General features: G+C 67.5%; 43 protein-coding genes and 1 other RNA gene. 8 read left to right on the top strand and 36 right to left on the bottom strand.

Going from position 1 to position 43,378, the window contains the following annotated elements; translation table 11 throughout:
• Positions 1-10 precede the first annotated feature (10 nt).
• From BUE42_RS21835 to BUE42_RS21875, 9 genes are read right to left on the bottom strand one after another with little or no spacing between them, the layout of a single operon-like run.
• A complete protein-coding gene (locus BUE42_RS21835) occupies positions 11-739 on the bottom strand; it encodes a cysteine hydrolase family protein (protein ID WP_073467404.1) in 729 nt (242 codons plus the stop codon).
• Positions 739-2,316 (bottom strand): ABC transporter ATP-binding protein, encoded by a 1,578-nt coding sequence (locus BUE42_RS21840; RefSeq protein WP_073467405.1) that lies wholly within the window; start codon positions 2,314-2,316, stop codon positions 739-741. The genes BUE42_RS21835 and BUE42_RS21840 overlap by 1 nt, the downstream gene beginning before the upstream one ends.
• Positions 2,313-3,086, bottom strand: a complete 774-nt coding sequence (locus tag BUE42_RS21845; protein WP_073467406.1) for an ABC transporter ATP-binding protein — start codon at positions 3,084-3,086, stop codon at positions 2,313-2,315. The genes BUE42_RS21840 and BUE42_RS21845 overlap by 4 nt, the downstream gene beginning before the upstream one ends.
• The gene (locus BUE42_RS21850) at positions 3,083-3,853 is read right to left on the bottom strand and encodes an ABC transporter permease (RefSeq protein WP_073467407.1); all 771 of its coding nucleotides are present in this window, start codon (positions 3,851-3,853) and stop codon (positions 3,083-3,085) included. Before BUE42_RS21850 ends, BUE42_RS21845 begins: the two co-directional genes overlap by 4 nt.
• A gap of 17 nt (positions 3,854-3,870) precedes the next feature.
• Positions 3,871-4,839 carry an ABC transporter substrate-binding protein gene (locus BUE42_RS21855; RefSeq protein ID WP_073467408.1) on the bottom strand — a complete coding sequence of 323 codons (969 nt, stop codon included), beginning with the start codon at positions 4,837-4,839 and terminating at the stop codon, positions 3,871-3,873.
• Positions 4,836-5,546, bottom strand: a complete 711-nt coding sequence (locus tag BUE42_RS21860; protein ID WP_073467409.1) for a biuret amidohydrolase — start codon at positions 5,544-5,546, stop codon at positions 4,836-4,838. The genes BUE42_RS21855 and BUE42_RS21860 overlap by 4 nt, the downstream gene beginning before the upstream one ends.
• Positions 5,543-6,466 (bottom strand): ABC transporter permease, encoded by a 924-nt coding sequence (locus tag BUE42_RS21865; RefSeq protein WP_073467410.1) that lies wholly within the window; start codon positions 6,464-6,466, stop codon positions 5,543-5,545. Before BUE42_RS21865 ends, BUE42_RS21860 begins: the two co-directional genes overlap by 4 nt.
• Complete coding sequence (locus tag BUE42_RS21870; RefSeq protein ID WP_073467411.1) at positions 6,463-7,554, bottom strand: ABC transporter permease; 1,092 nt, start codon at positions 7,552-7,554, stop codon at positions 6,463-6,465. The genes BUE42_RS21865 and BUE42_RS21870 overlap by 4 nt, the downstream gene beginning before the upstream one ends.
• A gap of 1 nt (position 7,555) precedes the next feature.
• The gene (locus tag BUE42_RS21875) at positions 7,556-8,695 is read right to left on the bottom strand and encodes a BMP family ABC transporter substrate-binding protein (RefSeq protein ID WP_235002528.1); all 1,140 of its coding nucleotides are present in this window, start codon (positions 8,693-8,695) and stop codon (positions 7,556-7,558) included.
• 365 nt (positions 8,696-9,060) lie between these two features.
• Here BUE42_RS21875 and BUE42_RS21880 point away from each other — a divergent pair, with 365 nt between their 5' ends.
• Positions 9,061-9,279 (top strand): transketolase C-terminal domain-containing protein, encoded by a 219-nt coding sequence (locus tag BUE42_RS21880; RefSeq protein WP_200799008.1) that lies wholly within the window; start codon positions 9,061-9,063, stop codon positions 9,277-9,279.
• Positions 9,280-9,317: 38 nt separating this feature from the next.
• On the opposite strand, the gene BUE42_RS32515 is transcribed toward BUE42_RS21880, so the two are convergent.
• The 5 genes from BUE42_RS32515 to BUE42_RS21905 form a co-directional block, all read right to left on the bottom strand.
• The gene (locus BUE42_RS32515; protein ID WP_143171682.1) at positions 9,318-10,409 is read right to left on the bottom strand and encodes a cytochrome P450 family protein; all 1,092 of its coding nucleotides are present in this window, start codon (positions 10,407-10,409) and stop codon (positions 9,318-9,320) included.
• A 43-nt stretch (positions 10,410-10,452) separates the two neighbouring features.
• Positions 10,453-10,776, bottom strand: a complete 324-nt coding sequence (locus BUE42_RS21890) for a hypothetical protein (protein WP_143171683.1) — start codon at positions 10,774-10,776, stop codon at positions 10,453-10,455.
• A 14-nt stretch (positions 10,777-10,790) separates the two neighbouring features.
• On the bottom strand, positions 10,791-11,303 hold the full coding sequence (locus BUE42_RS21895; protein WP_073467416.1) for a hypothetical protein: 513 nt from the start codon (positions 11,301-11,303) through the stop codon (positions 10,791-10,793).
• Positions 11,304-11,409: 106 nt separating this feature from the next.
• Positions 11,410-12,513 (bottom strand): carbonic anhydrase, encoded by a 1,104-nt coding sequence (locus BUE42_RS21900; protein WP_073467417.1) that lies wholly within the window; start codon positions 12,511-12,513, stop codon positions 11,410-11,412.
• A 58-nt stretch (positions 12,514-12,571) separates the two neighbouring features.
• The gene (locus tag BUE42_RS21905; protein ID WP_073467418.1) at positions 12,572-13,798 is read right to left on the bottom strand and encodes a multidrug effflux MFS transporter; all 1,227 of its coding nucleotides are present in this window, start codon (positions 13,796-13,798) and stop codon (positions 12,572-12,574) included.
• An 85-nt stretch (positions 13,799-13,883) separates the two neighbouring features.
• Here BUE42_RS21905 and BUE42_RS21910 point away from each other — a divergent pair, with 85 nt between their 5' ends.
• Complete coding sequence (locus BUE42_RS21910) at positions 13,884-15,035, top strand: HD-GYP domain-containing protein (protein WP_143171684.1); 1,152 nt, start codon at positions 13,884-13,886, stop codon at positions 15,033-15,035.
• Positions 15,036-15,048: 13 nt separating this feature from the next.
• Here BUE42_RS21910 and rnpB read toward each other — a convergent pair.
• From rnpB to BUE42_RS21965, 11 genes are all read right to left on the bottom strand, one after another.
• An RNA gene (gene rnpB, locus BUE42_RS21915) (RNase P RNA component class A) lies at positions 15,049-15,394 on the bottom strand.
• Between the two features lie 9 nt (positions 15,395-15,403).
• Positions 15,404-16,243, bottom strand: coding sequence for an NYN domain-containing protein (locus BUE42_RS21920; protein WP_073467420.1), 840 nt, complete (start codon positions 16,241-16,243; stop codon positions 15,404-15,406).
• The gene (gene pyrC / locus BUE42_RS21925; protein ID WP_073467421.1) at positions 16,240-17,280 is read right to left on the bottom strand and encodes a dihydroorotase; all 1,041 of its coding nucleotides are present in this window, start codon (positions 17,278-17,280) and stop codon (positions 16,240-16,242) included. The genes BUE42_RS21920 and pyrC overlap by 4 nt, the downstream gene beginning before the upstream one ends.
• A 39-nt stretch (positions 17,281-17,319) precedes the next feature.
• Positions 17,320-18,054 (bottom strand): amino acid ABC transporter ATP-binding protein, encoded by a 735-nt coding sequence (locus BUE42_RS21930; RefSeq protein ID WP_073467422.1) that lies wholly within the window; start codon positions 18,052-18,054, stop codon positions 17,320-17,322.
• Between the two features lie 19 nt (positions 18,055-18,073).
• Positions 18,074-18,745: an amino acid ABC transporter permease gene (locus tag BUE42_RS21935; RefSeq protein ID WP_073467423.1), complete on the bottom strand. Its 672-nt coding sequence runs from the start codon at positions 18,743-18,745 to the stop codon at positions 18,074-18,076.
• Complete coding sequence (locus BUE42_RS21940) at positions 18,742-19,449, bottom strand: amino acid ABC transporter permease (protein ID WP_073467424.1); 708 nt, start codon at positions 19,447-19,449, stop codon at positions 18,742-18,744. Before BUE42_RS21940 ends, BUE42_RS21935 begins: the two co-directional genes overlap by 4 nt.
• A gap of 162 nt (positions 19,450-19,611) precedes the next feature.
• Positions 19,612-20,514 carry a transporter substrate-binding domain-containing protein gene (locus BUE42_RS21945; RefSeq protein ID WP_073467425.1) on the bottom strand — a complete coding sequence of 301 codons (903 nt, stop codon included), beginning with the start codon at positions 20,512-20,514 and terminating at the stop codon, positions 19,612-19,614.
• Positions 20,515-20,623: 109 nt separating this feature from the next.
• Positions 20,624-21,478, bottom strand: a complete 855-nt coding sequence (locus BUE42_RS21950; protein ID WP_073467475.1) for an amino acid ABC transporter substrate-binding protein — start codon at positions 21,476-21,478, stop codon at positions 20,624-20,626.
• 373 nt (positions 21,479-21,851) lie between these two features.
• A complete protein-coding gene (locus BUE42_RS21955; protein ID WP_073467426.1) occupies positions 21,852-22,772 on the bottom strand; it encodes a LysR substrate-binding domain-containing protein in 921 nt (306 codons plus the stop codon).
• Between the two features lie 46 nt (positions 22,773-22,818).
• On the bottom strand, positions 22,819-23,337 hold the full coding sequence (locus tag BUE42_RS21960) for a hypothetical protein (protein ID WP_143171685.1): 519 nt from the start codon (positions 23,335-23,337) through the stop codon (positions 22,819-22,821).
• Between the two features lie 177 nt (positions 23,338-23,514).
• Complete coding sequence (locus BUE42_RS21965; RefSeq protein WP_073467428.1) at positions 23,515-25,338, bottom strand: ABCB family ABC transporter ATP-binding protein/permease; 1,824 nt, start codon at positions 25,336-25,338, stop codon at positions 23,515-23,517.
• 43 nt (positions 25,339-25,381) lie between these two features.
• On the opposite strand from BUE42_RS21965, the gene BUE42_RS21970 reads away from it, so the two are divergent.
• Positions 25,382-25,804 (top strand): acyl-CoA thioesterase, encoded by a 423-nt coding sequence (locus BUE42_RS21970; protein ID WP_073467429.1) that lies wholly within the window; start codon positions 25,382-25,384, stop codon positions 25,802-25,804.
• Positions 25,805-25,809: 5 nt separating this feature from the next.
• Entirely contained in the window at positions 25,810-26,721 is a 912-nt protein-coding gene (locus BUE42_RS21975) for a delta(1)-pyrroline-2-carboxylate reductase family protein (RefSeq protein WP_073467430.1), read from the top strand.
• Positions 26,722-26,724: 3 nt separating this feature from the next.
• Here the strand turns inward: BUE42_RS21975 and BUE42_RS21980 are convergent, their stop codons facing one another.
• The 9 genes from BUE42_RS21980 to BUE42_RS22020 are packed head-to-tail and all read right to left on the bottom strand — an operon-like array spanning position 26,725 to position 36,696.
• A complete protein-coding gene (locus BUE42_RS21980; RefSeq protein WP_073467431.1) occupies positions 26,725-27,570 on the bottom strand; it encodes an SDR family oxidoreductase in 846 nt (281 codons plus the stop codon).
• A complete protein-coding gene (locus BUE42_RS21985; RefSeq protein WP_073467432.1) occupies positions 27,567-28,331 on the bottom strand; it encodes an SGNH/GDSL hydrolase family protein in 765 nt (254 codons plus the stop codon). Before BUE42_RS21985 ends, BUE42_RS21980 begins: the two co-directional genes overlap by 4 nt.
• A gap of 14 nt (positions 28,332-28,345) precedes the next feature.
• Positions 28,346-29,110, bottom strand: coding sequence for an enoyl-CoA hydratase (locus BUE42_RS21990; protein WP_073467433.1), 765 nt, complete (start codon positions 29,108-29,110; stop codon positions 28,346-28,348).
• Positions 29,107-29,991 (bottom strand): alpha/beta hydrolase family protein, encoded by an 885-nt coding sequence (locus BUE42_RS21995; protein WP_073467434.1) that lies wholly within the window; start codon positions 29,989-29,991, stop codon positions 29,107-29,109. Before BUE42_RS21995 ends, BUE42_RS21990 begins: the two co-directional genes overlap by 4 nt.
• Before the next feature lie 58 nt (positions 29,992-30,049).
• On the bottom strand, positions 30,050-31,246 hold the full coding sequence (locus BUE42_RS22000) for an acetyl-CoA C-acyltransferase (protein ID WP_073467435.1): 1,197 nt from the start codon (positions 31,244-31,246) through the stop codon (positions 30,050-30,052).
• 14 nt (positions 31,247-31,260) lie between these two features.
• Entirely contained in the window at positions 31,261-33,645 is a 2,385-nt protein-coding gene (locus BUE42_RS22005; protein WP_073467436.1) for a 3-hydroxyacyl-CoA dehydrogenase/enoyl-CoA hydratase family protein, read from the bottom strand.
• Positions 33,646-33,676: 31 nt separating this feature from the next.
• The gene (locus BUE42_RS22010; protein WP_073467437.1) at positions 33,677-34,120 is read right to left on the bottom strand and encodes a DUF2147 domain-containing protein; all 444 of its coding nucleotides are present in this window, start codon (positions 34,118-34,120) and stop codon (positions 33,677-33,679) included.
• 53 nt (positions 34,121-34,173) lie between these two features.
• The gene (locus BUE42_RS22015; protein ID WP_073467438.1) at positions 34,174-35,964 is read right to left on the bottom strand and encodes an acyl-CoA dehydrogenase C-terminal domain-containing protein; all 1,791 of its coding nucleotides are present in this window, start codon (positions 35,962-35,964) and stop codon (positions 34,174-34,176) included.
• Between the two features lie 45 nt (positions 35,965-36,009).
• Positions 36,010-36,696, bottom strand: coding sequence for a TetR/AcrR family transcriptional regulator (locus BUE42_RS22020; RefSeq protein ID WP_073467439.1), 687 nt, complete (start codon positions 36,694-36,696; stop codon positions 36,010-36,012).
• A 300-nt stretch (positions 36,697-36,996) separates the two neighbouring features.
• On the opposite strand from BUE42_RS22020, the gene BUE42_RS22025 reads away from it, so the two are divergent.
• Positions 36,997-37,554: an HNH endonuclease gene (locus BUE42_RS22025; protein WP_073467440.1), complete on the top strand. Its 558-nt coding sequence runs from the start codon at positions 36,997-36,999 to the stop codon at positions 37,552-37,554.
• Positions 37,555-37,636: 82 nt separating this feature from the next.
• Entirely contained in the window at positions 37,637-38,137 is a 501-nt protein-coding gene (locus BUE42_RS22030; RefSeq protein ID WP_073467441.1) for an outer membrane lipoprotein, read from the top strand.
• Between the two features lie 14 nt (positions 38,138-38,151).
• Here the strand turns inward: BUE42_RS22030 and pgi are convergent, their stop codons facing one another.
• Together pgi and tal are read right to left on the bottom strand one after the other, a co-directional pair.
• A complete protein-coding gene (gene pgi, locus BUE42_RS22035; RefSeq protein WP_073467442.1) occupies positions 38,152-39,753 on the bottom strand; it encodes a glucose-6-phosphate isomerase in 1,602 nt (533 codons plus the stop codon).
• Positions 39,750-40,700: a transaldolase gene (gene tal / locus BUE42_RS22040; protein ID WP_073467443.1), complete on the bottom strand. Its 951-nt coding sequence runs from the start codon at positions 40,698-40,700 to the stop codon at positions 39,750-39,752. Before tal ends, pgi begins: the two co-directional genes overlap by 4 nt.
• A gap of 240 nt (positions 40,701-40,940) precedes the next feature.
• Here tal and zwf point away from each other — a divergent pair, with 240 nt between their 5' ends.
• Both zwf and BUE42_RS22050 read left to right on the top strand, forming a co-directional pair.
• A complete protein-coding gene (zwf, locus tag BUE42_RS22045) occupies positions 40,941-42,386 on the top strand; it encodes a glucose-6-phosphate dehydrogenase (protein ID WP_073467444.1) in 1,446 nt (481 codons plus the stop codon).
• A 12-nt stretch (positions 42,387-42,398) separates the two neighbouring features.
• The gene (locus tag BUE42_RS22050) at positions 42,399-43,268 is read left to right on the top strand and encodes a MurR/RpiR family transcriptional regulator (protein ID WP_073467445.1); all 870 of its coding nucleotides are present in this window, start codon (positions 42,399-42,401) and stop codon (positions 43,266-43,268) included.
• The last annotated feature ends 110 nt before the right edge of the window (positions 43,269-43,378 follow it).

Genomic DNA, 43,378 nt, shown 5'->3' on the forward strand with positions numbered 1-43,378 from the left:
GGTGTTGTATTCAAGCGCCTTTGCTTTGGTTACTTTCATTTGGCAAGGCAAATGAAAGTGACTCGCCCGACCGGGCGAAATCGAGCGCAGCCCTCACAGCCCGCAGCGACGCCGTCCACCCGACGATCCCACCTTGCGCACGGATCATCGCCAGCGTCGCCGCCTTGAACTGCGGGAAGTACGAGCCGGTCGCCTCCTCGACCAGCAGGCATTCGTAGCCGCGGTCGTTGGCCTCGCGCATCGTCGTCTGCACGCACACCTCGGTCGTCACGCCGCCGAAGATCAGCCGCGTGATCTGCTGGTCCTGCAGAACCTCGGCCAGCCGCGTGCCGTAGAACGCGCCCTTGCCCGGCTTCGCGATCACCACGTCGCCGGGCTGGGGCATCAGCTCGGGCACGAAGCCGGCCCCCGGCTCGCCCTCGATCAGGATGCGCCCCATCGGCCCCGGGTCGCCGATGCGCAGGCTCGGCTTGCCGCGCAGCCGCTTGGCCGGCGGGCAGTCCGACAGATCCGGCCGGTGGCACTCCTGCGTGTGCACCACCAGCACGCCGATCGCGCGGCACAGCGCGACCAGCTCGGCCGCCGCCGGCACCACCGGCGCCAGCAGCGACACGTCGTTGCCGAGCGCCGCGCCGAAGCCGCCCGGTTCGATGAAATCGCGCTGCATGTCGATCATCACCAGCGCGGTGTGCGCCGGCTCGAACTCGAACGGGCCCGGCAGGGCATCGACCTGGATCATCAATGGCTCCCGCCCATGAAGCCGCCGAGGACGTGACGGTCCGCCTGCAAGGCGTCGGCCTCGTGCACGATGCGCCCCTCGCTCATCACCGCGATGCGGTCCGACAGCGCGAGCAGCTCGTCCAGGTCCTCGCTGATCAGCAGCACCGCGCCGCCGCGGTTGCGCACGTCCATCAGCCGCTGGTGGATCTCGGCGACCGCCGCAAAGTCGAGCCCGAACACCGGGTTCGAGACGATCAGCACCTCGGCGTCGTCGCTCAGCTCGCGCGCCAGCACCGCGCGCTGCACGTTGCCGCCGCTCAGCGAACGGATCGGCGCCAGCTCGCCGCGCGTCTTGACGCCGAACTCGGCAATCAAACGGCGTGCGCGCTCGCGCAGCGCCGACGCGCGCAGCCAGCCGCCGCGCGCCGCGGGAGCGCGGTCGAAGGCGCGCAGGCCGATGTTGTCCGAGACGCTCAGCTCGCCGACGCAGGCGTTGCGCAGCGGCTCTTCCGGCAGGCTGCGCACCTTCAGGCGCTGGTTCTGCGCGCGCGTCGCGGCGAAGCGCTCGCGCTGCTCGCCGTGGCCGACCCACACCTCGCCCGACACGCGCCGGCGCTGGCCGACCAGCGCCTCGGCGAACTCGCGCTGTCCATTGCCCGAGACGCCGGCCACGCCGACGATCTCGCCCGCATGCACGCTCAGGCTCAGCCCATTGACCGCTGCCTGCCCGCGGTCGCCGTCGACCGTCAGCGACTCGATCGTCAACCGCGCCGCGCCGCGTTCCTGCACGGCGCGCTGCGGCGGCGCGAACTCGCGCTTCGCTTCGGCGGCCGTGTCGTCCGCCGCGCCGATCATCTCCGCTGCCAGCTGCCGCGGATCGGTCTCGGCCACGCGGTGCGCCGCCACCAGCCGCCCGCGGCGCAGCACGCTGACGTCGTCCGCATACGCAGTGACCTCGCGGAACTTGTGCGTGATCAGCACGATGCTGCAATCGCCCGCATGCGCGCGGTCGCGCAGCAGGCCCAGCACTTCGTCGGCCTCCTGCGGCGTCAGCACCGAGGTCGGTTCGTCGAGGATCAGCAGCCGCGGCCTCAGCAACAGCTGCTTCAGGATTTCGAGCTTCTGCTTCTGCCCGGCCGACAGCTGCTGCGGCGTCGCATCGAGGTCGAGCTTGAACGGCGTGGTCTCGAGGAACGCGGTGAGTTCCTCGCGCACCCGAGGCCAGTGGATGACGGCCGGCAGCCGGCCACGCGCGAGCAGCAGGTTCTCGGCCACCGTCATGCCGGGCACCACGGTGAAGTGCTGGTAGACCATGCCGATACCGAGCTCGCGCGCGACCACCGGCGACGCGATGTCGCGCTCGCGGCCGTCGATCAGCACGCTGCCTTCTTCGGCGCGCTGCCAGCCGACGACGCACTTCACCAGCGTGCTCTTGCCGGCGCCGTTCTCGCCGAGCAGCGCATGCACGGTGCCGGGCCGCACCGCGAGCGACACGCCGTCCAGCGCGGTGAAGGCGCCGAAGCGCTTGGTGAGTTGATACGTGTCGAGCGCCAGCGCACCGGTCGCCCGCGGCACCGGGTCCATCGGCGCGGTCATGCCTTCATCTCCCGCCGAAAGACTTCCAGCGTGTGCGCCTTCACGCGCACGAAGCGCTCGTCCGACACCGCCTCCGGCAGCCGCGGCCGCGGCATGTCGAAGGGCACGAACTCGGCGATGCGCGTCGGCCGGCGCGTCAGCAGCAGGATGTGGTCGGCCAGGAACACCGCGTCTTCCAGGTCGTGCGAGACGATCACCATCGTCACGCCGGTCGCGAGGTGCGCCTCCTGCAGTTTTTCGCGGATGAACAGCGTCATCTCGAAATCGAGCGCCGAGAACGGCTCGTCGAGGAACATCACCTCCGGCCGCGGCGCCAGCGCCCGCATGATGCACACCGTCTGCATCTGCCCGCCCGACAGCTCGTACGGGTAGCGCTTCAGGTCGAAGCGGATCTCGAACAGCTTCACCAGTTCGTCGACCCGCTCGCGCACCTGCGCTTCCTTCATGCCCTTGCGGCGCAGCGGGTAGGCGATGTTGTCCCAGGCGCTGATCCACGGGAACAGCGCATCGCGGTAGTTCTGGAACACGTAGCCGATGTTGGTCTGCTTCAGCGTCTTGCCGTCGAACAGGATCTCGCCGGCGTCCGGCGGGATCAGCCCGGCGATCATGTTCATCAGCGTGGACTTGCCGCAGCCGTTGGGTCCGAAGATCGACACGATCTCGCCGCGCGGCAGGTCGAGGTTGAAGTCGGTGTACAGCGGCGCGCCGGCGAACGACTTGCTCAGCCCACGGATCGTCACGTGCGGCAGGTGGAGCACCGGGCCGCTCATGCCTTGCCGCTCCAGTGGATCAGCTTCTTCTCGACCAGCAGGAACGCGAGGTTCAGCAGGTAGCCGAGCGCGCCGGTGATCAGGATCGAGGTGTACATGTCCTTCACGTTGAAGACCTGCTGCGCATCGATGATGCGGTGGCCGAGGCCGGTCTCGGAGCCGATGAACATCTCGGCGACGATGACGATCACCAGCGCCATCGACACCGCGCTGCGCAGCCCGACGAAGGTCTGCGCGAGGCTCTCCATCAGCATCACGTCCTTGAACACATGCCAGCGCGACACGCCCATGATCTGCGCCGCCATCACCCGCGTCTTCTTCGCGTTCATCACGCCGTACGCGCTGTTGAACAGCACGATCAGCATCGCGCCGAAGCTCGCGATCGCGATCTTGTTGATGTCGGTGATGCCGAAGATCAGCATGAACAGCGGGATCAGCGCCGAGCTCGGCGTCGAGCGGAAGAAGTCGATCACGAACTCGACGCTGCGGTACGCGAGCTCGGAGCTGCCGAGCAGCACGCCCAGCGGCACGCCGATCAGCACCGCGATGCCGAAGGCGGCCAGCGTGCGCCAGAGCGTGGACAGCAGGTCCGGCAGGATCGCGCCGCTCGTCACCGCACCCCACAGGTAGGCGAGCGTCTCGCCGGGCGGCGGCAGCAGCACCGGCTTGATCCACTTGGCCGAGATCACCAGCTCCCACAGGCCGAACAGCAGCAGCGGGCCGATCAGCGGCAGCAGCCTTCGGTCCATCAGTCGCGAGACGTTCATGGCGCGGCCTCCGGGGGTCAGGCGGTGTAGAGCAGCGGCTTCACCGGCACCGCGCGCGAGAAGATCTTGCGCTCGGTGAACACGTCGAAGAACTTCTGGAAGGCCTCGATGTCGCTCGGCTTGAACTCGTTGTAGAGCGTGAAGCCCGACAGCGGCACCTCCTTCACCAGCGACGCGTCGATCGACGTGAAGCCGTCGAGGTGGTTGCGCGACTCCTCGGGGTTCTTGCGCACATGCTCCACCGCCTTCGCGTACGCGGCGATGTACTTCTTCGCGTCGGCCGGGCGCTCCTTCAGCAGCGTCGTGGTCACGCTGGCTGAGCCGCCGAACCACGGTGCATCGGCATCGCCGAGCACGTACTTGCTGATCACGCCGGTCTCGAGCACGCGCGTCAGGCCCTTCAGGCGGCCCGCGGTGCCGGTGGGCTCGAGCGTGTAGACCGCGTCGATCTGCCCGCCGACGAGGGCCGGTACGTGCTGGCCGACCGGCAGCTCGGTGACCTGCGGGCTCGCGACACCGTTCTTCTCGAGCATGATCTTCGCGAGCGTGACGTTCTGGATGCCGGGGCCGCTGGCGATCCGCTTGCCCTTCAGGTCGGCGAGCGACTTGATCGGGCTGTCCTTCGCGACGACGAACTCGTCGAGCACCAGCTTGTGGTTCGACGGGTTGCTGCAGATGATCTTGAAGAGGCCGGGCGAGGTGATCTCGGCCAGTGCCAGCACGGCCGACGCGGTGCCGTTGGCCGAGCCGTGGATGCGGCCGGAGATCATCGCCTCGGCGACCTGCTGGGCGCTGGAGAACTTGACGCCTTCGACATCGAGGCCGGCCTCCTTGAAGGTGCCGAGCTCGAGGCCAGCGTACAGCGGCAGGCCGCTCGCGATCGGCCAGTAGCCGATCAGGATCTTGTCGTCCGCGGCGCGGGCGAAGGAGGCCGCGCCGAGCGAGGCGGCAGCGAGGGTTTGCAGGGTGCGGCGGCGGGTGATCATGGGGACTGCTCCTGGTGAATCTGGATCGCATCGATCAATGCATTCGAATCGGCCACCGCGCCGAACACCCCGCCCTGCATCGTCACCATCTTCAGCGCCGCGAGGTGGTTGCCGAGGTCGGTCGCGGCGGTGCAGTCGGAGAGGATCAGGCACTCGTAGCCGCGGTCGTTCGCGTCGCGCATCGTGGTGTGCACGCAGACGTCGGTGGTGATGCCGGTCAGCACCAGGTTGCGGATGCCGCGGGTGCGCAGGATCAGCTCGAGGTCGGTCGCGTAGAACGAGCCCTTGCCGGGCTTGTCGATCACCGGTTCGCCGGGCAGCGGCGCGAGCTCGGGGATGATTTCCCAGCCCGGTTCGCCGATCGTCAGGATGCGACCGCAGGGCCCGACATCGCCGATGCCGATGCCGTCGGTGCCGATCCGGCGCGAGCGCCAGCGCTTGTTGGCCGGCAGGTCGCTCAGGTCCGGGCGATGGCCTTCGCGGGTGTGGATCAGCAGGTGGCCGGCCTCGCGCATCGCGGCCATCAGGCGCTGCAGCGGCGCGATCGGCGCGCGCGTCAGGCCGATGTCGTAGCCCATCTTGTCGACATAGCCACCCTTGCCGCAGAAGTCGACCTGCATGTCGATCACGATCAGCGCGGTGTTGTCGGCGCGCAGGTCGCCGTCGAACGGCCAGCGGTAGGGATCAGCCTGCACGTAGCGGCTCATCGCGAGACTCCGAGCTCCGCCGGCGCGCCCTTGACCGTACGCGTCGGCGAGCAGGTCCACACCAGGATCGCGAGCGTCAGCACGTACGGCACCGCATTGAAGAGGTAGTAGCCGCTGCTGATGCCCACCGACTGCAGCGCAGGCCCGAGCGCGCCGGCGCCGCCGAACAGCAGCGCGGCACCCAGGCAGCGCCACGGGCTCCAGCGCGCGAAGATCACCAGCGCCACCGCGATCAGCCCCTGCCCGCTCGACAGCCCTTCGTTCCAGCTGCCGGGGTAGTGCAACGACAACGACGCACCGCCCAGCCCCGCGATGAAGCCGCCGACCACCGTGGCGGCGATGCGGATGCCGTTGACCGAGTAGCCGAGCGAGCGCGCCGCATCGCTCGAGTCGCCGGCCATGCGCAGCACCAGGCCCCAGCGCGTCGCCTTGAAGCCCCACGCGAGCAGCGCCGCGATCGCGACGCCGATCGGGAACAGCGCGTTGATCTGCAGCGCCGAGCGGATCTGCGCCGAACTGCTCCACTCGCCCAGCGCCAAGGCCGGGATCTGCGGCGCCTGCGGCTGGATCAGCGGCTTGCCGAGGTAGAACGCGAGCCCGCTGCCGAGCAGCATCAGCGCGATGCCGGTGGCGATGTCGTTGACGCGCGGCAGCGAGCACACCAGGCCGTGCAGCAGCGCGAGCGCCGCGCCCGACAGGCCGCCGACCAGCACGCCGACCCAGGCCGAGCCGCTGAGGTACGCGCCGCCGAAGCCGCTCATCGCCGAGAACACCAGCACGCCCTCGAGGCCGAGGTTGATGCGGCCGGCCTTCTCGGTGACGCATTCGCCGAGGCTGACCATCAGGAACGGCGTGCCGACACGGACCGCGCCGCCGAGCACGGCGATCAGCACGTTGAAGAAGAGTTCGGTGCTGGTCATGTGCTCACCTGTGCAGAGGCCGGCACGACGACCGGTGCCGCAGCCGGCGTCGCCCGCACGACGAACAGCTTGCCGCGCAGCGCCTCGCTCGCGAGGATCAGCAGGAACGCGAAACCCTGCAGCACCAGCACCGACGCATCGGGCAGGTCCATGCGCCGCTGCAGCAGGCTGCCGGCCGCGCCGAAGCCGCCGAACAACACCGCCACCGGCATCACCACCCACGGGTTGTGGCGCGCGACGAAGGACACCAGGATGCCGCTGTAGCCGAGGCCGGCGATCAGTGCGGCGTTCGCGCTGGTGTGCACCGCCAGCACCTCGATGCCGCCGGCGAGCCCGGCGCACGCGCCGCCGATCGCACAGGCGATGACGATCAGCCGCGTGCCCGGCAGGCCGACCAGCAGCGCGGCGCGCAGGTTGCCGCCGACCACGCGCGTCGCGAAGCCGGACGGCGTCTGGAACAGCCACAGGCCGAGCGCGATGCAGGCGACGATGCCGAAGGCCAGGCCCCAGTGGATGTCGCTGCCGCCGATGCCGCCGATCAGCAGCGCGTCGGCGATCGGCCGGGTCGACGGCTTGTTCAGGCTGGCCGGGTCGCGCAGCGGGCCTTCGACGAGGTGTTTGAAAAGGGCGATGGCGATGTACGCGAGCAGCAGGCTGCTGATCGTTTCGTTGACGCCGCGCCGCTGGCGCAGCACGCCGACCAGCGCGATCCAGCCCGCACCGGCCGCGCCGGCGGCGAGCAGCAGCAGCGCGCTGCCGAACGCATTGGCGGGCGGCGTGATGACGGAGGGCAAGGTCGCGCACGCGAGGCCGCCCAGCACCAGTGCGCCCTCGCCGCCGATCACGACCAGGCCGGCGCGCGCGGGGACCGCGACGCACAGCGCGGTGAGCATCAGTGGTGCCGCGCGCTGCAGCGAGTTCTGCCACGAGAACCAGTCGCCGAACGCGCCCTTGAACAGCAGCGTCCACGCGTCGACCGGGCTCTTGCCGCCGAACCACACGAAGGCACCGAACAGCAGCAGCGCACCGCCCATCGCGAGCAGCGGCAGCGCGACCGATTCCAGCGTTTCGGCGTGGCGCGCGTTCATCTCAGGCGCCGGTCTTGCCGACGACGCCTTCAACGAGGTAGTTCATTCCTTCGAGCGTGGCATCGGTCTGCTTGAACACCTTGCCCGCCTCGATGATCGTCTTGCCGGCGTTGTCCTTCAGCGGCCCCTTGAAGATGTCGAAGCTGCCCTTCAGCATCGCGGCCTTCACGTCGTCGGCCGCCTTCTTCGCCGGCGCCGACACCATCGCGCCGTATGGCGAGGGCTTCACGAAGCCTTCCTTCAACCCACCGCGCACGAAGTTCGGATGCGGCTTGCCGGTGCGCGCCGCGTCGATGATGGTCTTGTACGCGGTGATCCAGTTCCACTCGGCGCCGGTGAGGTACGCGGCCGGCGCGAGCTTGGCCTGGCTCGCGTGGTAGCCGCAGACGAACTTGCCGCGCTTGGCGGCGGTCTCGACGATCACCTTCGGCCCGTCGACGTGCATCGTGAACACGTCGACGCCCTGGTCGGCGAGGCTGTTGGTGGCCTCGGCCTCCTTGACCGGCATCGACCAGTCGCCGGTGAAGATCACCGTGGTCGTGATCGACGGGTCGACCGAGCGCGCGCCCATCGTGAACGCGTTGATGTTGCGCAGCACCTGCGGGATCGGCTTGGCCGCGATGAAGCCGAGCTTCTTGCTCTTGCTCATGTGGCCGGCGACGACGCCGTTCAGGTACTGGCATTCGTCGATGTAGCCGAAGAAGCTGCCGGTGTTCTTCGGGTGCTTGCCCTCGGTCCACATGCCGCCGCAATGCGCGAAGCGCACGTTCGGATTCTTGCCCGCCACCGCGAGCATGTGCGGGTCGAAGTAGCCGAACGAGGTGGGGAACAGCAGCGTCGCGCCGTCCTGCGAGATCATGCCCTGCATGGCCTTCTGCACGGCCGTGGTCTCGGGGACGTTCTCTTCCTCGACCGCCTTGATGCCGGGCAGCTTCTTGATCTCGGCCACCGCCTCGGCATGCGCCTGGTTGTAGCCGAAGTCGTCCTTCGGGCCGACGTAGATGAAGCCGACGGTGATCGGCGCCTGCGCGTTCGCGAGGCTGCCGAAGCCACCCAGCGCGAGCGCCGCGCCGGCGCCCTTCAGCACATCCCGCCGATGGAGTCCGGCCGCTGCACTCTCGTGCGTCATGTCATGCGTCATCTCTGCGCTCCTGTGCGTCACCGCGTGGGAGGGTTCGCAGGAGTCGTGCCCGTTCGCCAGTGCACGATCCCGATCGCCCCTGTTTAGAACACCTTCTTGTATACATGCAACGGGCGTGCCAGCCGGAAGGCGTGGGGCAGAGCGGGGAGAGACGGTGGATGCGTACGGTGCGAGGATCCCAAACGGGGGCGCGAGGCGGAGGCCGAGCGCCAAGCGCGGGCGGCGTGGCACCAAAAGCGACCAGCCTGAAAGCCCGGACCGCGGCCGGCCGATGGCCAGCTGCCAGTCCGCAGCGACAACCCGCTTCTGCCACTGGACGAGGCGACGATCCCGCGCTCGGTGCGCAAGATCGGCCGGCTGGCGTGGTGCACGAGGCCGCCACGCCATGCGGCATTGGCGCCGAGATCGCGGCGATCGTTGGAGAGAAGGTGTTCACGTCGCTGAAGGCGCCGGTCCGGCGCATCACCCAAGACGCACCGGCCGCAGCGTCTTGGGTGCTGGAGCAGGCGGGGGTGCCGCAGGCCAAGACGATCGTGCGGGCAGCGATCGAGCCGGTCGATGCGCAGATTGCGGATATCGCCTGACCGTGGCGGTTGCTCTGCCGGTGGTCGCTCCGCGGGTGTCAGCTTGCCTTGCTTGGCGGATGCGCCTCACCAACGACTCCGACAAACATGGCCATCGCCCGGGCATGCATCTCGTTCGTTTGCTGCCGAAGCTCCTCGCTATCACCCTCTAACCCAAGCTCTTCCCGACACGCGGCCATGACCGACTGGATTTGCAGCATGGCTTGGGCGTTTGACGTCAGCATTGACTCTTGGATCCTTCGAACCTTCGGCTGGAGTTCCTCCTGCGACTCGTCCACAATTTTTGTGCAGTCATCGATGATGTGCGCCTGTACCTTCAACAGCCCCCTGAGTTCATTCGCGATACGTTGATCGTCGCCTTTGTATATGCGATTGTTGTCGAGTGCATCGACGATCTTCCAACGCTCCGCCACTGCGTTCCTGACGCGGTCCTGAGCCCACGCGATGCGTCCTTTGAGTCCCTGCAATGGTCGAACACTCGCGGCCACGTTTCCGAATAGCTCCATGAGCTGTGAATGCAGTTCGCGGATCTTGTACGCAGTCCCTGGTCCAGACAGAAGCCACGTCTTGTTGACCGCCACGGCAAGCTCTGAAAGCGTCTTCGTCACGTACTCCTCCTCGACGAGTAGATCCATCGTTGGCATAGAGCCGATCAGGCCTTGCATGCGAATGCATGCTTCGATCATCTCGGAGTACAGGTCGCGCCGAGCTTCCATGAGGCGTGCACGGGTCGCCTGCTCCTCGGAATGTTGACGCTCTGCAACTGCCTCTTCGCGTGAATGAACTCGGTCCAAAGTTGCCTGCTGCCTGCTGTGGTCGCGGCTTCGAATTCCCTCACGAGCGGCAGCCGCAAGTTCTTGCCGCATGCGTTTGTGAGCGAACCACAGAGAAATCGCGACCCCGGAGAAAGTAAGCAAGCCGACGAGAAGCGCCACGCTCGCAGCGATGGCTCCCGCGAGAAGTACCGGATTCGCCAGCATGTATTGCCAGCCAAATTCGACGTGCGCTTGCGGGGGCTTCTCGGCGACGACGGTCAGCGCCTTTGTCGATTGCGCGGAACCAATAGGCGACAGGATCTCGAGAGAAACCGATGCAGCAGGAACCGCAGCAGGTGAGGAAGCAGGAATCATGAGTACGCCCCTACGGTACAACTACCGTCCATTTCGGAGATTGTCAGGGTGCCTTGTCGACCTCGTCGTGCGCGCCCAGGGTGCGGAAGTAGGCCACGCCCTTCTCGACGGTGAAGCTGGCCTTGCAGCGGTCATCGGCGGTCGCGTGCAACGTCCAGACGGGAACGTCCACAGAGGGATCCAGCGCCGAGCGGACGGTTTGGCCTTTCAGTGGATGGGCGTGCAAGCCCAGCGGAATCGGATTCTGCCGAGGCAACAGTGCAAGGCGTGCACAGACCTCGGCGAGCACAGCGGCATCGAGTTTCTTCAACTTGCGACGGAACAGCGCATTGTTGCAATCGATGCGCTCGATCAAGAAGCCAGCCACGGGGCGGCGGATGATCAGAGTCGGGCGAACAGCTTGCGGACTTCTTCGGGTGTGCTGGCGGTCCAGCCTTCGTCGCGTGGTGCACGGTCGGCATCGTGCTCCATCATCTCGGTCTTGAACGCCTGGATTTCCTCGAACAACTCCGCTGACGTTCTCAGCAGCACCTTGACGGCGTCCAGCGTCAAGGCGCAGTGGCCTTGACGCACCATCGTCTGCACGCCGAGCAGCCCCGCACGCAGAACCTGCAGGCGATCAGCAAATCGATCCAGTGAGTCACACAGGTCGAAGTCAGCATCGATCAACGATTCGCTCTTGTCATCGGTGACTCGGGAGCGAGCGCCTCGGAACCACACGGCATGTTGTGCCAGCCGTTTCGACGTCCTGTTGAAGTAGTGCGCCAACAGGCGATCACCAAAAATGGGAACCTGCCTCAGCACCTTGACCGCCACAGCAACCGGACGATTCTCTCGCTCGACCTTGGCCAACTGGCTGGGAACCAGGGCCTTGAGTTCGATGGCGTAGGGCATGGTGGGATGGAGCAGGAACGTCATGAACTTTACCGGAGGCCAGGGTCTGGGGCGAGACCCTATTCCCCTGCTCTCCCGCAGGCAACGGCACGCATGTCCCTGCCGATCAATTGGAACCTTTGATCAAGCGCCCGCTCGCCGACTGAATCGGCCGCGCGTTCATCGGGTACAGCCGCGAGAAGATGCCGATCTGCTCCGGCGAGATGCCCACCGGCTGCTTCATCACCATCCACAGCACGCCTTCGCTGCACGGCGGCGTCGTCAATGAGCCCATGTAGGTGTAGTAGCCGCGCTCGGATGGCAACAGCGCGTTCAGGTCGAGCGTCGCACGCGCGGCGACCTCGTCGCCCTTCTCGAGCGGCAGGTTGTTCCACACCATCTGCACGAGCGGCTGCACGCTGCCGCGGTCCAGCAGCACCGCGACCACCGCAAGCTTGCCTTCGAGATCCTTGTGCACCAGGTGCGCGACCATGTCGAACTGGCGGCCGTTGATGCGCTCTTCGGACGGGCGATGGAAGTGGAACTGCACGAGCTCGAAGCGGCGCCCCATCACCTCGATCGAGTTGCCCGGCGCCACGTTGACCTGCACTGTGTGGCCGTTGTCCAGCACCTTGAAGCTGCTGGGCTTGTAGTCGAATTGCACCGGATCGAGTTGCACCGAGATGCCATCGCGGATGTCGATCGGGCTCTGGCGCTTGCCGGCCGAGCAGGCGCTGAACTCGGGCTTCAGCTTGCTCCAGTTCTCCGGCGCGCCGTCGCCGCTGTAGTCCCAGTGCGGCGATGCGCCGTGCGCGGCCACGGCCGAACGCGAAGGGCGCGCGGCGATCGCACGCGGCTCGGCCGGCTCGCGGGCGTCGAGCGCAGCGGCATTGCCACCGCCGCCGCCCGCCTGCACCGCCGCCGAGCGCACCGGCGTGGTCGACGCCGCGCCCGGCCGGTTGGCCACGCGCACGATGTCGGGGTTGGCCTCGGCCTGCTGCGCACCGAGCTTCTCGGCCAGGCGCTGGCGCAGGCGGTCCATCGGATCCTCGAAGCCGCGTGCCTTCGCGGCCTTCGCGGTCGCCGGCTTGTCGGCATCGGCATCCTTCATCGGCTTGACCGGCGAATTGCGCGGATCCGGCGCGTGGACGTCGGACGCCTGCGCCGCAGCGACGCACAGGCTCAGGCCGAGCAATACCGCAGCAATGCGGCCAGACAGGATGGTGGACATGATGGAAACGCTCCCGGCACGCCCCGGAAACTCGGGGCGCCTCAGGCGATATCGACCCTCAGGCCGCCGGCTTGAGCTTGATGACGACGCGCGGCTTGACCCAGATCCAAGCGCAGACGCCGATGCTCATCATCAGCAACGACGCGATCGCGAGCCAGAGCGTGGAATGCATCACCAACGGCGCGATCACACCGGCCACCAGCCCGTTGGCCAGGCTGCCGATGCAGGCCTGGAACGACGACGCCATGCCGCGCCGCTCAGGCACCAGGTCGAGCGTCATCAGCGTGACCACCGGCACCATCAGCGCCCAGCCGAACGCGAAGATGCCGATCGGCAGCAGCGCCCACCAGGCCTGCGGCACGAGCAGCAGGTTCAGCGCGAGGTTGACGACCGACACCACCAGCATGATCACGAAGCCGTGTCGGATCTGGTGGTGCGGCTTGATCTTGCCGGCCAGCCGCCCCGAGAACCAGGCGCCGCCCATGATCCCGCCGATCGTGATCAGGAAGAACCAGAAGAACTGGCCGGGCTGCAGGTGCAGGTGGTCGCCGAGGAAGACCGGCGCCGACAGCACGTACAGGAACATGCCGTTGAACGGAATGCCGCTGGCGAGCGCCAGCATCAGGAAGCGCGGGTTCGAGCCCAGCTGCCGGTAGCCGCGCATCAGGTGGCGCACGTTGAACGGCTGCCTCTGCGACGCATGCAGCGTCTCGGGCAACAGCCGCCAGTTGCCGATCCACAGCGCGATGCCGACGGCCGTGAGGAACCAGAAGATCGCGTGCCAGCCGACATGCACGAACAGGAAGCCGCCGACCATCGGCGCGATGGCCGGCGCGATGCCGAAGTAGATGGTGACCTGCGACATCACGCGCTGCGCATCGGCCGGCGGGAACATGTCGCGGATCACCGCCCTCGAGACGACGATGCCGGCACCGGCCGACATGCCCTGCAGCGCGCGGAAGAACACCAGCGCGCCGATGTGCTGCGACAGCGCGCAGCCGGCCGACGCGAGCGTGAACACCGCGATGCCCCACAGCACCACCGGGCGGCGCCCGAGGCTGTCGGACAGCGCACCGTGGAACAGGTTCATCACCGCGAAGCCGAACAGGTAGGCCGACAGCGTCTGCTGCATCTCGACCGGTGTCGCGCCGATCGACTGCGCGATGCCGGTGAAGGCCGGCAGGTAGGTGTCGATCGAGAAGGGGCCGAGCATGCCGAGGCATGCGAGCAGCGCGGCCAGCGCCCAGCGCGGTGCGCGCCAGAGGTGTTGTGCGTCGGGATTCATGCGGAGCGTCGAGTGTAGCGGGCGGTCCGCGGCCCCGTGCACGTGCGGGGTCGACCTGCGACGGCGCTTGCGTCACACTCAGCCCATGAGCTCCTCGACGGACCGCGTTCCTCTGGTCCAGGTGCGCGATCTGCTGCACGTGGGCGAGCCGCTGCCGTTCCGGATCCTCGACACGCATGAGCGGCTGTTGCTGAACGCCGGGCAGGTGCTGCTCGATGAACGCCAGCTCGACGAACTGCACGAACGAGGCGCCTGGGCGGAGCGGGCCCTGGTGGAGGCGGCCCGCCAGGCGCAGTCTGCCGCGGCCAAGAAGGCCCAGGCCGTTGCCGCCTTGTCGATCTTCGACCGCTGGGAGCGCCTGATGCTCCATTTCGACCAGGTGCCGCGTGCGCTCCAGCGCCGCGAAGCGCAAGGCACGGCGGTGACGAGCTTCTTCGTTGCGCTGCAGGCGCTGGTCGACCGGGATCCGGACGTGGCGCTGTTCGAATGCATGCGACAGGAAGAGCGCCGCTTTGCGCTCTACCCGTTCCGCCATGCCGTCCGGGTGGCGGCGCTGGCGCTTCTGACGGCCCGCCAGCTCGGGTGGGCGCCCGAGCGATGCACCTCGCTCGGCTGTGCCGCGCTGACGATGAACCTGTCGATGTTCGACCTGCAGGCCACGCTGGCCGCGCAGGACACGCCACCGACCCGCAAGCAGCTGGAGCAGATCCGCGCGCACCCAGAAGCCTCGGTCGCGATGCTGCAGGCGGTCGGCGTCGACGACGAAACCTGGCTGGCGACCGTGCTGGGCCACCACGAACGCCTGGGCGGTGCCGGCTACCCGCACGGGCACGAACCCACCCCGGAAGCGCGTGTGCTGCGCGCGGCCGACGTCTACATGGCCAAGATCAGCGCGCGCGAAAAGCGCCCGGCGATGACGCCGCAGATGGCGACGCGCCAGCTGTTCCAGCAAAGCGCCGGCGATGAACTGGCGATGGCGATGATCAAGACCGTCGGCGTCCACCCGCCCGGCAGCCTGGTGCGGCTCCATTCGGGCGAGGTGGGCGTCGTGATCCGCCGGGCGGTCACCGGGCCGCACCCGCTTGTCGCGACGCTGAGCGACAAGAACGGCAAGCCGGTCGGCGAGACCCATCGGCGCGATTCGTCCCAGGTGGGCTTCGCGATCGAAGGCGCCCCCGAGAACGCGGCCGCGTTCCCGCGCATCCCGCCCGAGCGGGTGTATGGCTTGATGACCTGATGGTCAGTGGATAGTGTGAAGCGGACCGATAGGCCGGATTCTGTGCGTCCCCCGATTCTTGCGAACCGTTGAACGTGACCGCCATTCCTCTGGGCCGGGCATCGCTGCCCGGCTCGGTGCTACCTACCCGCACACTCCTCGGGCCGAATCAACGTGTGCCTATTTGGTATTGCTGCGCGTAGAGATTGCCCGTTTCACCCGCCACGCCCGCCTTGCGACCGATGCGGCGACTCGTCTCTGTTGCTCTGATCCTCACCTCGCGGTGGACAGCCGTTGGCTGCTACGCTGCCCTGTGCAGTCCGGACCTTCCTCCAGTGCGCCCTTTCGGGCCTTGCACCAGCGGCGGTCTGGTCCGCTTCACCGGCGCATTATCCCCTGCTCTTCGAGAGCCGCTTGTCGCGCAGCACGACCTGGCTGCCGCGGCGGTCGAGTTCGAACAGCTGCGTCGCCTCGATCAGGTCGATCAGCTTGCGGTAGCCGTAGTTGCGCGGGTCGAACGAGGCCTGGTTGCCGATCTGCTGGCCGACCGCGCCGAGCGCCGACCAGCCGTCTTCGCCGGCCGCCGATTCGGCGGCGTTGCGCAGCAGCGAGACCAGCCGCGCATCCTGCTTCAGCGCCGCGGTGTCCTGGCGCAGCGCCGCGGCCGGCTCGGCCACCGGCGCGGGCTCCGGAGCCGCCTTGGCGCCGCCGCGGGTCTTGCGCCCGGCCGCCGGCTTGGCCTTGGCCGGCTTGGGTGCGCTGTCGGCCTCAGCCACCTCGACCGCCTGCCCCAGGTTCTCGAGGTACAGGAAGCGCGAGCAGGCATTGACGAAGGGCATCGGCGTCTTCTTCGCGCCGAAGCCGTAGACCAGCGCGCCCTTGGCCTTCAGGTGCATCACGAGCGGCGTGAAGTCGCTGTCGGACGAGACGATGCCGAACGCATCGGGCTGGTCGGTGTAGAGCAGGTCCATCGCCTCGATGACCATGCCCATGTCGGTCGCGTTCTTGCCCTTGCTGTAGTCGAACTGCTGCACCGGGCGGATTGCGTACTCGTGCAGCACCGCCTCCCAGCCCTTCAGCCCGTCCTTCTTCCAGTTGCCATAGGCGCGGCGGATGTTCGCGACGCCGACCTTGGCCAGCTCCGCGAGGATCACGTCGATCTTGCTGGCCGGCGAGTTGTCGGCATCGATCAGCAGCGCGATGCGGGCGGGCTTGTCGAGCAGGGTCATGCGGTCTCCAGTTTCCAGCCGATCGTCTCGCCGCCGCGCAGCGGTTTCAGCTGGGCCTCGCCGAACGGCAGGGCTTCGGGGAGTGTCCATGTTTCGCGGCGCAGCGTCACGCGGCCGGCGTTGCGCGGCAGGCCGTAGAAATCGGCGCCGTTGAAACTCGCGAAGGCCTCCAGCTTGTCGAGCGCGCCGGCCGCCTCGAAGGCCTCGGCATACAGCTCCATCGCCGACAGCGCGGTGTAGCAGCCCGCGCCGCACACCGACTGCTCCTTCAGGTGCGACGCGTGCGGCGCGCTGTCGGTGCCGAGGAAGAACTTCGTGCTGCCCGAGGTGGCGGCCTGTACCAGCGCCTGGCGGTGCACTTCGCGCTTGAGCACCGGCAGGCAGTAGTAGTGCGGCCGCAAGCCGCCCTGGAAGATAGCGTTGCGGTTGTAGAGCAGGTGGTGGGCGGTGACGGTGGCGGCGGTGTGCGCATCGGCCTGCGCCACGTACTGCGCCGCCTCGCGCGTGGTGATGTGCTCGAACACCACCTTCAGTTCGGGGAAGTCGCGGCGCAGCGGCTGCATCACGGTGTCGATGAAGACGGCTTCGCGGTCGAACACGTCGACCGCCGGGTCGGTGACCTCGCCGTGCACCAGCAGCAGCAGGCCTTCGCGCTGCATCGCCTCGAGCGTGGCGTAGGTCTTGCGCAGGTCGGTGACGCCGGCGTCGCTGTTGGTGGTGGCACCGGCCGGGTAGAGCTTGACGGCGACGACGCCGGCATCTTTCGCGCGGCGGATCTCGTCGGGCGGCAGCTTGTCGGTCAGGTACAGCGTCATCAGCGGCTCGAAGGCCGAGCCTTCGGGGCGCGCCGCGAGGATGCGTTCGCGGTAGGCCACGGCCTGCGCCGCGGTGGTGACCGGCGGGCGCAGGTTGGGCATCACGATCGCGCGGGCGAACTGGCGCGCGGTGTCGGGCAGCACCGCGGCGAGCGCGGCACCGTCACGCAGGTGCAGGTGCCAGTCGTCGGGCGTGGTGAGGGTGAGTGAATCGGTCGTCATGCGCCGATTTTCGCACCCGCGCCATCAGCTCAGATCACCTCAGTGTTGCAGGATCTTCGACAGGAATTCCTTCGCGCGCGGAGTGCGCTCTTCGGGCTTGCCGAAGAAGCTGTCCTTGGTGCAGTCCTCGACGATCTTGCCGGCGTCCATGAAGATCACGCGGTTGCTGACCTTCTTCGCGAAGCCCATCTCGTGCGTGACGCACATCATCGTCATGCCTTCGTTGGCCAGCTGCACCATCACGTCGAGCACCTCGCCGACCATCTCGGGGTCGAGCGCCGAGGTCGGCTCGTCGAACAGCATCACGATCGGGTCCATGCTGAGCGCGCGGGCGATCGCGACGCGCTGCTGCTGGCCGCCCGACAGCTGCCCGGGGAACTTGTCCTTGTGCCCGCTCAGGCCGACGCGGTCGAGCATCTTCATGCCGCGCACCTTGGCTTCTTCGGGCTTGCGGTTCAGCACCTTGATCTGCGCCAGCGTCAGGTTCTCGGTGACGGTCAGGTGCGGGAACAGCTCGAAGTGCTGGAACACCATGCCGACGCGGCTGCGCAGCTTCGGCAGGTTGGTCTTCGGGTCGGAGATCGAGATGCCGTCGACGACGATGTCGCCCTTCTGGATCGGCTCCAGCGCGTTCACCGTCTTGATCAGCGTCGACTTGCCCGAACCCGACGGGCCGCACACCACGACCACCTCGCCCTTGGCGATGCTGGTCGTGCAATCGGTCAGCACCTGGAACGCGCCGTACCACTTCGAAACGTTGTTGATCTTGATCATGGGAAGTCCCCCCGGGGGTTCAGCGGATGATGGCGATCTTCTTCTGCAGTCGACGAACCAGCATCGACAGGCTGAAGCAGATCACGAAGTAGACGACGGCGGCAGCGATCGTTGTCTCGACGGGCCGGTTGAAATTCTTGCCGGCGACCTCGAAGCCCTTGTACAGGTCGTACGCACCAATGGCATACACCAGTGAAGTGTCCTGGAACAGGATGATCGTCTGCGTCAGCAGCACCGGCAGCATGTTGCGGAAGGCCTGCGGCAACACGATCAATTGCATGGTCTGGCGGTAAGTCATCCCCACCGCGTAGCCCGCATACACCTGCCCTCGCGCCACGCTCTGGATGCCCGCGCGCATGATCTCCGAGTAATAGGCCGCCTCGAACACCGTGAAGGTGATGATGGCCGACAACTCGGCGCCCAGCGGCCGGCCGATCAGCAGCGGGATCAGCAGGAAGAACCACAGGATCACCATCACCAGCGGGATCGAGCGCAGCGTGTTGACGTAGAACGCCGCCGGCATCACCAGCCACTTCTTGCCCGACAGCCGCATCAGCGCGATCAGCGTGCCCAGCGCAATGCCGCCGATCATCGCGATCAGCGTCAGCTGGACCGAGAAGATGAGCCCCTTGGAGACGAACGCGGAGACGACATTCCAGTTGAGGAACGTGAAATCGAGATTGAGGTTCATTTCCCGCCCCCCATCATGCCGGGGACCTTCACCCTGTTCTCGAGGAACAGCGCCAGGCGGTTGATGGAAAAGGCCGACACGAAATACAGGCCCGTCACCGCCAGGTAGATCTCAACGCCGCGAGACGTCTCCTCCTGCGCCTGCATCGCGAACATCGTCAGTTCGGTGATGCTCACGGCAAAGGCGACCGACGAGTTCTTGATGATGTTCATCGACTCGCTGGTCAGCGGCGGCACGATGATGCGAAAAGCCATGGGCAAGAGCACGTAGCGATACGTCTGGGGCAAGGTGAGACCCATCGCCAATCCCGCATAGCGCTGCCCCCTCGGTAGCGCGTTGATGCCGGCCTTCACCTGCTCCGCCACGCGTGCCGAGGTGAAGAACCCGAGCGCAAACACGACCAGCCAGATGCTCGGTATCGCGCGCAGGCTCAGGAACATCGTGGGAATCACGTGGTACCACATGAAGATCTGAACCAGCAACGGAACGTTGCGGAACAACTCGACCCAGGTTTCGCCGAAGTAGACGAGCGCCTTGTTGGGCACCGTGCGCAGGATGCCAACCAACGAGCCCACCAACAGAGCGACGATCAGGGCCAGCAAGGCCACCAAGAGCGTCCACCCCCATGCCGACAACATCCACTGAAGGTAGGTCTGCCCTCCCCCCGTGTCTTGCAGGAATACCTGCCAGTCCCACTTGCCCAAGGTGTTGCTCCAATTCTTGTGAGGGGTCGCACCACGACTGCGCTGCCCCAATGAAAAGCGCGACGCGGGTCACCCGGCGCCGCGCTGGGGGGACTGTAAGCAAGTGTCGCGCCCAGTGGCGTCAGGGCTTACCTCAGTCCCGGTCCATCGCAAGAACCCGCCTTACTTCTTGGCGTAGTCTTCCATCGGCTTGTCGTTCGGGGTCGCCCAGGCGGCCTTGGTGGCGTCCGACAGCGGCAGGCCGACCTTGGTGTTGCTCGGCGGGATCGGCTGGTTGAACCACTTGTCGTAGGTCTTCGCCAGGTCGCCCGACTTGATCTGCGCCACGATGCTGTCGTCGACCGCCTTCTTGAAGGCCGGGTCGTCCTTGCGCAGCATGATCGCGATCGGCTCGACGCTGAGCACTTCGCCGACGATCTTGAACTCGGCCGGGTTCTTTGCGCGCGAGATGTTGCCGGCGAGGATCTGGCCGTCCATCACGAACGCATCGGCACGGCCCGATTCGAGCAGCAGGAAGCTGTCGGCGTGGTCCTTGCCGAACACTTCCTTGAAGTCGACGCCGGTGGCGCGCTCATGCTTGCGCAGCGTCTGCACCGAGGTCGTGCCGGTGGTGGTGGCGACCGTCTTGCCGGCCAGCTGGCCGATCGCGGTGATGCCCGAGTTGGCCTTCACCGCGATGCGCACTTCTTCCACGTAGGTGGTGAAGGCGAAGGCGACGTCCTTCTGGCGGGTGGCGTTGTTGGTGGTCGAACCGCACTCGATGTCGACGGTGCCGTTCTGCACCAGCGGAATGCGGTTCTGCGAGGTCACCGGCTGGTACTTGATGTCCAGCGCGGCCAGGCCCAGCTGCTTCTTGATGTCGGCCAGCACCTTCTGGCAGACGTCGTAGTGGAAGCCGGCGTACTTGCCGTCTCCGAGCGTGTAGGCCAGCGCACCGGACGACTCGCGCACGCCCATCGTGACGGTGCCGCTGTCCTTGATCTTCTTCAGCGTGTCGCTCTGCTGCGCCTGGGCAACGCCCGCGACGGCCAACAGGACGGCAACGCTCAGCCATGCCTTTTTCATACGATCTCCTTCAGGGTGGAAAAGAGGGGGTGGGGGGAACCCCCTACAACGAAATTCTAGGGACACGGGGCCTACGCACTTCCACGTAGACGAGAGGGCCGCGCGGGTTTCAGCCCGGCACCTGGTCCGACGGGTACTTCCAGAAGTCCCGCAGCAGGTAGTTCATCGGCAGGTTCAGCGGCAGGTTCTTGGGCGGGATCGGCTTGTTGAACCAGCGATCGTAGATCGCATAGGCCTCGCGGCTGAGGATCAGGCGCTTCATTTCTTCGTCGCAGATCTTCTTGAACTCGGGATCGTCCTTGCGCATCATGATCGCGAGCGGCTCGATGGTCAGGAACTTGCCCACCACCTTCAGCTTGCCCGGGTCGGCACTCGACGAGATCAGGCCGTACAGCAGCACGTCGTCCATCACGAAACCGTCGGCCTCGCCGGCCAGCACCATCTGCATGGCCTTGGCATGTTCGGGCGCTTCGAGGATGGTGATGCGCAGCAGGCGTTCGCGGTTCGCGCGATCCACCTCTTTCAGCGGCGTCGTGCCCTTGGTCGACACCAGCTTCTTGCCCTCGAACATCGGCAGCTCGGCGATCGGGCTGTCGGCCAGCACCATGTAGCGCGCACCGGTGATGTAGTGCGGGATCGTGAAGGCCACCTTCTGGCGGCGCTCGGCGTTGTTGGTGGTCGAGCCGCACTCCAGGTCGGCCTTGCCGTCGACCACCATCTGGATGCGGTTGCCGGCGGTGACGAGCACGAACTCCGGCGCGATGGCCTTGATCTCGAGCCGCTTGCGCACGGCCTCGGCCAGCTTCAGGCACAGGTCGACTGCATAGCCCATCGGCTTCTTGTCGGCATCGAGGTACGAGAACGGCAGTGACGATTCGCGGTGCGCGATCAGGATCTTGCCGGTCTGCCTGATGCGGTCGAGCACTGGGCCGGTGGGCACCGCGGCCACCGGCGGCGCGGCCATCGCCGGCAGCGTGGTGGACAGCGCGGCCAGCGTCGCCAGCACGACCACGGATGAACGCAGAAGAACGGAACACCGGCGCTTGCTGTGCTGAAACTTCATGGGTGGATTCTCGCAACCTTCGTGCCACGAACCCGTCGGGCGCCGTGGGGCAGATGGCGCCAGTGTGCCCGCTTGTCGGCATGAGGCCGGTCACGCAGGAACAGGGGCAGCGGCGCATGGGAACAAGTTGGCGTTTGGGTGGCGATGGGCGCGGACTGTATGCGCCTGCCGGTTGGAAATCCAATGCGGATTCGCGGGCAAGCCATGCATCGAATGCATGTGGCGCGAGGGAAAACCCTCTGGCATCGGCGGTCGCCGACCGTCGTGCCCGGCGTCACCTCGGGGGTTTGAGGAAATCCCAGAGGGCGCGGGCGCTCGGCTTGGCGCCCTGGCGCGAGAGCTCGGGCAGCTCGCGGTACATGCGGACTTCCATCGTCAGCTCGAGCGTGCCGGGGGCCGAGGCGCGCACCAGCCGGCGGCTCTTCAGCTCCTTCTTCACCGAGCTGACCGGCAGGAAGGCGAGGCCGTGGCCTTCGAGCGCCATCGCCTTGAGGCCTTCGGCCATGTCGGTCTCGTAGATCGGATCGAGGTTCAGTGGCGCGGGCGAGAGCTTGACGATCTGCTCGACCAGGCGTCCGAGGTAGGCACCGCTGCCGTAGCTGAGGAAGGGCACGCGCTCGCCAGTGGCGCCGGGCAGGCGGAACAGCGGCTCGCCCTTCGGGTCGGCCTTGGCGTACACCGCCAGCATCTCGTGGCCGAGGCTCAGCATCTCGTAGCGCTCGGGGCTCAGCTGCAAGGGCTGCGACGGGTGGTGGTAGGCGATCAGCAGGTCGCAGCTGCCTTCGGTGAGCTGCATCACGGCGTCGTGCACGTTGAGCGCGATCAAGCGGCTCTTCAGCGCGCCGAAGCGCTTGCGCAGGTCCATCACCCAGTGCGGGAAGAAGGTGAACGCGAGCGAGTGCGGCACCGCGAACTCGATCATGTCCTGCGCGGCGACCTGGTGGCCGCGCATCATGTTGCGCGTGGTCTGCAGCGCGCCGAGGATGTCGAGCGCCTGCGCATGGAAGGTCTCGCCGGCGGGCGTCAGGCGGGTCGGGTACGACGAGCGGTCGACCAGGTCCAGCCCGGCCCAGGCCTCCAGCGCCTGGATGCGGCGCGAGAACGCCGGCTGCGTCACATGCCGCATCTGCGCCGAGCGCGAAAAACTCCGCGTCTCGGCCAGGCTCACGAAGTCTTCAAGCCACTTGGTTTCCACGGCCGGCAGTGTAACGAGGGGGCGTCACGCGTCCAGTCGCGCGGGCTCAATGGGAGCGGCTGAGGGTGACGTCCAACTCGTGGACCAGGTCGTTCACCAGCTGCACCGTCGCCAGCTTCGGATCCGATGCCGCGCCGGCCGTCTGCGCCACCACGTCGGCATTCCACGTGGCGCCCGAGGAGGCGCTGACGCCGGACACCCGGAACACCACGCGGCTGGCCAGGCTGCCGCAGTTCTGGCCGCCGTTCAGCGGCGTCAGCGTGACGAACTGCTGGCTCGCCGGCGTCACGCCGTTGCTCAGCATCATCGGCCCGAGGTCGCTCATCAGGCGCTCGCGCAGCGCCCCCATCACCGCCGCCACATGCTCGCCGCCGGCGGCCGAGCAGGTGTCGAACGCAAAGCTGTCGTTGTCGATCCACACCACCTTGGCGTCGGGCAGACGCAAGCTGGCCTGGGACACCGCGTCGGGCGTCGCCGCCTTCGCCGGCATCGCCATCGTCGAGATCACGCCGGCAAACGCCAGCATCGCAAACAGAACCGTCGTCTGAGTTTTCTGAGCAGTCATCGCATCCGTCCTCTGTGGGTGAATCGGTGACGCGACTCTAGAAGTGCAACAAGATGTGTGCTCGTCGGCTCCGTAACGATTGTTCACAATTGACCCAGACTTCACGCTCGTTTTTCACGAAACGCCCCGGAACCTTCGCGACTGTCCTACAGCCGCTCCGGCGGGGCTGGAACGATGTCACGCCAGCGCGTCTTCGGTGCTGCTCTGCTGCAGGCGCCACATGTCGGCATAGCGGCCGTCGAGTGCCAACAAATGCGCATGCGTGCCGCGCTCGACGATGCGGCCCTGCTCCATCACCAGGATCTGGTGCGCATCGACGACGGTCGACAGCCGGTGCGCGATGACCAGCGCCGTCTTGTTGCGCGCGACGCCCTGCAGCTCGGCCTGGATGGCGCGTTCGTTGGCCGAGTCGAGCGCCGAGGTGGCCTCGTCGAAGATCATGATCGGCGGGTCCTTCAGCAGCGTGCGCGCGATCGCGACGCGCTGCTTCTCGCCGCCGGAGAGTTTCAGCCCGCGCTCGCCGACCGTCGTCTCGTAGCCCTTCGGCGTCGACACGATGAAGTCGTGGATGCGGGCCGCGCGCGCCGCGCCCTCGACCTCGGCCTGCGTCGCACCCGGCCGGCCGTAGGCGATGTTGTAGGCCACGCTGTCGTTGAACAGCACCGTGTCCTGCGGCACGATGCCGATGCGCTGGCGCACGCTGCTTTGCGTGACCGAGCGCAGGTCCTGCCCGTCGATCGTGATCACGCCGCCCTGCACGTCGTAGAAGCGGTACAGCAGCCGCGCGAGCGTGCTCTTGCCCGAGCCCGACGGGCCGACCACCGCCACCGTCTTGCCGGCCGGGATCTCGAAACTCACGTCGTGCAGGATCTGCCGGTCCGGCTCGTACGAGAAGTCGACGTGGTCGAAGCGCAGCTGCCCGTGCGGCACCTGCAGCGGCAACGCGCCCGGCGTGTCGGCGATCTCGCGCTCGCGCTCGAGCAGCGCGAACATCTTGTCGAGGTCGGTCAGGCTCTGCTTGATCTCGCGGTAGATCACGCCGAGGAAGTTCAGCGGGATGTAGAGCTGGATCATGAAGGCGTTGATCATCACCAGGTCGCCGAGCGTCATGTGGCCGGCCACCACGCCCTGCGTCGCGCGCCACAGCATCGCGACCAGCCCCGCGGCGATGATCAGCTGCTGGCCGGTGTTCAGCATCGACAGCGTGGCCTGCGATTTCAGCGCGACGCGGCGCAGCCGCTCCAGGCTCTCGTCGTAGCGGCGCGCCTCGAAGTCCTCGTTGTTGAAGTACTTGACGGTCTCGTAGTTCAGCAGCGAGTCGATCGCGCGCGAATGCGCGGTCGAATCGAGCTCGTTCATCTGCTTGCGGAACTGCGTGCGCCAGTTGGTGAACACGACCGTGAAGCTGATGTACACCGCCAGCGCCGCCAGCGTGATCCATGCGAACCAGGCGTCGAACTTGACGGCCAGCAGCGTCAGCACGAGCACCATCTCGACCAGCGTCGGCACGATGCTGTAGATCGAGTACGAGATCAGCGAATGCACCGCGCGCGTGCCGCGCTCGATGTCGCGCGTCATGCCGCCGGTCTGGCGCTCCAGGTGGAAGCGCAGGCTCAGCGCATGCAGGTGGCGGAACACGTTCAGCGAGATGCTGCGAGCGGTGCCCTCGGTGGCCTTCGCGAAGATCAGCTCGCGCAGCTCGGTGAACAGCGAGGTCGACAGCCGCAGCAGCCCGTAGGCGGCCAGCAGCCCGATCGGCACCACCAGCACCGCCTGGATGTCGCCGGGCTTGATCGACAGGCTGTCGACCAGTTGCTTCAGCAGCAGCGGCACGCCGACGTTGGCCAGCTTGGCGGCGATCATGAAGCCGAGCGCGATTCCGACCCGCCAGCGGTAGCGCCACAGGTAGGGCAGCAGCTTGCCCAGCGTGGCCGCATCGGAGCGCGGTGCGGCAGGCGTCACGGCATCGGGGGGTGGCAAGGGAGTCGAGAGGGATCGCATCGTGGAAGAATCGTGGGGTTGAACCCAGGTGAAGGCGCCCAGTATGAATACAAGCCAGCCGCAGCATGACCCCGCATTGGCGGTCACGCTGCCGAAAGACCTCGATCTGGTGCTGCGCGTGATGCCGATGCCGGCCGATTCGAACAGCAACGGCGACATCTTCGGCGGCTGGATCATGGCCCAGGTCGACCTCGCCGGCTCGGTGCTGCCGGCGCGCGTCGCGAAGGGCCGCGTCGTGACGGTCGCCGTCAACGAGTTCGTGTTCAAGCAGGCGGTGTCGATCGGCGACCTGCTGAGCTTCTACGCCCGGGTCGATCGCATCGGGCGCACCTCGATCACGGTGCACGTCGAGGTCTATGCCGAGCGCAATCCGGCCGACCTGAAGGTCGTGAAGGTCACCGAGGCGAACCTGACCTATGTCGCGATCGACCGCGACGGGCAGCCGCGGGTGATTCCGAGGGACTGACCGCGATGCGCCAGATCGACGCGGCGCAGACGGCCGCCCTGCTGCCGTGGCGGCCGCTGGCCGATGCGGTGATGCGCGCGGCGATCGAGCGCGATGAAGGCCGGCTGCAGGCGCCGGTGCGCAGCAGCTTCGCGCTGTCGGGCGACGACAGGCTGCTGCTGATGCCAGCCAGCGATCAGCACTACGCCAGCGTCAAGCTGGTGACGGTGAACCACGGCAACCCGGCGCTCGGGCGCGAGCGCGTGCAGGGCGAGGTGCTGCTGATGGACCGCGCGACCGGCGAGCGCCTCGCGATGTTCGATGGCGTCACCGTGACGGCGCGGCGCACCGCGGCGGTGTCGCTGGCCGCGGCCTTGGCGTTGAAGGTGCCGGCCGGCGAACGCTTGCTGATCGTCGGTGCGGGCGCGCAGGCGCTGGCGCATGGGCTGGCTTTCGATGCGGTGCTGGCGCCGGCGTGGATCGGCGTGGCGGCGCGTTCGCGGGTGTCGGCCGACGGCTTGGTGGCGGCGCTCGCGGCGCAAGGGGTGACGGCGCATCCGGTCGACGACATCGGCGCCGAGATCGGCCGCTGCGGCTTGATCGTCACCGCGACGACGAGCCGGTCGGCGGTGATCCCCGATGCGTTGCGGCCCGGCGCGCGGGTGTTCGCGGTCGGCGCGTTCACGCCGGCGATGTGCGAGCTGCCGGCGGCGCTGGTGCGGCGGGCCGCGCTGGTGGTCGACGACCTCGACGGGGCGAAGGAAGAGGCGGGGGACCTGATCCAGGCGGGCGTCGATTGGTCGAAGGTGCGCGGGTTGGCGCAGGCCGCGGAACTCGCCGGGGCCGGCGATGCGCCGGTGGTGTTCAAGAGCGTCGGCAGCGCGGCGTGGGATCTTGCCGCGGCGCGGTTTGCGTGGGACCGGCTGAGCGCCTGCTGAGCGTCAATCCACGAAGAAGTCCGGCACGAACTCCGTCGTCCCCGGCGTCACGCTGTACTTCTCCAGGTCGGTGACCCCATGCCGCGCCAGCAACTCGTCGTCGATGAAGAAGTTGCCGGTGGTCTGCCGCGCATCGCTGGTCAGCACCAGGTACGCCGCATCGGCCAGGATCTCCGGCGTGCGGCAGCGTGCGATGTCGGCGCCCGGGATCATCTGCAGCGCCGCCGTCGCGATCGCGGTGCGCGGCCACAGGCTGTTGACGCCGACGCCCAGCGGCCGGAACTCGCCCGCGTGCCCCAGCGTGCATTCGCTCATGCCGTACTTGGCCATCGTGTACGCGACGTGCGGGCTGAACCAGCGCTCGCGCATCGACAGCGGCGGCGACATGTTCAGCACGTGCGGGTTGCGCCCGGCCTGCGCGGCCTTCGCCAGGTGCGGCAGGCAGGCCTGCGTCACCAGGTAGGTGCCGCGCACATTGACGCCGAACATCAGGTCGAAGCGCTTCATCGGCGTGGCCGTCGTCGGCGTCAGGCTGATCGCGCTCGCGTTGTTGATCAGGATGTCGATGCCACCGAAGCGCGCCACCGCCTGCTCCACCGCCGCCAGCACGCTGGCTTCGTCGCGGATGTCGGTCTGCACCGGCAGCGCCTGGCCACCGGCAGCCTCGATCTCGGCGGCGGCCGAATGGATGGTGCCCGGCAGCTTCGGGTTGGCCTCGGTCGTCTTGGCCGCGATCACGATGCGCGCGCCATCGGCCGCGGCGCGCTTCGCGATCGCGAGGCCGATGCCGCGCGACGCGCCGGTGATGAACAAGGTCTTGCCCGCCAAGGTCTGGTTGTTCTGGCTCATGGGGTCTGTCTCCGCGTGGGGGTGGTGGCCGGCAGGCGCGGTGCGAGCTCGGTCGCGATCATGCCGGCCAGTTGTTCGGCCCACAGCGCATACACCGCCGGGCCGGGATGGAAGCCGTCGTCGGCCATCAGGATGCTGTCGGACATGCGCTCGTTCTCGAACGGCACCGGCAGCCACCAGCGGTCGGGCCAGCGCTTGATCCAGTCGGCCAGCGCCCGGTTGTAGCGCCGCGCGTCGTTGCCGAGCACCCAGCGCAGCGGGTTCGGCAGCAGCGGGAACGAATGGATGGGCGGCACGCCGCTGTGCACGACCTGGCGCACGCCGGCCCGCCGGATCGCGACGCCGTCGAGCTCGTCGAGCTGGGCCAGCCAGCGCCGCACCGGCACCTGCGAGATGACGTCGTTGACGCCGAGCGCGGTGACCATCACGTCGGCCGGGTGCAGCGTGGCGGTTTCGAGCGCGATCAGCGCGTCGCGCGTGGTGTCGCCGGTGTGCGCGACCAGCTGCCACACGACCGCACCGCCCAGCCGCTGCGACAAGGCCTCGCTGAGCCGGCCGGCCAGCGCCTGGCCCTGCGTCGGCGCGCCGACGCCGGCCGCCGACGAATCGCCGACGATCAGCACGCGCATGCGCACGCGGCCGGTGCCGGCCACGCCTTCGCGCGAGCCTTCAGCCTCGGGCAGGCGCAGCGCGAGGCGCCGCACGCGGGCGCCCTGCCACAGCAGCAACGGCGACAGCAGCACCTTGGCCGCGGTGAGCATCGACCGGGCCGTCTTCAGCTGAACTGCGAGAAATCGGGCTTGCGCTTCTGGAAGAACGCGCTGAAGGCCTCGCGCGCCTCGGGGCTGGTCAGGCGCTCGGCGAAGATCGCCGCCTCGGCCTCGATGGCCTGCAGCGTGGCCTCGCTGCCGGCGCGGCGCAGCAGCTTCTTGGTGTCGCGCACGGCGCCCGGCGGCAGCGCGTTGAAGCGCTCGGCGATGCGGCGCGCGTGCGGCGCGACCTCGGCGGTCGGCAGCACCGCGTTGGCGAGGCCCAGTTCGACGGCCTCGGCACCGGTGAACGGCTCGCCGAGCAGGATCTTCTCGGCCGCCTTCACGCGGCCCACCAATTGCGGCACCACCAGGCTGGACGCGAACTCCGGCACCAGGCCGAGGCTCACGAACGGCATCGCGAGGCGCGCCTCGTCGGCCACGTAGACCAGGTCGCAGTGCAGCAGCATCGTGGTGCCGATGCCGATCGCGGCACCGGTGACGGCGGCCACCACCGGCTTCTCGCAGCCGTTCAGCGCCTGCATGAACTGGAACACCGGCGAGTCCTGGCCGCTCGGCGGGCGCTTCATGAAATCCTCGAGGTCGTTGCCCGAGGTGAAGATGCCCGGCTGGCCGGTGATCAGCACCGCGCGCACCGTGCCGTCGGCCTGTGCGGCCTTCAGGCCGTCGGCCATCGCCTGGTACATGTCGATGGTGATCGCGTTCTTCTTCTCGGGGCGCGCGATCTCGATCGTGAATACGCCGTTGAGAACGGCGGTCTTGATGCTCATGTCGTCTCCTTCGTCGTGTGCAGTGAAGCAGGACCGAAGCCCTGCAGCAAGGCCGTCATGCGCGGCCAGAGTGTCGCCTGGAACTGCTCGCGGAACAGCCCGAAATGCCCGATGCGCTGCGCCTGCACGTCGGCCGGCGCGATGCGCTCGATGCGGCGCAGTGCGTTCGGGTAGCAGTCGACCAGCACGCGGGTGCCGCGCTCGGTCATCAACTCGTCGTCGGTGATCGACAGCGCGACCAGCGGGAAGCGCGCCGCCTCGAACTGCTCGCGCACCGCCGTGCCCTCGGCCCCGACGTGGTAGCGCGGGTGCAGGCACCAGCGCCGCCATTGCAGCATCACGCCCTTCGGCAGGTCACCGACCTTGCGCAGCCGCTTGCCGGGGAAGTAGCCGAACAGCGCGGTCGCGACCGGTACCAGCAGGTACCAGAAGTACAGGATCATGCGGCGCAGCGGCGGCGCGTTGTCGCGCCAGTAGCCGCTGCCGGCCGCCACCGAGATCAGGCCGTCGACCCGCGCGTGGTTGCGCAGCAGGCCGGGCAGCTGCGCACCCAGGCTGTGGCCGACGAGGTACAGCGGCAGGCCGGGCGCGGCCTCGCGCAGCGCGTCGATCGCGCTGTCGTAGTCGCGGGCCCAGCTGAACAGGTCGGCCTTCAGGCCGCGCAGCGACGGTGTCATGCGCGACTCGCCCATGCCGCGGTAGTCGAAGGTCGCGACCGCGTAGCCCTGCCCGGCCAGCCATTGCGCGAACGGCTGGTAGTAGTCCTGCCGCACGCCCATCGCACCGCCGATCAGCACCGCGGCTTTCGCGGTGCCGGTCGACGGGTACAGGCGCAGCGACAGGCGGCTGCCGTCGTCGGCCGTGAGTTGCCTCGTCTCCATGCTCACCTCCTGGCGGTGAAAACAAAGCCCGCTCTGCGGCGGGCTTGTCCGAGAGAGATCAGACGCGTTCGAAGATGCCGGCGGCGCCTTGGCCGGTGCCCACGCACATCGTCACCATCCCGTACTTCAGGTTGTGGCGGCGCAGCGCGTGGATCACCGTCGCGGCGCGGATCGCACCGGTGGCACCCAGCGGATGGCCCAGCGCGATCGCGCCGCCCATCGGGTTCACCTTGGCCGGGTCCAGGCCGACGCTGTTGATCACCGCCAGCGATTGCGCGGCGAACGCCTCGTTCAGCTCGATCCAGTCCATGTCCTTCAGGCTCAGGCCGGCATAGCGCAGCGCGGCCGGGATCGCCTCGATCGGGCCGATCCCCATGATCTCCGGCGGCACGCCGCGCGCGGCGAAGCTGACGAAGCGGGCCAGCGGCTTCAGGTCGTACTGCTTGACGGCCTTTTCGCTCGCGAGGATCAGCGCACCCGCGCCATCGCTCGTCTGCGAGCTGTTGCCGGCCGTCACGCTGCCCTTGGCGGCGAACACCGCCTTCAGCTTCGCCAGGCCTTCCGGCGAGGTGTCGGGGCGCGGGCCTTCGTCGAGGCTCACGGTGCGGGTCTTCACGCCCTGTTCGCCGGTCAGCAGATCCGGGAAGCGCTCGACGATCTCGATCGGCGTGATCTCGTCGGTGAACTCACCGGCCTTCTGCGCCTTCAGCGCGCGCATGTGCGATTCGTACGCGAACGCGTCCTGCGCCTCGCGGCTGACCTTCCATTGCGCGGCGACCTTCTCGGCCGTCAGGCCCATGCCGTAGGCGATGCCGACGTTCTCGTCCTTCGCGAACACCTGCGGGTTGAACGACGGCTTGTTGCCGCCCATCGGCACCAGGCTCATCGACTCGGCACCGCCGGCGATCAGCACGTCGGCCTCGCCGACGCGGATGCGGTCGGCCGCCATCTGGATCGCCGTGACGCCCGACGCGCAGAAGCGGTTCACCGTCACGCCGCCCACCGGGTGCGCAAAGGCCAGCGCGACCGCGATGCGGGCCATGTTCATGCCCTGCTCGCCCTCGGGGAACGAGCAGCCGATGATGGCGTCCTCGATGGCCTTCGGGTCCAGCGTCGGCACCTGGGCCATCGCGCTGCGGATCGCGGTGACCAGCAGGTCGTCCGGGCGGGTGTTCTTGAAGTAGCCCCGGCCCGAGCGGCCGATCGGGGTGCGGGTGGCGGCGACGATGTACGCGTCTTGCACTTGCTTGCTCATGTTCTTTGCTCCGTTCAGTTGCGCACCGGCTTGCCGGTCTGCAGCATGCCCATGATCCGTTCCTGGCTCTTCGGGTGCTCCAGCAGCCCGCAGAAGTGCTTGCGCTCCAGCGCCATCAGGTACTCCTCGCTGACCAGCGAGCCGGCATCGACATCGCCGCCGCACACCACGTCGGCGATCAGCGCCGAGATGTGGAAATCGTGCGCGCTGATGAAGCCGCCGTCGCGCATGTTGACGAGCTGCGCCTTGATGGTCGCGATGGCGTTGCGGCCGGCCACCGGGAACAGCGTCTTCGCCGGCGCGCGGTAGCCGCTCTCGAACATCGCTTTCGCCTGCTGGATCGCGACGAACAGCAGCTCGTCCTTGTTCGGAACGATCACGTCGCTCCACAACAGGTAGCCGAGCTTGCGGCTCTCGATCGCGCTGGTGCCGACCTTGGCCATCGCGGCGTTCGTGAAGCCGTCGGTCAGGAACTTCAGGATGTCGGCGTTCGCGTTCGCGGCACTCGCCATCTCGGCCGCGCGGCGCGCGATGTACGCGAGACCGCCGCCACCCGGGATCAGGCCGACGCCCACTTCGACCAAGCCCATGTAGCTTTCCATTGCCGCGACGCGCCTGGCCGAGTACACCGACAGCTCGCAGCCTCCGCCCAGCGCGATGCCGCGGATCGCCGAGACGACCGGCACCTGCGCGTAGCGGATGCGCAGCATCGCGTCCTGCAGCTTCTTCTCTTCCGGGGCGATGCCCTTGGCGCCGCTCTTCATGAAGACCGGCATCAGCGCCTCGAGGTTGGCACCGGCCGAGAACACGTCATCGGGCGACCAGATCACCAGCCCCTTGTACTTGGCCTCGGCGATCTCCACCGCCTTCAGCAGGCCTTCGGTGACGGTCGGGCTGATCAGGTGCAGCTTCGCGGTGATGCTGGCGATCAACACCTCGCCGTCGAGCGACCAGACGCGCACTTCGTCGTTCTTGAACTCCTGCGTGCCGGCCTTCAGCGGATCGGTCGCGCCCGAGCCCAGCACCGCCTCGGGGAAATGCTGGCGCGCATACACCGGCAGCGTGCTGCGCGGGATGTACTTGTTCAGCGCCGCGCTCCACGAGCCTTCAGCGGTGTGCACACCTTCGCGCCCGTCGAACACCCAGGCCGGCAGCGGCGCCTTGCTCAGCGCCTTGCCGGCGTCGATGTCGGCCTTGACCCACTCGGCGACCTGCTTCCAGCCGGCGGCCTGCCACAGCTCGAACGGGCCTTGCTGCATGCCGAAGCCCCAGCGCATCGCGAAGTCGACCTCGCGCGCCGAATCGGCGATGTCGGCCAGGTGCACCGCGACGTAGTGGAAGCTGTCGCGCAGAATCGCCCACAGGAACTGCGCCTGCGGGTTGGTCGATTCGCGCAGCAGCTTCAGCCGCTCCGGCGCGGCCTTCTTCAGCATGCGCGCGACGATCTCGTCGGCCTTGCCGCCGGCGGGCACGTAGTCGGCCTTGGCGGGGTCGAGCCGCAGGATGTCCTTGCCGACCTTCTTGTAGAAGCCGGCGCCGCTCTTCTGGCCGAGCGCGCCCTGCTCGATCAGCTTGGCCAGCACCGGCGGCGTCGCGTAGCTGGGGAAGAACGGGTCATCGGCGAGGTTGTCCTGCAGCGTCTTCACGACGTGCGCCATCGTGTCGAGGCCGACCACGTCCGCGGTGCGGAAGGTGCCCGAGCTCGCCCGGCCCATCTTCTTGCCGGTCAGGTCGTCGACGACGTCATACGTCAGGCCGAAGTTCTCGGCTTCCTTGATCGTCGCCAGCATCCCGGCGATGCCGACGCGGTTGGCGATGAAGTTCGGCGTGTCCTTCGCGCGCACGACGCCCTTGCCGACCGCGGTGGTCACGAAGGTCTCGAGCTGGTCGAGGATCTCCGGTCGCGTCGTCGGGGTCGGGATCAGCTCCACCAGGTACATGTACCGCGGCGGGTTGAAGAAGTGGATGCCGCAGAAGCGCGGCTTGATCTCTTCGGGCAGCACCTCGGACAGCTTGGTGATCGACAGGCCCGAGGTGTTGCTCGCGACGATCGCGTGGGGCGCGATGAACGGCGCGATCTTCTTGTACAGGTCGAGCTTCCAGTCCATGCGCTCGGCGATGGCCTCGATGATCAGGTCGCAGTCTTTCAGCAGCTCGCTGTGCTCTTCGTAGTTGGCGTGCTGGATCAGCGCGGCGTCTTCCGGGATGCCCAGCGGCGACGGCTTCAGCTTCTTCAGGCCTTCGACGGCCTTCGTGACGATGCCGTTTTTCGGACCTTCCTTGGCGGGCAGGTCGAACAGCACGACCGGCACCTTGACGTTGACCAGGTGGGCGGCGATCTGCGCGCCCATCACGCCGGCGCCGAGGACGGCGACCTTGCGGACGTTGAAGCGACTCATGTTTCTTCTCCTTTGCGTAGTGTGAACAGGCTTACTCGACCCGGATCCAGGTCTGGGTGCGCCCGAACAGCGGCGCGCCGACATAGCCTCGAACTTCCAACTTCTTGCCGCCCTCGACCGGCTTCAGGCGCAGCTTGTAGGTCTTGCCGTTGGCCGGGTCGAGGATGGTGCCCCCGTCCCACAGGCCGTCGGTGTCGGCGCTCTTCTTCGCGCCGCGGATGATCGGCAGGCCGACCAGCGGCTGGCCCTTGCGGTCGTCGTTGCATTCGTCGCAGACCGCGTCCTGCTTCGCGTCGGGGTCCAGCAGCTTCTCGAGCTTGCCGCTGATCACGCCGTCGGTGTCGACGATGCGCACCAGCGAGCGCTCTTTCTTCGTGCTGTCGTCGATCGTCTTCCACAGGCCCGCGGGCGTGCTCTGCGCGTAAGCGCTCGACAGGGTCAGCGTGGCGGCCAGCGCCAGCAGCAGTCTCTTCATCGCGTTGTCTCTCCTGATTGTTTTTTGATTCGATGGCGGTGGAACGCGAGGCCTCAGAACAGCGCCTCGTCCATTTCCATCAGCGGCTTCAGGCCCGAGCGCGCCGTGCGGATCAACGACGCCGTCTCGGGCAGCAGCTTCGCGAAGTAGAAGCGCGCGGTCGCGATCTTGGCCTTGTAGAACGGATCGCCGCCGTCGACCTTCTCGAGCGCGACCTTCGCCATGCGGGCCCAGAAGTACGCGAACACCAGGTGGCCGGCCACGCGCAGGTAGTCGACCGCCGCGGCGCCCACTTCGTCGGCGTTGCCGAAGGCCTTCATGCCCAGCTCGGTGGTCAGCTTCGTGACCTTGTCGCCCAGCTCGGCCAGCGGGTTCACGAACTCCTGCATCGCCTCGTTCGTGCCTTCTTCCTCGACGAACTCCTGCACCAGCTTGCCGAACTTCTTCAGCTTGGCGCCGTTGTCGCTGAGGATCTTGCGGCCCAGCAGGTCCAGCGACTGGATCGTGTTGGTGCCCTCGTAGATCATGTTGATGCGGGCATCGCGCACGTACTGCTCCATGCCCCATTCCTTGATGTAGCCGTGGCCGCCGAACACCTGCATGCAGTGCGAGGTCGCGATCCAGCCGTTGTCGGTGATGAAGGCCTTGATGATCGGCGTGATCAGCGCGACCAGGTCGCCGCAATCCTTGCGCACGTCCTCGTCGTCGGACGACAGCTCCTTGTCGAGCTGCAGCGTGGTCCACATCGCGAGCGCGCGGCCGCCTTCGGCATAGGCGCGGGCGGTCAGCAGCATCTTGCGCACGTCGGGGTGCACGATGATCGCGTCGGCCGGCTTGTCGGGGTTCTTCGGGCCCGACAGCGCGCGCATCTGGATGCGGTCCTTCGCGTAGGCCACGGCGTTCTGGTAGGCCACCTCGGTCAGTCCCAGCGACTGCATGCCGACGCCCAGGCGGGCCGCGTTCATCATCACGAACATCGCGGCGAGGCCCTTGTTGGGCAGGCCGACCAGCGTGCCGACGGCGCCTTCGAGCACCATCTGCGCGGTCGCGTTGCCGTGGATGCCCATCTTGTGCTCGAGGCCGCCGCACCAGATGCCGTTGCGCGAACCGATCGAGCCGTCGGCATTGACGTTGAACTTCGGCACCGCGAACAGCGAGATGCCCTTCGAGCCGGCCGGCGCTTCCGGCAGGCGCGCCAGCACCAGGTGGATGATGTTCTCGGCCATGTCGTGCTCGCCGGCCGAGATGAAGATCTTGTTGCCGGTCAGCTTGTAGGTGCCATCCGCTTGCGGCTCTGCCTTCGTGCGCAGCAGGCCGAGGTCGGTGCCGCAATGCGGCTCGGTCAGGCACATCGTGCCGGTCCACACGCCGCTGGTCAGCTTCGGCAGGTACAGCGCCTTCTGCGCGTCGGTGCCGTGCGCATGCAGCGCCTCGTAGGCGCCGTGCGACAGGCCGGGGTACATGGTCCAGGCCTGGTTGGCCGAGTTCAGCATCTCGTAGAAGCACTGGTTCACGACGTGCGGCAGGCCCTGGCCGCCAAAGGCCGGGTCGCAGCTCAGCGCCGGCCAGCCGCCTTCGACGTACTGCGCATAGGCTTCCTTGAAGCCCTTCGGCGCGGTGACCTCGTGCGTGGTCTTGTCGAGCGTGCAGCCCTCTTCGTCGCCGCTCTGGTTCAGCGGGAACACCACCTGCGATGCGAACTTGCCGCCCTCTTCGAGCACGGCATTGATCGTGTCGAGGTCGATGTCGGCATGCGCCGGCAAGGCCTTCAGTTCGTCGACCACGTTCAGCACTTCGCTCATCAGGAACTGCATGTCACGCAACGGAGGGGTGTACTGAGCCATCGGAAAAACTCCTGGGAAATGAATGAGAACTCGAGAAATCGGGATTCAGCGGCGCGCGGCGCGCACCGGCTTGTCGGGGGAGGCGGCCGCATCGACCGCGTAGTAGCTGACGACGCGCTCGAAGGCATGGCGCGCGCGGTCGAGCGCGCCGGGGATGCGCAGGAAACGGGCGTCGTGGTGCAGCGCGAGGATCAGGCCGTGGATCTCGAACAGCATCTGCAGCGGGTCGGTGTCGGTGCGCAGCTGGCCTTCGTCGATCGCGATGCGGATCGCCTTCTCCAGCGCGGTGTGCCAGGCCTGCACCATGGTCGCGAGCGCATCGCGCACGGGGCCCGGCCGGTCGTCGAACTCGACCGCGCCGCTGATGTAGATGCAACCCGAGTCCAGCTCGATCGACACCCGCTTGACCCAGCGCTCGAACAGCGCGCGCAAGCGGGGCAAACCCCTGGCCTCGCGCACGGCAGGGAAAAACACTTCTTCCTCGAACTTGGCGTGATACTCGCGGATCACGGAGATCTGCAGTTCCTCGCGGGAACCGAAGTGCGCGAAGACGCCGGACTTGCTCATCTGCGTGACCTCGGCCAGCGCCCCGATCGACAGGCCTTCCAGCCCCATCGACGACGCCAGGCCGAGCGCGGCTTCGAGAATCGTCGCCCGCGTCTGCTGGCCCTTCTGCAGGGTCTTCGAGACATCGCGGGACGCGCGACCGGTGACGGGCGCTGCAGTGTTCACGGGTGTATCGGTTGTGTCGCTCACGGTGCATCCACAAAATCGAACGGTCGTTCTATTTTGCAGGTTCCGCGCAGATCACGCGCTGCTATTTCGAGCAAGCCGTCTGTTTCTGTAGGGTTTAGTGCCTAGAAAGCGACGGCACTGCCGGCCGCCAAGGGTTAACCCGGGCCATGGGTTATCGCCGCTTCCGGTGATCCGCGTGTGACAACGTGCGCTTGTGGCGCCAACACACTGCAGTATTCGCGCCACGGTTGAGCGAAATGCAGTGAATGGATTACGCTCCGAGGAAGGAGATCATCCGTGGAAGTGCTCCAGCTCGATGTGTCCGGCCGGCCTCAGTCGTGGATTTCAGCGAAGGAGGCAGCCATCATCTACGCCAGCGACGGCGTCGCGTGGACGCTGGGTGATGCGTTTTACGTGCTGCGCGGCGGCATGCAGCGGCGCACGGGCCTGCAATCGCGCATCGAGGTGCACCCGATCATCGCGGTGCGCGGGGCGATCCCGAGCCGGGCCTGGCGCCAGACGCCGGCGCTGTCGAACCCCAAGCTGTTCGCGCGCGACCGGCAGGTGTGCGCCTACTGCGCCGGGCGTTTCCACATGGATGACCTGACCCGCGAGCACATCATCCCGACCTCGCGCGGCGGGGTCGACAGCTGGATGAACTGCATCACCGCCTGCCGGGCCTGCAACGGCCACAAGGGCAACCGGATGCCGGAAGAAGCGCACATGTCGCTGATGTACCTGCCCTACGTGCCGAGCCTGCACGAGGACATGATCCTGCGCGGCCGGCGCATACTCGCGGACCAGATGGAGTTCCTGCTGGCGAGCGTGCCCCGGCACAGCCGCCTGCGGATCTGACTTCCGCTTTCTTTACATCGCCGCCGCGGAACTCACCGCACGGCCGACTCGTCCATGCAGATGAGTAACGAGGAGTGACCCCATGAACAAGCTTTTGATCGCCGTGGCCGTTGCCGCCACCTTGAGTGCCTGCGCCACCAGCAGCCCCGATGTCGTGTCGCGCAATGAAGCGCAGCGCCTGTCGCAGATCCAGGACGCCACGGTGCTGTCGGTGCGGTCGGTCGTGATCGACGGCTCGCAATCCGGTGCCGGGGCGGTGACGGGCGGCGTGGTCGGCGGCATCGCCGGTGCGTCGGTCGGCGGGCACCGTGAAGCGGTGGCCGTCGGCGTGCTGGCCGCGGTGGCCGGCGCGGTGGTCGGCAACGCGATCGAGCGTGCCGGCACCCGCGAAGAAGCGCTCGAGATCCTGGTGCAGCTGCGCAACGGCGAACGCCGCTCGATAGTGCAGGCCAAGGGCAAGGAGACGCTGACGCCGGGCGAACCGGTGATCCTGGTGTCGACGAACGGCAAGACGCGCGTGATGCGCGCCCCGGCCGTCACGCAGCCGGCACCGGTGCCGGCCGCCCCGTCAACGCAAGGCTGATGCGCTGAACCGGCTCATCCGCCGCGCAGGCGGGTGAGCAGGCCGGCGGTCGAGCCGTCGAGCCCCGTGGTGTCGCCCGAGGCGAGCCGCGGCAGCAGTTCGTTGCACAGCGCCTTGCCGAGCTCGACGCCCCACTGGTCGAAGCTGTTGATGCGCCACAGCGCGCCGCTGACGAACACCCGGTGCTCGAACAGCGCGATCAGCGCGCCCAGGCTGCGCGGCGTCAGCTCGTCGAGCAGCAGCGTCGTGCTAGGCCGGTTGCCGGGGAAGGTGCGGTGCTTCGCGAGCGTCAGCGCATCGAGCGTGGCCGAGGCCGTCGGCGCCTTCTCCTTCATTGCCTGCTCGGTCGTCTTGCCCACCATCAAGGCCTGCGCCTGCGCGAGGCCGTTGGCCAGCAGCTTGGTGTGCAGGTCGCTCAGCGAATGCGTCGGCCGCTTGACGAGCAGGAACTCGACCGGGATCACGTCGGTGCCCTGGTGCAGCATCTGGAAGTAGGCGTGCTGCCCGTTCGTGCCGGGTTCGCCCCAGACGACCGGGCTGGTGCCGAACGGCAGCGCTTCACCGTCGATGTCGACGCGCTTGCCGTTGCTCTCCATCTCCAATTGCTGCAGGTAGGCCGGCAGCCGCTTCAGGCCCTGGTGGTACGGCGCCATGCTGCGGCTGGTGAAGCGGTGGAAGTTGCGGTACCAGACGTCGATCAGGCCTTGCAGCACCGGCAGGTTCTTCTCGAGCGGCGCCTGCGCGAAGTGAACGTCCATCGCGTGCGCGCCGGCCAGCAGGCCGCGGAAGTTGTCGGCGCCGATGGCCAGCGCGATCGGCAGCCCGATCGCCGACCACAGCGAGTAGCGCCCACCCACCCAGTCCCAGAAGCCGAAGGTGGTGGTGATGCCGAACTCGGCCGCCGCCTTCACGTTGGTGGTGGTCGCGACGAAGTGCTTGTGGATCTCTTCGCCGCCCTGCGCCAGGAACCAGGCCTTCGCGGCATGCGCGTTGGCCATCGTCTCCTGCGTCGTGAAGGTCTTGCTCGCGATGATGAAGAGCGTTTCCTGCGGCTTCAGCCGGCGCAGCACCGGTGCGATGTCGTGGCCGTCGACGTTCGACACGAAGTGGAACGTGATGCCGGGGTGCACGAAGGTGTCGAGCGCCGGCACCACCATCTGCGGGCCGAGGTCGGAGCCGCCGATGCCGATGTTGACGACATGCCGGATGCCGCTGGCCGCGGTGTCGCGCACCGTCTCGGCGTAGCCGAGCATCGCGTCGAGCACCGCATGCACCTCGTGGCCGAACGGCGATGCGCCTTCGGGGGCGCGCAAGGCCACGTGCTGCACCGCCCGCCCCTCGGTGACGTTGACCGGGTCGCCGCGCAGCATCGCATCGCGCTGCGACTCGATGCCGCATTCGCGCGCCAGGTCGACGAGGAACTTCAGCGTCGCGGTGTCGATGCGGTTCTTCGACAGGTCGGCGAAGATCTCCGGCGCCTCGACGCTCAGCGACGCGAAACGGTTCGCATCGCGCGCGAACGCCTCGCGGATGTCGAAGTCACGGCCATGCGCCTCGAAGTGCCCGGCCAGCGCGGCCCAGGCCGAGGTGCGGTCGCAGCGCGGGAAGCCGCTCACTTCAGGCCCTCGATCAGCTTGTCGAGCTTGCCGGCATCGACCGCGAAGGCGCGGATGCCTTCGGCCAGCTTCTCGGTGGCCATCGCGTCGTCGTTCAGCGCGAAGCGGAAGCTCTGCTCGTTGAAGGTGGCCGCATGCAGGCTCGCGCCCTTCGCGTTGGCCGGGTCGAGCTGGCGGGTGATCGGCGCTTCGCTCGCCTGCATCTGCGCGAGCAGTTCGGGGCTGATCGTCAGCAGGTCGCAGCCCGCGAGCGCGGTGATCTGGCCGACGTTGCGGAAGCTCGCGCCCATCACCTCGGTGGCGATGCCGAACTTCTTGAAGTAGTTGTAGATCTGGGCCACCGACTTAACGCCCGGGTCGTTGGGGCCGGCGTTCGCCGCCTCGTCCCACTGGCTGCCGGCCGATTTCTTGTACCAGTCGTAGATGCGCCCGACGAAGGGCGAGATCAGCTTGACGCCCGCATCGCCACAGGCCACCGCCTGGCAGAACGAGAACAGCAGCGTCAGGTTGCAGTTGATGCCGTCGCGCTGCAGGATGCGGGCGGCCTGGATGCCTTCCCAGGTGGACGCGAGCTTGATCAGCACCCGCTCGCGGCCGATGCCCGCGGCTTCGTACAGCTCGATGATGCGGCGCGCCCGCGCGACGCTGCAGGCGGTGTCGAAGCTCAGTCGCGCATCGACCTCGGTCGACACCCGGCCCGGCACCACCTTCAGGATCTCCTGGCCGAAGCGCACCAGCACCTGGTCGACGATGCCCTCGAGCGGCAGGCTCTTGTGCCGGGCCACCGTCTCGCTGAGCAGCGGCGCGTAGTCGGCGTGCTGCACCGCCTTCAGGATCAGCGACGGGTTGGTCGTCGCATCCTTCGGCGCGAATTGCGCCAGTTGCTTGAAGTTGCCCGTGTCGGCGACAACGGCGGTGTACTGCTTGAGCTGGTCGATTTGATTCATGGCAAGACGCTGTTGAGCACAGGAAGGAAATTAGAACCCGGCGCGCGTGACACGCACGCACGCCGACGACGGTTTGTTTTCAGAACGTAACCCGAAGTTCCACCGGCCGCATGATGCACCTTCAGGCGCCCCTCGTGCGGGGCGGGTTTCGTTGACGCTGCCCGGAAACTTGGGCATCATCCCGGTGAAACTAAATTACATCGTCGACCGCCTGCGTCGACTTCACCACTGAGGCAAGGCATGTCTTTCGATCTCGTTTTCTTCGGCGGCACGGGCGACCTGACGTGGCGCAAGCTGATGCCGGCCCTGTTCCAGGCCTTCCGCCACGGCAAGCTGCCGGCCGGTGGCCGCATCCTGGCGGTGGCCCGCGACGAGCAAAGCGACGACAAGTACCGCGCCTGGCTGAAGGAGCGCTTTCAAGAGGTCGAAGGTGCCAAGCGCCCGACCGATGAAGAGTTCGCCCGTTTCGCCGACATGCTGCACTACCGCCGCATGGACCTCTCGCAGCCCGAGCACTACGCCGGGCTCAAGAAGTGGATCGAGGAGCGCAATGCCGACACGGCGGTGCTGTACCTCGCCACCAGCCCGCACCTCTTTCCGCAGATCTGCGAACAGCTCGGCGTCGCCGGGCTGAACACGCCGCGCATCCGCGTCGTGCTTGAAAAACCGTTGGGCCACGACCTGCAGAGCGCGCAGGAGATCAACCGCGTGGTGCGTTCGGTGTTCAGCGAGACGCAGGCCTTCCGGATCGACCACTACCTCGGCAAGCCGTCGGTGCAGAACCTGATGGCGCTGCGCTTCGGCAATGCGCTGTTCGAGCCGCTGTGGCGCCGTGAGAGCATCGCCAACATCCAGATCACGCTGGCCGAGGCCATCGGGGTCGGCACGCGTGGCGATTTCTACGACCGCACCGGCGCGCTGCGCGACATGGTGCAGAACCACGCGCTGCAGCTGCTGACGATGATCGCGATGGAGCCGCCGTCGCGCAACGACGCCGATGCGATCCGCGACGAGAAGCTGAAGGTGCTGCGCTCGCTGAAGCCGTTCACCGAAGAGAGCGTCGGCCGCGACGTGGTGCGCGGCCAGTACCGCGCCGGCACGGCCGGCGGGCAGCCGGTGGTCGGCTACCTGCAGGAGATCAAGGTGCCCGCGGGCAGCCAGTGCGAAACCTTCGTTGCATTGCGCACCGAGGTGCAGAACTGGCGCTGGGCCGGCGTGCCCTTCTACCTGCGCACCGGCAAGCGGCTGGCCGCGCGCGACGCGCAGATCGTCGTCAATTTCCGCCCGACGCCGCACAGCATCTTCCCCGGCCACAACCAGCCGAACAAGCTGGTGATCAACCTGCAGCCGGAGGACGGCCTCGAGCTGCACCTGCTGGCCGCCAAGGGGGCCGGGCAGCAGGAGCAGCTGGCGCCGGTGTCGCTGGACCTCGACTTCGACAAGGCCTTCGCCGAGAACCGCGTGGGCGCCTACGAGCGGCTGCTGCTCGACGCGATCGCCGGCCGGCTGAACCTGTTCGTGCGCAGCGACGAGCAGGAGCAGGCGTGGCGCTGGGTCGAGCCGATCCTCGACGCCTGGGGCAAGGACAGCACCGGCCCGCGCCCCTATGCGGCGGGCACCTGGGGCCCGGCGGCCGCGAGCGCGCTGGTCGCGCGCGACGGCTTCGCGTGGTCCGAAGAACAGTAACTGGATCTCCCCATGCTGGACCGCATCCGCGCCTCGATTCCGGCGCTTCCCCCTGCGGAACAGCGCGTGGCGAAGCTGGTGCTGGCCGACGCACGCAGCTTCGCGAGCCTGCCGGTCACTGAGCTGGCCGACCGGGCGCACGTCAGCAAGCCGACGGTGGTGCGCTTCTGCCGCAGCGTCGGCTATGACGGGCTGGCCGACTTCAAGCGCAAGCTGGCCGGCAGCGTCAACGAAGGCGTGCCTTTCGTGCACCGCGCGGTCGATGAAGACGACAAGCCGGGCGACATCGTCGTGAAGGTGATCGACAACGCGGTCAGCGCGCTGCTGAAGTACCGCAACGACGCTGCCAGCCTGGCGTTCGACCGCGCGATCACGGTGCTGACCGAGGCCGGCCGCGGTGGGCGGCGCATCGAGTTCTATGGTGTCGGCAATTCAGGCATCGTCGCGCAGGACGCCCAGCACAAGTTCTTCCGGCTGGGCGTCAATGCGCTGGCCATCAGCGACGGCCATGTGCAGGTGATGAGCGCGACGATGCTGCAGCCGGGCGATTGCGTCGTGATCATCTCGAACTCCGGTCGCAGCCGCGACCTGATCGACGTGGCCGACATCGCGCGCAAGAAGGGGGCGACGACGATCGTGATCACCGCGAGCGGCTCGCCGCTGGCGCAGATCGGGCAATCGGGCAGCAACCAGATCCTGCTGGCGGCCGATCACCCGGAGGACTACGACCGCTACAGCCCGATGGTGTCGCGGCTGCTGCACCTGATCGTGATCGACATCCTGACCACCGGCGTGGCGCTTCGGCTGGGGAGCGAGTTGCGGCCGATGCTGCAGGAGATCAAGCGGAATCTGCGGGCGAAGAGGTACGCGCAGGCCGAGTAGGCTTCTTTGGGTGCGGCAAAGGCGCGGGTGGGGAGGCTGTGGCTCGCCGGCCGGTGCGGTCTTCGCCCCCCCTGGGGGCGAAGACTTCCCTCCGCTGACTGGTTTCATGG

This window comes from Rhizobacter sp. OV335 (genome assembly GCF_900142965.1).
Taxonomy (GTDB): Bacteria; Pseudomonadota; Gammaproteobacteria; order Burkholderiales; family Burkholderiaceae_C; genus Rhizobacter.

What these genes read in the sequence shown, in the direction of transcription:
- BUE42_RS21835 (WP_073467404.1), bottom strand. Translation starts at nt 739, where the DNA reads ATGATCCAGGTCGATGCCCTGCCGGGCCCGTTCGAGTTCGAGCCGGCG.
- BUE42_RS21840 (WP_073467405.1), bottom strand. Translation starts at nt 2,316, where the DNA reads ATGACCGCGCCGATGGACCCGGTGCCGCGGGCGACCGGTGCGCTGGCG.
- BUE42_RS21845 (WP_073467406.1), bottom strand. Translation starts at nt 3,086, where the DNA reads ATGAGCGGCCCGGTGCTCCACCTGCCGCACGTGACGATCCGTGGGCTG.
- BUE42_RS21850 (WP_073467407.1), bottom strand. Translation starts at nt 3,853, where the DNA reads ATGAACGTCTCGCGACTGATGGACCGAAGGCTGCTGCCGCTGATCGGC.
- BUE42_RS21855 (WP_073467408.1), bottom strand. Translation starts at nt 4,839, where the DNA reads ATGATCACCCGCCGCCGCACCCTGCAAACCCTCGCTGCCGCCTCGCTC.
- BUE42_RS21860 (WP_073467409.1), bottom strand. Translation starts at nt 5,546, where the DNA reads ATGAGCCGCTACGTGCAGGCTGATCCCTACCGCTGGCCGTTCGACGGC.
- BUE42_RS21865 (WP_073467410.1), bottom strand. Translation starts at nt 6,466, where the DNA reads ATGACCAGCACCGAACTCTTCTTCAACGTGCTGATCGCCGTGCTCGGC.
- BUE42_RS21870 (WP_073467411.1), bottom strand. Translation starts at nt 7,554, where the DNA reads ATGAACGCGCGCCACGCCGAAACGCTGGAATCGGTCGCGCTGCCGCTG.
- BUE42_RS21875 (WP_235002528.1), bottom strand. Translation starts at nt 8,695, where the DNA reads ATGACGCATGACATGACGCACGAGAGTGCAGCGGCCGGACTCCATCGG.
- BUE42_RS32515 (WP_143171682.1), bottom strand. Translation starts at nt 10,409, where the DNA reads ATGATTCCTGCTTCCTCACCTGCTGCGGTTCCTGCTGCATCGGTTTCT.
- BUE42_RS21895 (WP_073467416.1), bottom strand. Translation starts at nt 11,303, where the DNA reads ATGCCCTACGCCATCGAACTCAAGGCCCTGGTTCCCAGCCAGTTGGCC.
- BUE42_RS21900 (WP_073467417.1), bottom strand. Translation starts at nt 12,513, where the DNA reads ATGTCCACCATCCTGTCTGGCCGCATTGCTGCGGTATTGCTCGGCCTG.
- BUE42_RS21905 (WP_073467418.1), bottom strand. Translation starts at nt 13,798, where the DNA reads ATGAATCCCGACGCACAACACCTCTGGCGCGCACCGCGCTGGGCGCTG.
- BUE42_RS21910 (WP_143171684.1), top strand. Translation starts at nt 13,884, where the DNA reads ATGAGCTCCTCGACGGACCGCGTTCCTCTGGTCCAGGTGCGCGATCTG.
- BUE42_RS21920 (WP_073467420.1), bottom strand. Translation starts at nt 16,243, where the DNA reads ATGACCCTGCTCGACAAGCCCGCCCGCATCGCGCTGCTGATCGATGCC.
- pyrC (WP_073467421.1), bottom strand. Translation starts at nt 17,280, where the DNA reads ATGACGACCGATTCACTCACCCTCACCACGCCCGACGACTGGCACCTG.
- BUE42_RS21930 (WP_073467422.1), bottom strand. Translation starts at nt 18,054, where the DNA reads ATGATCAAGATCAACAACGTTTCGAAGTGGTACGGCGCGTTCCAGGTG.
- BUE42_RS21935 (WP_073467423.1), bottom strand. Translation starts at nt 18,745, where the DNA reads ATGAACCTCAATCTCGATTTCACGTTCCTCAACTGGAATGTCGTCTCC.
- BUE42_RS21945 (WP_073467425.1), bottom strand. Translation starts at nt 20,514, where the DNA reads ATGAAAAAGGCATGGCTGAGCGTTGCCGTCCTGTTGGCCGTCGCGGGC.
- BUE42_RS21950 (WP_073467475.1), bottom strand. Translation starts at nt 21,478, where the DNA reads ATGGCCGCGCCGCCGGTGGCCGCGGTGCCCACCGGCCCAGTGCTCGAC.
- BUE42_RS21960 (WP_143171685.1), bottom strand. Translation starts at nt 23,337, where the DNA reads ATGACTGCTCAGAAAACTCAGACGACGGTTCTGTTTGCGATGCTGGCG.
- BUE42_RS21965 (WP_073467428.1), bottom strand. Translation starts at nt 25,338, where the DNA reads ATGCGATCCCTCTCGACTCCCTTGCCACCCCCCGATGCCGTGACGCCT.
- BUE42_RS21970 (WP_073467429.1), top strand. Translation starts at nt 25,382, where the DNA reads ATGAATACAAGCCAGCCGCAGCATGACCCCGCATTGGCGGTCACGCTG.
- BUE42_RS21975 (WP_073467430.1), top strand. Translation starts at nt 25,810, where the DNA reads ATGCGCCAGATCGACGCGGCGCAGACGGCCGCCCTGCTGCCGTGGCGG.
- BUE42_RS21980 (WP_073467431.1), bottom strand. Translation starts at nt 27,570, where the DNA reads ATGAGCCAGAACAACCAGACCTTGGCGGGCAAGACCTTGTTCATCACC.
- BUE42_RS21985 (WP_073467432.1), bottom strand. Translation starts at nt 28,331, where the DNA reads ATGCTCACCGCGGCCAAGGTGCTGCTGTCGCCGTTGCTGCTGTGGCAG.
- BUE42_RS21990 (WP_073467433.1), bottom strand. Translation starts at nt 29,110, where the DNA reads ATGAGCATCAAGACCGCCGTTCTCAACGGCGTATTCACGATCGAGATC.
- BUE42_RS21995 (WP_073467434.1), bottom strand. Translation starts at nt 29,991, where the DNA reads ATGGAGACGAGGCAACTCACGGCCGACGACGGCAGCCGCCTGTCGCTG.
- BUE42_RS22000 (WP_073467435.1), bottom strand. Translation starts at nt 31,246, where the DNA reads ATGAGCAAGCAAGTGCAAGACGCGTACATCGTCGCCGCCACCCGCACC.
- BUE42_RS22005 (WP_073467436.1), bottom strand. Translation starts at nt 33,645, where the DNA reads ATGAGTCGCTTCAACGTCCGCAAGGTCGCCGTCCTCGGCGCCGGCGTG.
- BUE42_RS22010 (WP_073467437.1), bottom strand. Translation starts at nt 34,120, where the DNA reads ATGAAGAGACTGCTGCTGGCGCTGGCCGCCACGCTGACCCTGTCGAGC.
- BUE42_RS22015 (WP_073467438.1), bottom strand. Translation starts at nt 35,964, where the DNA reads ATGGCTCAGTACACCCCTCCGTTGCGTGACATGCAGTTCCTGATGAGC.
- BUE42_RS22030 (WP_073467441.1), top strand. Translation starts at nt 37,637, where the DNA reads ATGAACAAGCTTTTGATCGCCGTGGCCGTTGCCGCCACCTTGAGTGCC.
- tal (WP_073467443.1), bottom strand. Translation starts at nt 40,700, where the DNA reads ATGAATCAAATCGACCAGCTCAAGCAGTACACCGCCGTTGTCGCCGAC.
- zwf (WP_073467444.1), top strand. Translation starts at nt 40,941, where the DNA reads ATGTCTTTCGATCTCGTTTTCTTCGGCGGCACGGGCGACCTGACGTGG.
- BUE42_RS22050 (WP_073467445.1), top strand. Translation starts at nt 42,399, where the DNA reads ATGCTGGACCGCATCCGCGCCTCGATTCCGGCGCTTCCCCCTGCGGAA.